This window comes from Cryobacterium sp. MDB1-18-1 (genome assembly GCF_004402735.1).
GTDB classification, from domain to species: Bacteria; Actinomycetota; Actinomycetes; order Actinomycetales; family Microbacteriaceae; genus Cryobacterium; species Cryobacterium glucosi.
On record NZ_SOFR01000067.1, the window covers coordinates 1 to 56771 of the forward strand.

Annotated in this window: 52 protein-coding genes and 1 tRNA gene (1 of these 53 running past the window's edge); 16 read left to right on the forward strand and 37 right to left on the reverse strand. The window is 70.0% G+C overall.

The genetic code is table 11. The features are described 5' to 3' along the window. Positions 1-1299 (forward strand): aldehyde dehydrogenase family protein (locus E3O50_RS16200; protein WP_134564581.1); only part of this gene is annotated, 1299 nt, incomplete at its 5' end. Positions 1300-1306: 7 nt separating this feature from the next. On the opposite strand, the gene E3O50_RS16205 is transcribed toward E3O50_RS16200, so the two are convergent. From E3O50_RS16205 to E3O50_RS16215, 3 genes are read right to left on the reverse strand one after another with little or no spacing between them, the layout of a single operon-like run. Continuing rightward, positions 1307-2140, reverse strand: a complete 834-nt coding sequence (locus tag E3O50_RS16205; RefSeq protein WP_134560522.1) for an aldo/keto reductase — start codon at positions 2138-2140, stop codon at positions 1307-1309. A 48-nt stretch (positions 2141-2188) separates the two neighbouring features. Then, complete coding sequence (locus E3O50_RS16210) at positions 2189-2512, reverse strand: DUF2249 domain-containing protein (RefSeq protein ID WP_134449357.1); 324 nt, start codon at positions 2510-2512, stop codon at positions 2189-2191. A 24-nt stretch (positions 2513-2536) separates the two neighbouring features. Continuing rightward, positions 2537-3310, reverse strand: coding sequence for a helix-turn-helix domain-containing protein (locus E3O50_RS16215; RefSeq protein ID WP_134560524.1), 774 nt, complete (start codon positions 3308-3310; stop codon positions 2537-2539). Between the two features lie 92 nt (positions 3311-3402). Here E3O50_RS16215 and hrpA point away from each other — a divergent pair, with 92 nt between their 5' ends. Next, entirely contained in the window at positions 3403-7326 is a 3924-nt protein-coding gene (hrpA, locus tag E3O50_RS16220) for an ATP-dependent RNA helicase HrpA (protein WP_134560526.1), read from the forward strand. 29 nt (positions 7327-7355) lie between these two features. Here hrpA and E3O50_RS16225 read toward each other — a convergent pair whose 3' ends face one another. The 9 genes from E3O50_RS16225 to E3O50_RS16265 all read right to left on the reverse strand — a co-directional run bounded on the left by E3O50_RS16225 (position 7356) and on the right by E3O50_RS16265 (position 16638). Next, positions 7356-8108 (reverse strand): amino acid ABC transporter ATP-binding protein, encoded by a 753-nt coding sequence (locus tag E3O50_RS16225; RefSeq protein WP_134449397.1) that lies wholly within the window; start codon positions 8106-8108, stop codon positions 7356-7358. 50 nt (positions 8109-8158) lie between these two features. Beyond that, positions 8159-9112: an amino acid ABC transporter permease gene (locus E3O50_RS16230; RefSeq protein WP_241975491.1), complete on the reverse strand. Its 954-nt coding sequence runs from the start codon at positions 9110-9112 to the stop codon at positions 8159-8161. An 87-nt stretch (positions 9113-9199) separates the two neighbouring features. Further along, the gene (locus E3O50_RS16235; RefSeq protein WP_134449354.1) at positions 9200-10096 is read right to left on the reverse strand and encodes an ABC transporter substrate-binding protein; all 897 of its coding nucleotides are present in this window, start codon (positions 10094-10096) and stop codon (positions 9200-9202) included. Between the two features lie 304 nt (positions 10097-10400). After that, entirely contained in the window at positions 10401-11423 is a 1023-nt protein-coding gene (locus E3O50_RS16240; RefSeq protein WP_134560528.1) for an ABC transporter substrate-binding protein, read from the reverse strand. Between the two features lie 46 nt (positions 11424-11469). After that, positions 11470-12393 (reverse strand): ABC transporter ATP-binding protein, encoded by a 924-nt coding sequence (locus E3O50_RS16245; RefSeq protein ID WP_134449352.1) that lies wholly within the window; start codon positions 12391-12393, stop codon positions 11470-11472. Continuing rightward, positions 12390-13508: an iron chelate uptake ABC transporter family permease subunit gene (locus E3O50_RS16250; RefSeq protein ID WP_134449351.1), complete on the reverse strand. Its 1119-nt coding sequence runs from the start codon at positions 13506-13508 to the stop codon at positions 12390-12392. The genes E3O50_RS16245 and E3O50_RS16250 overlap by 4 nt, the downstream gene beginning before the upstream one ends. Continuing rightward, complete coding sequence (locus E3O50_RS16255) at positions 13505-14488, reverse strand: iron chelate uptake ABC transporter family permease subunit (protein ID WP_134560530.1); 984 nt, start codon at positions 14486-14488, stop codon at positions 13505-13507. Before E3O50_RS16255 ends, E3O50_RS16250 begins: the two co-directional genes overlap by 4 nt. Positions 14489-14682: 194 nt before the next feature. Then, positions 14683-15681 (reverse strand): siderophore-interacting protein, encoded by a 999-nt coding sequence (locus tag E3O50_RS16260; RefSeq protein WP_134560532.1) that lies wholly within the window; start codon positions 15679-15681, stop codon positions 14683-14685. An 84-nt stretch (positions 15682-15765) separates the two neighbouring features. Further along, positions 15766-16638, reverse strand: a complete 873-nt coding sequence (locus E3O50_RS16265; protein WP_241975492.1) for a sulfurtransferase — start codon at positions 16636-16638, stop codon at positions 15766-15768. 244 nt (positions 16639-16882) lie between these two features. On the opposite strand from E3O50_RS16265, the gene E3O50_RS16270 reads away from it, so the two are divergent. Continuing rightward, positions 16883-18091: an MFS transporter gene (locus E3O50_RS16270; protein WP_134560536.1), complete on the forward strand. Its 1209-nt coding sequence runs from the start codon at positions 16883-16885 to the stop codon at positions 18089-18091. A gap of 161 nt (positions 18092-18252) precedes the next feature. Here the strand turns inward: E3O50_RS16270 and E3O50_RS16275 are convergent, their stop codons facing one another. Further along, positions 18253-19416 (reverse strand): glycerol dehydrogenase, encoded by a 1164-nt coding sequence (locus tag E3O50_RS16275; protein ID WP_134449346.1) that lies wholly within the window; start codon positions 19414-19416, stop codon positions 18253-18255. Positions 19417-19584: 168 nt separating this feature from the next. Here E3O50_RS16275 and E3O50_RS16280 point away from each other — a divergent pair, with 168 nt between their 5' ends. After that, complete coding sequence (locus E3O50_RS16280) at positions 19585-20454, forward strand: IclR family transcriptional regulator (protein ID WP_134560538.1); 870 nt, start codon at positions 19585-19587, stop codon at positions 20452-20454. Positions 20455-20472: 18 nt separating this feature from the next. Here the strand turns inward: E3O50_RS16280 and E3O50_RS16285 are convergent, their stop codons facing one another. From E3O50_RS16285 to E3O50_RS16300, 4 genes are all read right to left on the reverse strand, one after another. Beyond that, positions 20473-21018, reverse strand: coding sequence for a YbhB/YbcL family Raf kinase inhibitor-like protein (locus tag E3O50_RS16285; RefSeq protein WP_241975489.1), 546 nt, complete (start codon positions 21016-21018; stop codon positions 20473-20475). 84 nt (positions 21019-21102) lie between these two features. Next, positions 21103-22668: a GMC family oxidoreductase gene (locus E3O50_RS16290; protein ID WP_134560540.1), complete on the reverse strand. Its 1566-nt coding sequence runs from the start codon at positions 22666-22668 to the stop codon at positions 21103-21105. Further along, complete coding sequence (locus E3O50_RS16295; RefSeq protein ID WP_174774654.1) at positions 22665-23243, reverse strand: hypothetical protein; 579 nt, start codon at positions 23241-23243, stop codon at positions 22665-22667. Before E3O50_RS16295 ends, E3O50_RS16290 begins: the two co-directional genes overlap by 4 nt. 37 nt (positions 23244-23280) lie before the next feature. Next, positions 23281-24321 (reverse strand): NAD(P)-dependent alcohol dehydrogenase, encoded by a 1041-nt coding sequence (locus E3O50_RS16300; RefSeq protein WP_134560542.1) that lies wholly within the window; start codon positions 24319-24321, stop codon positions 23281-23283. A 252-nt stretch (positions 24322-24573) separates the two neighbouring features. Between E3O50_RS16300 and E3O50_RS16305 the strand changes: the two genes are divergently transcribed. Further along, positions 24574-25398 carry an aldo/keto reductase gene (locus E3O50_RS16305; RefSeq protein ID WP_134560544.1) on the forward strand — a complete coding sequence of 275 codons (825 nt, stop codon included), beginning with the start codon at positions 24574-24576 and terminating at the stop codon, positions 25396-25398. 34 nt (positions 25399-25432) lie between these two features. Here E3O50_RS16305 and E3O50_RS16310 read toward each other — a convergent pair whose 3' ends face one another. From E3O50_RS16310 to E3O50_RS16320, 3 genes are read right to left on the reverse strand one after another with little or no spacing between them, the layout of a single operon-like run. Beyond that, a complete protein-coding gene (locus tag E3O50_RS16310; protein ID WP_134560546.1) occupies positions 25433-26419 on the reverse strand; it encodes an aldo/keto reductase in 987 nt (328 codons plus the stop codon). Positions 26420-26453: 34 nt separating this feature from the next. After that, the gene (locus E3O50_RS16315; protein ID WP_241975490.1) at positions 26454-27320 is read right to left on the reverse strand and encodes an alpha/beta fold hydrolase; all 867 of its coding nucleotides are present in this window, start codon (positions 27318-27320) and stop codon (positions 26454-26456) included. 21 nt (positions 27321-27341) lie between these two features. Further along, a complete protein-coding gene (locus E3O50_RS16320; RefSeq protein ID WP_134449340.1) occupies positions 27342-27563 on the reverse strand; it encodes a hypothetical protein in 222 nt (73 codons plus the stop codon). 209 nt (positions 27564-27772) lie between these two features. Here E3O50_RS16320 and E3O50_RS16325 point away from each other — a divergent pair, with 209 nt between their 5' ends. Both E3O50_RS16325 and E3O50_RS16330 read left to right on the forward strand, forming a co-directional pair. Next, positions 27773-28684 (forward strand): DUF4349 domain-containing protein, encoded by a 912-nt coding sequence (locus E3O50_RS16325; protein ID WP_134449339.1) that lies wholly within the window; start codon positions 27773-27775, stop codon positions 28682-28684. A gap of 67 nt (positions 28685-28751) precedes the next feature. After that, a complete protein-coding gene (locus E3O50_RS16330; RefSeq protein WP_134449338.1) occupies positions 28752-30098 on the forward strand; it encodes a threonine/serine exporter family protein in 1347 nt (448 codons plus the stop codon). Between the two features lie 94 nt (positions 30099-30192). On the opposite strand, the gene E3O50_RS16335 is transcribed toward E3O50_RS16330, so the two are convergent. Next, positions 30193-30435, reverse strand: coding sequence for a hypothetical protein (locus E3O50_RS16335; RefSeq protein ID WP_134449337.1), 243 nt, complete (start codon positions 30433-30435; stop codon positions 30193-30195). Positions 30436-30585: 150 nt separating this feature from the next. On the opposite strand from E3O50_RS16335, the gene E3O50_RS19855 reads away from it, so the two are divergent. Further along, positions 30586-30708: a hypothetical protein gene (locus E3O50_RS19855; protein WP_255453709.1), complete on the forward strand. Its 123-nt coding sequence runs from the start codon at positions 30586-30588 to the stop codon at positions 30706-30708. Positions 30709-30787: 79 nt separating this feature from the next. Here the strand turns inward: E3O50_RS19855 and E3O50_RS16340 are convergent, their stop codons facing one another. The 4 genes from E3O50_RS16340 to E3O50_RS16355 all read right to left on the reverse strand — a co-directional run bounded on the left by E3O50_RS16340 (position 30788) and on the right by E3O50_RS16355 (position 34329). Beyond that, a complete protein-coding gene (locus E3O50_RS16340; RefSeq protein WP_134560548.1) occupies positions 30788-31585 on the reverse strand; it encodes a hypothetical protein in 798 nt (265 codons plus the stop codon). A 66-nt stretch (positions 31586-31651) separates the two neighbouring features. Next, positions 31652-32845, reverse strand: coding sequence for an acetyl-CoA acetyltransferase (locus E3O50_RS16345; RefSeq protein ID WP_134560550.1), 1194 nt, complete (start codon positions 32843-32845; stop codon positions 31652-31654). Next, positions 32842-33555: a 3-oxoacid CoA-transferase subunit B gene (locus E3O50_RS16350; protein ID WP_134560552.1), complete on the reverse strand. Its 714-nt coding sequence runs from the start codon at positions 33553-33555 to the stop codon at positions 32842-32844. Before E3O50_RS16350 ends, E3O50_RS16345 begins: the two co-directional genes overlap by 4 nt. Before the next feature lie 57 nt (positions 33556-33612). Next, the gene (locus tag E3O50_RS16355; protein WP_134560554.1) at positions 33613-34329 is read right to left on the reverse strand and encodes a CoA transferase subunit A; all 717 of its coding nucleotides are present in this window, start codon (positions 34327-34329) and stop codon (positions 33613-33615) included. A gap of 176 nt (positions 34330-34505) precedes the next feature. Here E3O50_RS16355 and E3O50_RS16360 point away from each other — a divergent pair, with 176 nt between their 5' ends. Further along, positions 34506-35324 (forward strand): IclR family transcriptional regulator, encoded by an 819-nt coding sequence (locus E3O50_RS16360; protein WP_134560556.1) that lies wholly within the window; start codon positions 34506-34508, stop codon positions 35322-35324. 105 nt (positions 35325-35429) lie between these two features. Here the strand turns inward: E3O50_RS16360 and E3O50_RS16365 are convergent. The 4 genes from E3O50_RS16365 to galU all read right to left on the reverse strand — a co-directional run bounded on the left by E3O50_RS16365 (position 35430) and on the right by galU (position 38468). After that, positions 35430-35502 (reverse strand) — tRNA-Ala (locus E3O50_RS16365). A gap of 96 nt (positions 35503-35598) precedes the next feature. Then, positions 35599-36696, reverse strand: coding sequence for a hypothetical protein (locus E3O50_RS16370; RefSeq protein ID WP_134564582.1), 1098 nt, complete (start codon positions 36694-36696; stop codon positions 35599-35601). Between the two features lie 143 nt (positions 36697-36839). Continuing rightward, on the reverse strand, positions 36840-37499 hold the full coding sequence (locus E3O50_RS16375; protein WP_134449330.1) for a GNAT family protein: 660 nt from the start codon (positions 37497-37499) through the stop codon (positions 36840-36842). Between the two features lie 75 nt (positions 37500-37574). Beyond that, on the reverse strand, positions 37575-38468 hold the full coding sequence (gene galU / locus E3O50_RS16380; RefSeq protein ID WP_134558259.1) for a UTP--glucose-1-phosphate uridylyltransferase GalU: 894 nt from the start codon (positions 38466-38468) through the stop codon (positions 37575-37577). Between the two features lie 34 nt (positions 38469-38502). On the opposite strand from galU, the gene E3O50_RS16385 reads away from it, so the two are divergent. The 3 genes from E3O50_RS16385 to mscL all read left to right on the forward strand — a co-directional run bounded on the left by E3O50_RS16385 (position 38503) and on the right by mscL (position 40033). Beyond that, positions 38503-39081 carry a 5-formyltetrahydrofolate cyclo-ligase gene (locus tag E3O50_RS16385; RefSeq protein WP_134558258.1) on the forward strand — a complete coding sequence of 193 codons (579 nt, stop codon included), beginning with the start codon at positions 38503-38505 and terminating at the stop codon, positions 39079-39081. Between the two features lie 74 nt (positions 39082-39155). Further along, the gene (locus E3O50_RS16390; RefSeq protein WP_134558257.1) at positions 39156-39587 is read left to right on the forward strand and encodes an FmdB family zinc ribbon protein; all 432 of its coding nucleotides are present in this window, start codon (positions 39156-39158) and stop codon (positions 39585-39587) included. 11 nt (positions 39588-39598) lie between these two features. Beyond that, positions 39599-40033 carry a large conductance mechanosensitive channel protein MscL gene (gene mscL, locus E3O50_RS16395; protein ID WP_134449326.1) on the forward strand — a complete coding sequence of 145 codons (435 nt, stop codon included), beginning with the start codon at positions 39599-39601 and terminating at the stop codon, positions 40031-40033. A gap of 65 nt (positions 40034-40098) precedes the next feature. On the opposite strand, the gene E3O50_RS19740 is transcribed toward mscL, so the two are convergent. Both E3O50_RS19740 and E3O50_RS16405 read right to left on the reverse strand, forming a co-directional pair. Then, positions 40099-40380, reverse strand: a complete 282-nt coding sequence (locus E3O50_RS19740) for a hypothetical protein (protein ID WP_241975231.1) — start codon at positions 40378-40380, stop codon at positions 40099-40101. A 46-nt stretch (positions 40381-40426) separates the two neighbouring features. Further along, positions 40427-44215 carry an AAA family ATPase gene (locus E3O50_RS16405; RefSeq protein WP_134558256.1) on the reverse strand — a complete coding sequence of 1263 codons (3789 nt, stop codon included), beginning with the start codon at positions 44213-44215 and terminating at the stop codon, positions 40427-40429. 197 nt (positions 44216-44412) lie between these two features. Here E3O50_RS16405 and E3O50_RS16410 point away from each other — a divergent pair, with 197 nt between their 5' ends. The 3 genes from E3O50_RS16410 (at position 44413) to E3O50_RS16420 (ending at position 46737) form a co-directional block, all read left to right on the forward strand. After that, the gene (locus E3O50_RS16410) at positions 44413-45405 is read left to right on the forward strand and encodes an adenosine deaminase (protein ID WP_134449324.1); all 993 of its coding nucleotides are present in this window, start codon (positions 44413-44415) and stop codon (positions 45403-45405) included. Between the two features lie 33 nt (positions 45406-45438). Beyond that, the gene (locus E3O50_RS16415; protein WP_134558255.1) at positions 45439-45630 is read left to right on the forward strand and encodes a GNAT family N-acetyltransferase; all 192 of its coding nucleotides are present in this window, start codon (positions 45439-45441) and stop codon (positions 45628-45630) included. A gap of 165 nt (positions 45631-45795) precedes the next feature. Then, positions 45796-46737: an alpha-L-glutamate ligase gene (locus E3O50_RS16420; RefSeq protein WP_134558254.1), complete on the forward strand. Its 942-nt coding sequence runs from the start codon at positions 45796-45798 to the stop codon at positions 46735-46737. Positions 46738-46796: 59 nt separating this feature from the next. Here E3O50_RS16420 and E3O50_RS16425 read toward each other — a convergent pair whose 3' ends face one another. After that, complete coding sequence (locus E3O50_RS16425; protein ID WP_134558253.1) at positions 46797-47813, reverse strand: magnesium and cobalt transport protein CorA; 1017 nt, start codon at positions 47811-47813, stop codon at positions 46797-46799. 63 nt (positions 47814-47876) lie between these two features. On the opposite strand from E3O50_RS16425, the gene E3O50_RS16430 reads away from it, so the two are divergent. Continuing rightward, a complete protein-coding gene (locus tag E3O50_RS16430) occupies positions 47877-48572 on the forward strand; it encodes a 4'-phosphopantetheinyl transferase superfamily protein (protein ID WP_134558252.1) in 696 nt (231 codons plus the stop codon). On the opposite strand, the gene E3O50_RS16435 is transcribed toward E3O50_RS16430, so the two are convergent. From E3O50_RS16435 to E3O50_RS16455, 5 genes are all read right to left on the reverse strand, one after another. Next, entirely contained in the window at positions 48529-49938 is a 1410-nt protein-coding gene (locus tag E3O50_RS16435; protein WP_134558251.1) for a M1 family metallopeptidase, read from the reverse strand. The two genes, E3O50_RS16430 and E3O50_RS16435, sit on opposite strands and share 44 nt — an antisense overlap. After that, complete coding sequence (locus E3O50_RS16440; RefSeq protein ID WP_134564583.1) at positions 49935-53837, reverse strand: Pls/PosA family non-ribosomal peptide synthetase; 3903 nt, start codon at positions 53835-53837, stop codon at positions 49935-49937. The genes E3O50_RS16435 and E3O50_RS16440 overlap by 4 nt, the downstream gene beginning before the upstream one ends. A 184-nt stretch (positions 53838-54021) precedes the next feature. Continuing rightward, entirely contained in the window at positions 54022-54873 is an 852-nt protein-coding gene (locus tag E3O50_RS16445; RefSeq protein ID WP_134559155.1) for an ATP-binding cassette domain-containing protein, read from the reverse strand. Continuing rightward, positions 54870-55856 carry an ABC transporter permease gene (locus tag E3O50_RS16450; protein WP_134559157.1) on the reverse strand — a complete coding sequence of 329 codons (987 nt, stop codon included), beginning with the start codon at positions 55854-55856 and terminating at the stop codon, positions 54870-54872. Before E3O50_RS16450 ends, E3O50_RS16445 begins: the two co-directional genes overlap by 4 nt. Further along, positions 55853-56771: the 3' portion of a sugar ABC transporter substrate-binding protein gene (locus E3O50_RS16455; protein ID WP_134449317.1), read on the reverse strand. Its footprint extends 59 nt past the window's final position; only the last 919 of its 978 coding nucleotides appear in the window; its start codon lies beyond the right edge, outside the window — the gene reads right to left on this strand; the stop codon is at positions 55853-55855. The genes E3O50_RS16450 and E3O50_RS16455 overlap by 4 nt, the downstream gene beginning before the upstream one ends.

Consider the following 56771-nt stretch of genomic DNA (forward strand, 5'->3'; position numbering starts at 1 on the left):
GCGGCCGCGGCGCAGAAGGCCTGGGCCGCGACCGCGCACCCGGTGCGCGCCGCCGTGCTGCGCCGGGCCGCCGCGCTCCTGGAGGAACACGCCGACGAGATCATGGACTGGAACGTGCGGGAAGTCGGCGCGGTTCCCGGGCTTGCCGGCTTCGCCCTCCACGTCGGCGCTCAGGAATGCTATGAGGCGGCGGCGTTGCCGTCGCATCCGCTCGGCCAGGTACTCTCGAGCGAGGAGCCGAGGATCTCCATCGCCCAGCGGGTGCCCGTCGGCGTCGTCGGAGTCGTGTCGCCGTTCAACGTGCCGATCATCCTCGGCATCCGCGCGGTGGCGCCGGCGCTCGCGCTGGGCAATGCGGTCGTGCTCAAGCCGGACCCGCGCACCGCTGTGACCGGCGGCGTGATGATGGTGCGCATCTTCGAGGAGGCCGGCCTGCCCGCCGGGCTCCTGCAGCTGGTGACCGGCGGCGCCGATGTCGGCGAGGCCATCGTCACCGACCCGAACGTGCGGGTGATCGCGTTCACCGGCTCGACCAGGGCCGGTCGCGCCGTCGGCGAGCTCGCGGGAAAGCATCTCAAGCGTGCCCACCTCGAGCTGGGCGGTAATTCCGCCTTCGTCGTACTCGCCGACGCTGACGTCGACAAGGCCGTCAACCTCGCGGCCTGGGGATCGTTCCTGCACCAGGGCCAGATCTGCATGACGGTCGGGCGGCACATCGTGCACGAGAGCATCTTCGACGAGTACGTCGAGAAGCTCGCCGCGAAGGCGGACTCCCTTGCCGTTGGCAACCCCGCCACCGAGCACGTGCACCTCGGCCCGATCATCGACGAGAACCAGCGCGACCGCATCCACCGCCTGGTCACGAGCTCGATCGATTCCGGCGCGAAGCTGAGGGCCGGCGGCAGCTACGACGGGCTGTTCTACCGGCCCACCGTGCTCGCGGACTCGCCGCTGGATGCCCCCGCCTTCTGCGAGGAGGTGTTCGGCCCTGTCGCATCCGTGGTGCGGTTCAGCACCGAGGACGAGGCCGTGGGCATCGCTTCGGCGACCGAATACGGGCTCTCGCTCGGCATCGTGACCGCCGACGCCATGCGCGGCCTCGAACTGGCCCAGCGGATCCCGTCCGGCATCGTGCACATCAACGACCAGACGGTCAACGACGAGGCGAACACACCGTTCGGCGGCGTCGGCTCGTCCGGCACGGGTTCGCGGCAGGGCGGTGCGGAGGCCAACATCGACGCCTTCACGGAGACGCGCTGGATCACCCTGCGCCGCACGCCGGGCAGCTACCCGTTCTGAGCGGAGCCTAGTTCACATCGTTGGGGTGGGAGCCCACGCGGCCCGAGCGCTCGAGCGCGGAAATCGTGGCGAGTTCGGTGTGACTGAGCTCGAAGTCGAAGACGTCGAGGTTCTCGATCATGCGCGCGCGCCGGTTCGACTTCGGGAACAGGATGTTGCCGGTCTGCAGGTGCCAGCGGATGACCACCTGAGCGGGGCTCTTGCCGTGCGCCTCGGCCGCGACGACGACGACGGGCTCCTCAAGGAGTGGGTACTTGCCCTGGCCGAGGGGTCCCCACGCCTCGATCTGAATCCCGTGGGCGCGCGCGAACACGGTGACTTCAGGCTGCTGGTGCGCGGGGTGCAGCTCGATCTGGTTGACCGCCGGGACGACATCCGTCTCGGCGAGAAGGCGTTCGAGGTGCGGCACGAGGAAATTCGAGACACCGATCGAGCGTGCACGTCCGGAGGCGCGGATCTTCTCGAGCGCCTTCCAGCTCTCGATGTAGCTGTCCTTCGCCGGCGTCGGCCAGTGGATGAGGTACAGGTCGACGTAGTCGAGCCCGAGCTTCTCGAGGCTCAGGTCGAAAGCGTCGAATGCGCTCTGGGTGCCCTGTTCGCTGTTCCACAGCTTCGTCGTGACAAAGAGCTCGGAGCGAGGCACGGCGGATGCCGCGATCGCGGCCCCGACTCCGGCTTCGTTCCCGTAGATCGCGGCCGTGTCGAGGTGGCGGTAGCCGACCTCGAGTGCGTCGGAGACGATGCGGGTCGTTTCGTCCGGATCGACCTTGAACACACCGAAGCCGAGCTGAGGAATGGTGTGGCCGTCGTTGAGGGTCAGGGTGGGCACAGAAGTCGTCATGGGCCCACCCTAAACGCCGGAACCGGACGGAACCTGACCTACGGTGCTTCAGCGGGTGAGCTGGAGCTTCCACGCCTCGGGCTCGCGGGAGAGATAGCTCACCGTGAACCGGCCCGGGTGTCGCTGTTCGAGCTGGGCGAGGAGGGGCAACGGGTCGTGGGGAGCGACGAGGACCAGGCCGCCGCCGGGGAGGACAGCGTCCAGCGCGCCGAAGATCGCGGCGTGCCGGATCGCGTGCGGGAGCTGCCGGGCGTCCAGTTCTGGGTACCCTGCGGCCTCGGCCTCGCCGCAGGTGCAGGTGTGGCCGGCGGGCTCGTCGTGGGCCGCGGGCCGGGGTGCGGATGCGGGAAGGAGGGGGATCATGTCAACCATGATTTAAACCTAATATATTCCGCTTTAATTAGCGAGCGGGTCGACGGGCACCCAGTCGCCGCGGAGGCGCACCTCGCACAACTCGGGAAGGACGAAGGGGCGCAGCTCCACGTCGTCCGGGTCGTGCCCGCTGGAACGGGCGATGCCCCGGATCAGACCCAGGTGCAGCGAGCACACCACCGCGGGCGTGTGCCTGGCTTCGTCGCGGAAGGGACAGGCCCGGAGCTCGACGACCATACCGTCGCGGGCATCCGTCTCGCTCGGCGACGCCGGCTGACCGGGCGACGCCGGCTGACCGGGCGACGCCTCAAGCGATTGGGCGATCGGGTCGAAGCCGAGGCCGTCGAGGATGTGCACGAGCGGCCCGACGTCGCTCGCTCCCCCGGCCGCCCCTGTGCCCGGTTCGCTCTCGCGCGCCTCGAGGTCGAAGGCGGACGACCAGCGCTCGCCGGCGCGGATCGCCCGTGCCCGGCCGCCGTCGTCGTCCTCGGCGAGGGCGCCGACGAGGGCGTGGCTGAGCAGCCGCTGCACACCGTCTTCGCGCACCGCGGGATTCACGGTGAAGAGGATGCGCGGACGCCCGCGGATCCCGGTCCGGTCGACGGCACGGCGGATCAGCCCGGCACCCTCGAGCTGGTCGAGATGGAAGCGCGCGGTTGTCACGTGCAGGCCGATGCTCGCGGCGACGGCGGCGGCGTCGACGGGCTCGCGGGCACCCGCGATCAACTCGAGCACCCGGCGGCGCGCATCCGAGGCGAGGGCCGCGTGCCGGTCGCCGATTCCCTGTCCGTCTACCATAGTTTGAGCGTAACAGTCTCCGGTTAAAGCGCCAGGCCGGGAGGAGCCGCCCGCGCACACCGGGCACCCGGAAGTCTTACGATGGAATGCTCATGATTCCCCTTGTCATCACCTTCCCGCCCGAACTCCCCGTCAGCCAACGCCGCGAGGATATCGCGCGCGCCATCCGCGACAACCAGGTCGTCATCATCGCGGGCGCGACGGGCTCGGGCAAGACCACCCAGATCCCGAAGATCTGCCTCGAACTCGGGCGCACGAGCATCGGCCACACCCAGCCGCGGCGGCTCGCCGCCCGCACGATCGCCGAGCGCATCGCCGAAGAACTCGGCCAGGAGGTCGGCCAGGTCGTCGGCTACCAGGTGCGGTTCACCGACCAGGTCGGTCCTGACACCAAGATCAAGCTCATGACCGACGGCATCCTGCTCAACGAGATGCACCGCGACCGGATGCTGCGCAAATACGACACGATCATCATCGACGAGGCCCACGAGCGCAGCCTCAACATCGACTTCCTGCTCGGCTACCTGCGCCAGCTGCTGCCGCAGCGCCCCGACCTCAAGGTCATCATCACCTCGGCGACGATCGACCCGCAGAGTTTCGCCGAGCACTTCGCGGCCGCCGACGGCACGCCGGCCCCGATCATCGAGGTCTCCGGCCGTACCTACCCGGTCGAGATCCGCTACCGCCCGCTCGTGGCCGAAGCGATGGCGGACGATGACGACGAGGACCAGGTCTCGGCGACGCCGCCGGTGGACCGCGACTACATCGAGGGCATCTCAGCGGCGCTCGACGAACTCGAGCGCGAGTCGAACGGCGACGTGCTCGTCTTCCTGAGCGGAGAGACCGAGATCCGCGACGCAGCGGATGCCCTGCAGGGCAAGTTCGCGAGTGGCGACCGCACGAGCCCGACCGAGGTGCTGCCGCTCTACGGCCGGCTCTCCTCCGCCGATCAGCACAAGGTCTTCCAGCCCTCGACCGTCGCCGGGGTTCGGCGCCGGATCGTGCTCGCGACGAACGTCGCCGAGACCAGCCTGACCGTCCCGGGCATCCGTTATGTCATCGACGCCGGAACCGCCAGGATCAGCCGGTACAGCGTGCGCTCGAAGGTGCAGCGGCTGCCGATCGAGGCGATCAGCCAGGCCTCCGCGAACCAGCGCTCCGGGCGCAGCGGGCGCACGAGCGACGGCATCGCCATCCGGCTGTATTCGGAGGAGGACTTCGGTCGCCGCCCGGAGTTCACCGAGCCCGAGGTGCTGCGCACCAACCTCGCCGCCGTGATCCTGCAGATGATCTCGCTCGGCCTCGGCGACATCGCCGCGTTCCCGTTCCTCACCCCGCCGGATTCCCGCGGTATCAAGGACGGCCTCGACCTGCTCGCCGAGCTCGGCGCCGTTGCGCCGGGCAGTGGGGTGAGCAACGCGAGCGGCGGGGTGTCCAAGCTCACCCGGATCGGGCAGCAGCTCGCGAAGCTGCCGATCGACCCCCGCTTCGGGCGGATGGTCATCGAGTCCAAGACCCAGGGCACCAGCCGCGAGGTGATGGCGATCGTCGCCGGCCTCACCATCCAGGACCCGCGGGAACGGCCGCTCGAGCGGCGCGCGCAGGCCGACCAGCAGCACGCGCGGTTCGCGGACCCGACGAGCGACTTCCTCGGCCTGCTGAACCTCTGGAATTACCTCGAGCTCAAGCAGAAGGAACTCGGCTCGAGCGCCTTCCGCAGGCTCTGCAAGAACGAGTTCCTGAACTACCTGCGGGTGCGCGAGTGGCAGGACGTCTACAAGCAGCTCCGCCAGCTCGCCAAGCCGCTCGGCCTACACATCGGCGACCCGGCGGTCAACCCCGACGGCATCCACCGCTCCCTCCTCGCCGGGCTGCTCTCGCACATCGGCCTCAAGGATGTCGCGAAGAAGGACTACATCGGCGCCCGCCAGCAGCGCTTCGTGATCTTCCCCGGCTCGTCGCTCGCGAAGAAGCAGCCCAACGCCGTGATGAGCGCGGAACTCGTGGAGACCAGCCGGCTCTTCGCCCGGATGAACGCCGTCGTCGACCCCGCCTGGGCCGAACCGCTCGCCGGGGACCTCTGCAAGCGCAGTTACTCCGAACCGCACTGGGAGAAGAAGCAGGGCTCCGTCGTCGCCTACGAGCGGGTCACCCTCTACGGGGTTCCGATCGTGCCGCGCCGCCGCATCCAGTTCTCCCGGGTCGACCCGGCCTACGCCCGCGAGCTCTTCATCCGGCACGCCCTCGTCGACGGCGAATGGGACCTCGACCGCGTCGACCAGCGTGTCACCGCGTTCGACCGGGCCAACACGAAGCTGCGCAAGGAACTCGCCGAGCTCGAGGAACGCACCCGGCGCCGCGACATCCTCTTCGACGACGAGGCCGTCTTTGAGTTCTACCAGCGCCGCATCCCCGCGGAGGTCTGCTCGACGCGCACCTTTGAGACGTGGTGGCGCAAGGCGCGCGCCGAGACCCCCGACCTCCTCACGATGACCGCGGAGGCGCTCGTTCCCGACGAGGCCACCCCGGAGATCGACGAGGCCGTCTTCCCGCCGACCTGGCACCAGGGCGACCAGCGTTTCCACCTGACCTACCGGTTCGAGCCGGGGGCGGATGACGATGGCGTCGCCGCCCTGATCCCGCTCGCCCTCCTGGCCCGGCTCTCCCCCGCCGGCTTCGACTGGCAGGTACCGGGCCTCCGCGCCGACCTCGTGACCGCGCTGATCAAGTCGCTCCCGAAGAGCATCCGCCGCAACGTCGTGCCCGCCGCCGACTGGGCGGCCCGGCTGCTCACCGAGCTGCCGCCTGCGCCCGGCGAGGCCCGCACGGCGAAGGACACGAGCAGCATGGGCGGCACGAGCATCGGCGCCCGGCTCGGCGCGGGCACGGGGGCGGGTTTCGAGACAGAGGCTGCGCCGTTCACCGAGATCCTCGCGGGCCTGATCCAGCGGCTCACGTACGTCCCGGTGAACGCAAACGACTTCGAGCTCGGGCGCGTACCCGCGCACCTCCGGATGACGTTCCGCGTCGTCGACGACCGCGGGCAGGCGATGGCCTCCGGAAAGGACCTCGGCGAGCTGCAGCGCAGGCTCGGCTCCCGGGCGCGCGAAAGCGTCGCGGCGGCATCCGCTGCCACGCCCGTGAACGCGATCGAGCGCGGCGGCCTCACGACCTGGGATTTCGCGGAACTCCCCCGGTTCATCGACACCAAACAGGGCGACAACACCATTCGCGGCTACCCGACGCTCGTCGACGAGGGTACGAGCGTCGCGATCCGGATGATGAGCACCGCTGCAGAGCAGGCGAGCACGCTGCCGGGCGGGGTGCGCCGGCTACTGTTGCTCGCGACGCCGTCTCCGGTCGCCTACGTGCAGCAGCACCTGACCGGGGCGGAGAAGCTCAGCCTCGCCACGAGCCCGTACCGCACCACGCAGGCCCTCTTCGACGACTGCCTCGCGGCCTGCGTCGATGAGGTGCTGTTCCGGGTGAACCCGAGCGGCCAGGTCTTCATGAAGGCCGAGTTCGACTCGATCCGGGACCGCGTGTCCGGGGTGCTGATGGACTCGATGTTCGAGGCCGTTGGGCTCGTTGCGCGCATCCTCACCGCCTCCCGGGCCGCCGACAAGGCGCTCAAGGCCTCGACGAGCATGGCGTTGCTGCCCGCGCTGACGGATGCCCGTGCCCAGCTGGCCGGACTGATCTACCCCGGCTTCGTGAGCGCGACGGGCCTCGCCCAGCTGCGCCACCTGCCGCGCTACCTCGGCGGCATCAGTTCACGGATCGTGAAACTCGGCGACAATCCCAGCCGCGACCGGGTCTGGATGAATGAAAGCCAGTCGGCCACGGCCCGCTACGAAGCTGCCGGCGGCCGGATTCCGCTGGCCCCCGGCATGGCGGCGAACCTCGTGCGCGCACGCTGGATGATCGAGGAGCTGCGGATCAGCCTGTTCGCGCAGGAGCTCAAGGCCGCGGAGTCGGTGTCTCTGCAGCGGATCCACAAGGTCCTGACCAGCTGACCCCGACATCCGCCGGGGTCAGCTGGTGGCTAGAGCACCTTCGAGAGGAACGCCTGCGTGCGGCGGTGTTGCGGGTTGCTCAGCACGAGCTCGGGGTCGCCGGACTCGACGACGACGCCGCCGTCCATGAACACGAGCGAGTCACCCACCTCGCGGGCGAAGCCCATCTCGTGGGTGACCACGATCATCGTCATGCCCTCCTTGGCGAGGCCCTTCATCACGTCGAGCACCTCGCCGACGAGTTCGGGGTCGAGCGCGCTCGTCGGCTCGTCGAAGAGCATCAGCTTGGGCTCCATCGCGAGCGCGCGGGCGATCGCGACGCGCTGCTGCTGGCCGCCGGAGAGGTGCGCGGGGTAGTAGTCCGCGCGTTCGGCGAGTCCCACCCGGGCGAGCAGGTCGCGGGCGGTGCGCTCGGCTTGCGCCTTGGGCAGCCCCTTGACCCGCAGCGGCGCCTCCATCACGTTCTGGAGTGCGGTCATGTGCGGGAACAGGTTGAAGCGCTGGAACACCATGCCGATGTCCCTGCGCTGCTTCGCCGCTTCCTTGGGCGCCATCTCGTAGAGCTTGCCGTTGGTCTCGCGGTAGCCGATCAGCTCGCCGTCGACGCTCAGCCGCCCGGCGGAGAGCACCTCGAGGTGGTTGATGCAGCGCAGGAACGTGGACTTGCCCGACCCGCTCGGCCCGACGAGGCACATCACCTCGCCGCGTTTGACCTCGAGGGAGATGCTCTTGAGCACCTCGTGCGAGCCGAAGCTCTTCGAGACCTGCTCTGCGAGCACCATCGGCACGTAACCGCGGGCAGCGGATGCCGCGTTCGGCGTGGTCAGGTCGCTCATGACGGGCCTCCCTGGCCGGTTTCGGGTTCTCGGCCGGTGCGGGTCGCCGGCGCCTGCTCGGAGCCGGGCACGATCGTGACGCCCGTGATCGGGTCGGGGTTGGAGCCGCCGCCCTTCTTGTCCGGCTGACGGTCGCCGATGCCGCGCGCGAAACGCTTCTCGAGGAAGTACTGGCCCACCATCAGGATCGAGGTGAAGAACAGGTACCAGATCGACGCGACGATGAGCAGCGGGATCGGGTTGAACGTCTCGGCGGAGATGTCACGGGAGCGGGCGAACAGGTCGAAGCTGAACGGCACCGCCGTGACGAGCGAGGTGGTCTTGAGCATCGAGATGACCTCGTTGCCGGTCGGCGGGATGATCACCCGCATCGACTGCGGCAGGATGACCCGGGTCATCGTCTGCGACCAGCTCATCCCGAGCGCGGTCGCGGCCTCTTCCTGGCCACGATCGACGGCGAGGAGTCCGGCACGGACGATCTCGGCCATATACGCGGCCTCGTTGAGCGAGAGGCCGATCACCGCGAGGGCGAACGTGCTGAGCGCGGCGTTCGTCTCGAACGACACCCACGGGTGCATGAACGGGATGCCGATGTCGATGCTCGAATAGATCAGCGAGATCAGGCCCCAGATGGTCAGCTGGACGTAGACCGGTGTGCCGCGGAAGACCCAGAGATAGAACCACGCGAGGCTCTTCACGACCGGGTTGGGCGACAGCCGCATCACCGCGAGGATCACGCCGAGGACGATCGCGATCACCATCGAGTAGACGGTGAGTTCGAGGGTCACGAGCGCGGCCTGGGAGATGCGCCGGTCGAACAGGTACTTCGCGACCGTCGGCCAGTCGTACGCGGGGCGGAAGGCCGCGTCGACGATGGCCAGGGCGAACACCACGATCAGGATGATCGCGAAGACCAACCGCCAGGGGTGACGCAGCCGGATGGCTTTGATGGGAACCGACGCGGCCGGGGCGGCCGGATCGGCCGGGGACGAGGCGGGCCCCGCCCCCCGGCCGTTCAGATTCGGCGTGCTCACCGGTTAGCCGTTCGCGGCTGCGTTGATCGTGATCTTGTCGATGCCGCCGTCGGCGACACCCCACGTGTCGAGGATGGCCTTGTAGCTGCCGTCGTCGACCATGGACTGCAGTGCGGCCTGGACGGCCTTGCCGAGGTCAGAGCCCTTGGCGACGACCATGCCGTATGGTGCGACGTCGAAGGTCTTGCCCGCGAGCTGCAGCTTGCCCTTGGTCTGGGCGATGGCGTAGAGGGTGACGGGAGAGTCGGCGCTGAGCGCGTCGGCCTGGCCGAGTACGACCGCGTTCGTCGCGGCATCCTGGGTGTCGAACTTGAGCTTGTCGATCGCGGGCTTGCCGGCCGCGACGCAGGCGTCGCTCTTGGCGGGGACCTCGTCGGTGTCTTCGTAGGTGGTCGCCTGCACGGCTACCTTCATGCCGCAGGCGTTGTCCGGGTCGACGGTCTTGTCCTTGGCCGATGCCCACTGGATACCGGCGGTGTAGTAGTTGACGAAGTCGACCTGCTGCTCGCGCTCGGCGGTGTCCGTGAACGAGGACTCGCCCATGTCGGCCTTGCCACCGGCGACGGAGGGGATGATGTTGTCGAACTTGGCGACCTGGAATTCGGCCGTGAGCCCGAGCTTGGTGGCGACCGCGCTCGCGATCTCGATGCCCCAGCCGATGGGCTTGCCTGCTTCGTCCTTGAACTCGTTGGGGGCGTAGGTCGGGTCGCTGCCGACGATGAGCTTGCCGGAGGACGCGATCTTGGCGGGAACGAGTGCGGCGGCCGCGTCGTCCTTGGTGATCGCTGCGGCCGAGGCGCTGGTGGTCGAGCCGGTCGAGGGCGTCGAGTTGTCGACGCAGCCGGTGAGCATCAGTGCGGCCGCGGCGGCGACGGCGGGGAGTAGGTATCGAGCGCGCATATGCGGAACCTTCTTTGTTTGTCGGTGTCAGGGGTTCGTCATTGAGTCCGTAAACGGTAAGCGACAGAGGTGAGCATATAACAGGATGCTCACGCGGATTCTGTGCGCAGGTCACGTTTTGGACTAGCTAAAGCGAGCGTGAGGGGGACGTGTCTCGATCAAGTATGGCCGTTGGCGTGTTTCGGGCAGATTTCGCCGGGTGCGACGACAGCGCCCGAACCGCCGGCCCGCCCAGTTGCGCACAAAGCACCCTCGTCGCGACGACGAAGGTGCTTTGACCGCAATTCAACCCCGGCGACGGGCGTTATTCGGCGGCCTTGGCCGCGGTCGAGAGCATCGTCACGTAGTCGTCGAGGCCCCAGGTCAGCGAGAGACCCGTCGGCGGGGAGACGGACGAGATGAATGCCGCGCCGACCGGGGAGGCGACGGAACCACGCTGCACCTGCGGCATGGCCTGGGCGTACCCGGCGGAGAGGAACGCATCCGATTCCTCCTGCGTCGTCCCGAAGTTCACGAGCACGTCACTCGTGAGCTTGTCGAGCTGTTCGTGGCTGAGCGTGTAGTAGAAGCTCGCCTCGTCGGTCGCGAGGGCATCGACGGCGGATGCGTTCACGAAGCCGAGGTCGAGGGTGAATGCGACGCGGGGGTCTTCCTTCTTGTAGACGTAGAACGTTCCTCCGCTGTCGCTCGTGAGGGCGATGGACTTGCCCGCGAACTCGGGGTGGGCTGCCGCTGCCGCGGCGATCTTCGCGTCGATGCCCGCGAGAAGCGTGGTCGCTTCAGCGGACTTGCCGAGAGCCGTTCCGGTGATCGTGATGAGGTCGCGCCAATTCGTCGCCCAGGGCTGGTCCGGGTAGCCGACCACGGGGGCGATCTTGCTGAGCAGCGCGTACTGCTCGGCGGTGATGCCCGAGTATGCGGCAAGGATGACGTCGGGTGCGGCCTTGGCGATGTCCTCGTACGGCGGCTCCGTGGAGTCGGGCAGCACGGTCGGCGTCGGCGTTCCGCTCGTCACGAGCGCCTCGGAGATCCAGGGCAGCACGCCCTGGGCGTCACCGGCGTATGCCTGGAACGGCATCGCGACGGGAATGACGCCGAGGGCGATCGCGTCGTCCGCGCTCCCCCAGCCCCAGGTCACGACCCGGGTCGGCTGCTTCGGGATCACGGTCGACCCGAAGGCGTTCTCGATGGTGACGGGGAACGACGCGGCTGCGGAGTCGCCCGCCGCAGCATCCGTTGACTGGGGCGCCGGCGCGGAACAGCCGGTCAGCGTCAGGGCGACGAGGGCGGCGACGGCGACAAGCGCGCGAATGGGGGGACGGTGCACGGGAAACTCCGGTTTCTCAGTTGTCTCGGGGAGGGACACGGTTCGACTAAATTAGGTTAGCCTTACCTAATATAGCGGATGCCGCGGTCGGCGCGGGATGGAACCTCCCGATCGGCACGACGAGCGGTGAGCCGCAGACCGGGTCGGGGATGACGAGGGCGTCGAGCCCGAAGGCGGAGCGGACGACGTCGACGGTCAGGGTGTCCACGGGCGGCCCTGCGGCGATGATCCCGCCTGAGCGCATCACGAGCATTTCGTCGGCGTACCGGGCCGCGAGGTTGAGGTCGTGCAGGACCATCACGATCGTGGTCCCCCGGGTGCGGTTGAGCTCGAGGAGGAGGTCGAGGACCTCGATCTGGTGGGCGACGTCGAGGAAACTCGTCGGCTCGTCGAGCAGCAGGATGTCGGTGTCCTGGGCGAGGGCCATCGCGATCCAGACCCGCTGGCGCTGGCCGCCGGAGAGCTCCTCCAGCCGGCGCGCGGCGAGGTCGAGGGTTCCGGTGCGCACGAGGGCGTCGGCGACGATGGCGTCGTCGGCGGCCGTGGTGCCGCGGAACCAGCCCTGATGCGGATGCCGGCCGCGACCGACGAGTTCGCCGACGGTGATTCCCTCCGGCGCGAGCGGCTGTTGCGGCAGGAGGCCGAGCACGGTCGCGACCCGCTTGCCCGGAATCGTCGCGATGTCGGTGCCGTCGAGGAGGACCACGCCGGTCTGCGGGGTGAGCAGGCGGGCGAGTCCGCGGAGGAGGGTCGATTTGCCCGAGGCGTTCGCGCCGACGATGACCGTGATCCGGCCGACGGCGATCTCGAGGTCGAGGTCTGTGACGATCGGGACGCCGTCGTAGCCGAGGCCGAGGGCGACGGTGCGCAGCTCGTGGTGCGTGCGGTCGCCCGGTTCGGCGGCTGCTGGACCCGCGAAAGCCGGGACCGCTGTCTGCGGGTCGGGAGCGTGCGGTTCGGGTTGGGTCATCGGGTTCCTTCTGTGCTGTCGCGCGGGATGCCGCGGGTGCTGCCGGCGCCGCTGCCGCCCGCCGCTCCGGTCGCGAGCAGCCAGAGCAGGTAGGGCGCTCCGATGGCGCCGGTGACGACCCCGGCGGGCAGCTGGAGTCCGCCCGGGAGCAGGTGCTGGGACGCGAAGTCGGCGGCGCTGACGATCAGGGCACCGACGAGGGCCGAGGGAACGAGGCTCAGTCCGCCGGTGCCGACGAGGCGGCGGGCGATCGGCGCGGACACGAACGCGACGAACGCGAGCGGGCCGACCATGGCCGTCCCGAGCGCGGCGAGGGCGACGGCGACGATGAGGAGTCCGAGCCGGTTGCGCTCGGCACCGACCCCGAGGCTCGTGGCCAGGTCGTCGCCCAGTTGCAGCGCGCGAAGACGCGGAGCGAGCATCCACACGATCGGCAGGAGCACCGCGAGCCCGACAGCGACGACCGCGATCTCGGGCCAAGCGGCACCGCTCACGCTGCCGACGAGCCAGGTCAGGGCGTCCTGGGCGTCGCGGAGCTCGGCGCGGCTGAGCAGGTAGCCGAGCAGGCCCTGCACCATGAACGCGATGCCGACGCCGATGAGCACGAAGCGATAGCCGGCGACGCCTCCGGCGCCTCCGCCGCGACCGCGCCAGGCCAGCAGGTAGATGACGGTCGCGACGAGGATCGCGCCGCCGAAGGCCGCGAAAGCGGTCGCGAGGCTGCCGAAGCCGAGCACGAGCATCCCGAGGACCGCTGCGGCGCTCGCCCCGCCGGTGACGCCGACGATGTCGGGGCTCGCGAGCGGATTGCGCAGCACGGTCTGGAACAAGGCGCCCGAGAGCGCGAAGGCGACGCCGGTCAGGAGCGCGAGCACGAGCCGGGGCAGGCGCAGGGTCAGCACGATGAAGTTCTCGGCCCCGGTGCCCTGGCCGGCGAGGGTGCGGAGCAGGTCGGGCACCGCGACGGAATAGGAGCCGACGGAGAGGCTCAGCGCGGCGACGACGAGCACCGCCCCGGAGAGGACGATCACTGTCCGGCGCTCCCGGCGGCGCCGTGCACCCCGCGCCGCGCCGAGCACAGCCGCGGGCGCGAGGACCGGAGTGCTTGTGCTCACAGCCCGACCGCCTTGGTGCCTCGCACGAGAGCAATCAGCACGGGGGCGCCGAGGAACGCGACGACGAGGCCGGCCTCGATCTCGCCGGGGCGGGCGATCACGCGCCCGATCACGTCGGCGAGCAGGAGCAGGGCGGGGCCGAGCAGCGCCGAGAGGGAGAGGGTCCAGCGGTAGTCCGGGCCGGCGAACCAGCGGGCGAGGTGCGGAACCGCGAGGCCGACGAAGACGATCGGCCCGGCGAGGGCGGTCGCCGAGCCGCAGAGCAGCACGACGGCCACGAAGCAGACGATCCGTGCGGCCACGACGTTCTGGCCGAGACCGCGGGCGAGGTCGTCTCCGAGGGCGAGCGCGTTGAGCATCCGCCCGGCCGTCGCCGCCAGGATCGCGCCGACGAGGATGAACGGCGCGAGCTGCAGCGCGGTGTCGAGGCCGCGGGCGGAGAGGGAGCCCGCAGACCAGAACCGGTAGCGGTCGAAGGTTGACGGGTCGCTGAGCAGCACGATGGTGATCAGCGAGGTGAGCGCCGCGGTGAGCGCCGTGCCGGCGAGGGTGAGCTTGACGGGGGTCGCTCCCCCGCGTCCGAGCGACCCGATGACGTAGACGACGGATGCCGCGACCGCGGCCCCGACGAAGGCGAACCAGACGTAGCCGAGCGCGCTCGTGACTCCGAAGACGGCGATTCCGGCTACGACGAAGAGGGAGGCGCCCGCGTTGACGCCGAGCAGGCCGGGGTCGGCGAGGGGGTTGCGGGTGACGCCCTGCATGAGCGCACCGGCGAGGCCGAGGGCGAGGCCCGCGAGCAGGCCGACGACCGTGCGCGGGATACGCAGGTCGAGCACGACCAGCTGGTCGGTCACGGCGGGGTCGGGCCGGAACAGGGCGTCGAGGACGGTGCCGAAGGGCACGTCCCGCGCGCCGACGACGAGGGAGGCGATGATCACGAGGACGAGGAGCACGGCCGCGCCGAGGAGCCCAGCCACCGGACGTCGACCCGAACCGGTTCGACGGAGTCTTGCGGTCTTTCGGCCCGAAACGGCACTCTCCGGTGTTCTTTGGGCAGAAAATCCGTCGGATTCGTTCGGGGCCGGACGGTTCGGGGCCGGACGGTTCGGGGCCGGGCGGTTCTGGGCGGGGAGGTTCGCGGCCGGATGCTCGGACGGGTGTGCCAGGCGGCTCACTGGGGCTCGGCCTTGCCGAGGCGCCAGTAGCCCATGAAGGAGACGCGCCGGCGGTCGACACCGGTCTCGCTCACAAGGAACCGGCGGAGGCGCTTGATCGCGCCGGCCTCTCCGGCGAGCCAGGCGTAGAACCCTGCGCCCGGCGGTGTGTCCGGGGTGTCCCACAGGGTTTCGCGGTCGATGTCGATCTCGAGCTCGGCCGCGTTCACGGCGACGCCGGTCGGGACCTCGGGTCCCTGGTGGCCGGCGACCCAGGTGCGCACGGCGGCGTCGAGGCGTTCGCCGTGCGGGGCGCCTCCGCGTGGAAGCCAGGTGACGGTGCAACCGTCCGGGACCCGCACGTCGAGCTGGTCCGCGGCATCCGGCACCTCGAGGAAGGCGTGCGCCGTGCGCCCGGGCTGCAGGGTATCGAGGATGCCGCAGATCGCGGGGACCGCGGTCTCGTCGCCCGCGAGGAGCAGGTAGGTCGCGTCGCCGGGGCGCCAGTCGAGGCCGAGGCCGGCGTCGCGGCTGCGCGAGTCCGGCCCGACGATGACGACGTGCTCGCCGACCTGGGCCGCGGCGAGCCAGCGGGATGCGGGGCCGGGGCCGGAACCGGCGGCAACCGCTGCGTCGTGGGAGACGAAGTCGACGTCGAGTTCGCGGAGGTGCGGGCGCACCCTGCGGACGGTGTAACTGCGGAACGGGTTGCGCTCAGCTTCGGGAAGGGCCCGCCAGCGGTCGTACCAGCCGGTGCCGGTCGAGGCAGGGTCGTGCTGCTCGTCCACTCCGAAATCGGCGAGGCCGACGCCGGGGATCGGCAGGACGAGCTTGATCCGCTGGTCGAGTCCCGCCGTGCCGAAGTGCTCGAATTCCGGACCGGTGAAGGTCACCCGCACAAAATGCGGGCTCAGGCGCCGGATGCCCGCGACCGTCGCCCGGTACGGCCGGTAGCCGGGGCGTGCATCAGGGAGCAGGTCCTCGCCGGTCACCTCGGTGCTGGGTAAGGTAAGCATTACCTAAGTATTGCATCCCCGGGCTCTGCGTGACGTGTGAATTCGGTGTGAGCGCACCGGGCCGCCGCGAGCCGGCCTCGCCGCCTACAGCCGGACGCTGGCCCCGGTGAAACCGCCGAACCCGCCGCGCCCGCCGTCCCCGGTTTCCACGGGGCGGTCCGGGAGGTTGGACCACTGCGACCAGGATCCGGGGTAGAGGTAGGGGACGAACCCGGCGATCGTGAGCGCGGCGATCTCGTGGGCGGCCGTGACCCCCGACCCGCAGTAGACCCCGATCGGGCGCATCGGTTTCACGCCGAGGGACTCGAACTGCGCACGCAGCTGGTCGGCGGGCAGGAAGCGTCCGTCGTCGGCGAGGGTGTCCGTCGTCGGGGCGCTCACCGCGCCCGGGATGTGGCCGGCGCGGGGGTCGACCGGCTCCGTCTCGCCCCGGTACCGGGCGCCGGCACGCGCGTCGAGGAGGATGCCGGTGTGCGCGATGGCGGCGGCGGTGTCGGCGTCGATCGTGGCGAGCGAGCCGTAGCTGAGGTGTGCGGTGCCGATCGGCGGGTCGGGCTGCTCCCCGGTGACGAGCGGCAATCCCGCCCTGCGCCAGGCGGCGAGCGCACCGTCGAGCAGGAGCACGTTGCGGTGACCGGCGTGCCGCAACAGCCACCACGCCCGCGCCGCCGACATCAGGCTCAGGTCGTCGTAGACCACGACGGTGTCGTCGTCGTGGATTCCCCAGCGCCGCGCCGCCGCCTGCAGGTCGTCGATCGCGGGCAGCGGGTGCCGCCCGTCTTCAGGCGCCCCTGGCCGGGCGAGTTCGGTCTCGAGGTCGACGTAGACCGCGCCCGGCAGGTGTCCGGCGGCGTATTCGTCGCGTCCGCTCGGCCCGAGGAGCGCCCACCGGACGTCGAGCACACGGATGTCGTCACGCGTCTCGAGCAGGCGGGCCAGGTCCTCGGCGGAGATCAAAGTGTTCACGAAACCACGGTACCGGGTGTGCGCGGCGCGGGGACCCGCATCCGCCCATGCCCCGCCCCTTTGATACGGCCCCAGGCACGGCCGTCGACACGATCCTCGGCACGGAATTGCGTTCGGTACACGTTCGTTGCGAAAACGGGCGCGCACGCGACGCAATTCGGCGCGGGGCGGCGACGGATTGCGTGCCGGGGGCCCGACTCGACCCGTACCGGGCCTCGCCCGTAGACTCGAACGAGTGAGCAGCTACTGGACCCTACTGAAGACGCCCGGGGTTGCCCGTCTGATCGCCGCGCAGCTGACCGCCCGCTTTCCGTTCGGGATGCTCTCGCTCGCGTTCCTGATCCACATCGAGCACGTCTACGACTCCTACGGGTCCGCCGGCCTCGTACTCGGTGCGATGAGCATCGGCCAGGCCATCGCCGGCCCGCTCACGAGCCGCCTGATGGGCCGCTGGGGCATGCGCCCGGTCATCATCGCCACGATCGCGATCTGCGCGAGCGCCATCGTCGTGATGGCGTTGTTGATCCTGCCGATCTGGGGCCTGATGGTGATCGGCCTCGTCGCGGGGCTGACGACACCGCCGATCCAGCCGGCCGTGCGCACGATCTACCCGAAGATCGTCAACTCCCGTCAGCTCACCCCGCTGTTCTCGCTCGACGCATCCGCCCAGGAGATCATCTGGGTGCTCGGACCGGTCATCGCCACATTCGTCGCGATCCAGATCAGCTCGGTCGCGGGCATCCTCCTCGCCGCTGCATTCCTGGTCGGCGGCGGCATCTGGTTCGTCGTGCTGCCCGAGGTCGGCCGGGTACGGATCCCGCGCAGCCGCCGCAAGCTCGGCGCCGTGCTCAAGCGCCCTGCCGTGCTCCTCAGCACCGTTGTCGGCTTCATGCTCGTCGCGGCCTGCTCGGCCGTCGAGGCCGGCGTCGTCGCGGCATTCGGTCACGGCAGCTCGGACTCCGGCTGGGTGCTCGGCATCTTCGCGATCGGCTCGCTCGTCGGTGGCCTCGCGCTCGGTCACGCGCCGATCGGCCCGTGGGCCCTCGCCGGGCGGATGCTGATCGTCACGATCGGCCTCTCCCTCGCGACTCTCGGCCTCAGCTTCTGGTGGCTCGCCGCAACGCTGCTCCTCGCGGGCATCGGCATCGCGCCGGCCTTCGCTGTGCTGTTCGGGATCGTCTCCGCGAGCGTCAAGTTCAGCGACACCGCCGAGGCGTACGGCTGGGTCGGCACCGGCCAGCTGATGGGAGCGGCGCTCGGGTCCGCGACGGCCGGCTTCATGATCGACCATAACGGCGCCGGGTCCGCGATCCTCGTCGCCGCCGGTTTCGCCGCGCTCGGGACCCTGATCCCCGCGCTCGGTCGCCGCTGGCACCCGGACCTGCGCGGCCGCGACGCCGGCCCGATCCCCGACACCGCCCCCATCCAGATCCAGGTCTCCTAACCCCACCGCCCCGGCCGCGCCTCGCCCGCTTACAGTCCACGAGAGTACACTTTTGGCCCTCAAACCAGTGGTTTAGGGGCCAAAAGTGTACTCTCGCGGGCGTCGCGAAGCCGCGGGTCGGGGCAGCGGATGCCGCGGCATCCGCTGCCGGAGACCTGCGGCTAGTGCGTGTCGACCTGGTGGGCCACGTACTGCACGGGAGCGGGCAGGTGCGCCTCGCTCCGCACGGTGCGGGAGAACCGCTCGATCGACTTAAGCGCGCTGACCAGCTCGTCGGGGGTGATCGGGAACGGCATGTTGTGGATGGTCTCCCCCTGCACCGTCGCCGCCTCGGCGACGCGGCGCAGGTCATCCTCGTCGTCGACGCTGAGGCCGACCTCCGTCAGCGTGTTCGGCAGCCCGACCCGGGTCGTGAACTCGATGAAGTCGCGGATCTCCTGGGTCGGGGCGCCCTCGAGCACGAGCTGCGTGACCGAGCCGATGTTGACCTTCTGCCCGTGCGCGAGCCCGTGGGTCTGGTGCGCCGCGGTCAGGCCGTTGTGGATCGCGTGCGCCGCGGCGAGCCCGCCGGACTCGAATCCGAGCCCCGACAGCAGCGTGTTCGCCTCGACGAGCTTCTCGACGGCCGGGGTGACCTGGTGGTCGCGCACGGCGTCGAGGGCGGGGAGCGCGTTGTCCCAGATCACGCCCCAGGACAGTTCGGCGAGCGCGGTGCCCGCGAGGGTCGGCAGGCCGCCGGCCATCGTGTTCGCGTGCGCCTGCCTCGTCGCCCGGGCCTCGAGCCACGTTGCGAGCGCATCGCCGACGCCCGCCGCCAGGAACGCGGCAGGGGCATCCGCAACGAGCTGGGTGTCCATCAGCACGAGGTCCGGGTTCTTCGGGAAGAAGCGGTACTCCTCGAACGCGCCATCTGCGGTGTAGATCACGGAGAGGGCCGAGGTGGGGGCATCCGTTGATGCGACGGAGGGCACCGTGACCCAGCGGATCCCGGCGAGGAACCCGGCCGCCTTCACGGCGTCCATGGTGCTGCCGCCGCCGAGGGCGACGATGACGTCGGCGCCGGTCCTGTCGATCACGCCGACGAGGCGGGTGACCTCCGCGGCCGTGGGGATGCCGCCGAAACGTTCCCGGGTGACGGGCAGCTGGGCGGCGCGCAGCGAGTCCGTGGCGCGCTGCCCGAGGATCCCCCAGACGACGTCGTCGGAGACGAGGAGCGGGGTCTTCCCGAGCGGCGCGAGGAATTCGCCGAGCCGGGACAGCGCCCCTTTCCCCTGGACGTAGCGGCCGGGGCTGATGATGGTGCGAATGGCGCTGGAGGCGGCCATGACGATCTCCTTCTTCAAGCGATGCGGATGCCGCCAGCCTAAATTCGCCGGTGCCGGCCCGGTCAGGGGCCCTGTCACCATGTGAGAAGCTGCCTCACGCGCCGAACCCGGGATCTTCTCAGGAGCCGGACGATTGTGCCCGGGCCGGGCCCGACCGACAATGGCCGCATGAAGACCACGGATGCTCTTCCCCTGTCCCAGCCGCCGTCGCCCCGGACGCTCGCCCAGCCGCCACTGACGTCCAACGTCACGGCACTGCCGGCACCGCCCGCCCCGAGCGGGGTCGCCTCGATCCTGAAGACGCTCGCGATCCTCGAGATCGTCGCCGAACGTGGCGGGGCCACGGCGAAGGAGGTCTCCGCGAGCCTCGGCTATCCGCTGCCGACCGTGTACCGGCTCATGCAGACGCTCGTGCAGAGCGACTACCTCGTGCACATCCGCCGGGAGCGCAAGTTCGAACTCGGCTACAAGCTGCATCAGCTCGGCGTCTCGCTGCATCGCCAGATCGGGGTGCCCGCCGAGGTGCGCACCGAGATCGCCCGCCTGCACCGCAACGCCCAGGCGGCCGCGTACTTCGCCGTCTACCGGGGGGCCGATGTCGTCGTCACGTACATCGTGGATTCCCCGGCAGCCCCGCGCCTCACCCCGTTGAGCTTCGGGTTCCACGAGGCCGCGCACGCGACCGCCTTCGGCAAGATCATGTTGAGCGGCATGACCGGCGAACAGCGCGACCAGTACCTCGACGCTCATGGGCTGCCGCAGCTGACCCCGGCGACGATCACGGATCGCGGGGAACTCGAACGCCAGCTCGAGTCGATCTCCCGGTCGCACGTCGCCTGGGAGCACGAGGAATTCGTGCCGGGTATGACGTGCGCCGCGGTCGGCGTGCGCAACTCCGCAGGCCTGCTCGTCGGCTCCGTGGCGATCTCGGCCCGCGCGGACTCCATCGCGATCCGCGAACGCGACCACGAGCGGATGCTGCGCGAGACCGCTGCCGGACTCTCGCGGTACTTCCGCTCCGGCAGCGTCAGGCGCTGAGCATCCGCTCCGCGACGGTTAGCGGGCCTCCCACCAGGGCGTGATCACGGCGCGCGCGAGGGTGTGCGCGCCGAGGTTGAAGGTGAGGAACGCGGGCGTCGACGTCTCGGGGATCCCGATCGTGTCGACGTCGAGGGCGTGCACGGCGATGTAGTAGTTGTGCCGCCCGTGGCCGGCCGGCGGGGCCGCACCGAGGTAGCGGCGGAGGCTCGCGTCGTTGGTCAGCTGCCAGGCGCCGGGCGGGAGCAGGGTGCTGTCCTCCTCCCCCGCACCGGTCGGCAGGCTCGTCGTCGAAACGGGGATGTCGGCGACGGCCCAGTGCCAGAATCCGCTCGCCGTCGGGGCGAGCGGGTCGTACATCGTGACCGCGAAGCTTCGGGTTCCCGCCGGGAAACCGCTCCAGTGCAGTTCCGGGGACGTGTCGCTGCCGCCGGCGCCGAAGATCCCGCTGCGCTGGGGCGGGTCGAGTTCCCGGCCGTTCTCGACATCGTTCGATTCGAGGGTGAAGGTCGGCACGTCGCCGATCTGGTCGTACGGGGTTCTCATCATCTGGTCGTGGGTCATGGGTGCGTCATCTCCTTGTCGGGCGTGGTTCGGGACGGTGTCAGGGTGCCGGAGGGGTCCCGGATCCCGGAGCCGGTAGCCCGGTCACAGGGACCGGTTGGCGAGCTGTTCGGCGATATGGTCGACCTGCCGGATGGCGAGGGCCACGATCGTGAGCGTCGGGTTGGCCGCGGCGCCGGTCGTGAAGACCGACCCGTCGCTCACGAACAGGTTCGGCACATCGTGGGCACGCCCGAACTTGTTCACCACGCCGTCCTCCGGTCGTGCGCTCATCCGGCTTGTGCCGAGGTTGTGCGTCGAGGGATACGGCGGGGTGCGGTGCGCCGAGATCGACCCGACCGCGTCGTAGAGCAGTTCGGCCTGGCGGTAGCCGTGGTCGCGCATGGCGACGTCGTTCGGGTGGTCGTCGAAGTTCACGTTCGCGACCGGCAGGCCGGCAGCATCCGTGACCGAACCGTTGAGGGTGATCCGGTTGGTCTCCTGAGGCATGTCCTCGCCGACGATCCAGAGCCCCGCGGTGTGCGCGTAGCCGTCGAGGATCGACGTGAAGTCGCGCCCCCACGAACCCGGGTCCGCGAAGGCCGCGAGGAACGCCGGCCCGAGCGAAAGGGTCTCGAGGTAATAGCCGCCCGCGAAGCCGCGGCGCTCGTCGTGGCGCGCCTCGTCCGCGATGATCCCGGCCATGGTCTCGCCGCGGTAGGAGTGCACCGGGTCGGGGAACTGGGCGTAGACGGAGCCGGTGGTGTGCCGCATGTAGTTGCGGCCGACCTGGCCGGAGGAGTTCGCGAGTCCGTCCGGGAACAGTGAGCTCGCGCTGAGCAGCAGCAGTCGAGGCGTCTCGATCGAATTCCCGGCGACACAGACGATGCGTGCCCGCTGCCGGTGCATGCCGCCGGCGGCATCGAGGTACAGCACGGCATCGGCGCGCCCGGTCCGGTCGTGCGTGATCTGCACGGCCTGGCTGAGCGGCCGCAGGTCGAGGTGACCGGTCGCCTCCGCACGGGGAATCTCGCGCACGAGGGTGCTCCACTTCGCGCCGGACTTGTCGCCCTGGAAGTTGAAGCCGTCCTGCACGGATGCCGGGCGCCCGTCGTACGGCTCGGCGTTCGTCGCGTACGGACCGGTCGCGTAGAAGTTGTAGCCGACCCGGGCGGCACCGTTGGCGAACACCTTGTAGTTGTTGTTGGCGGGCAGGGCGGCGCGACCGTGCCGGTGCGTCGAGCCCATCGCGATCTCGGCGCGGTCGTAGTACGGCGCGAGTTCGGCGAGGGTGATCGGCCAGTCGAGCAGGTTCGCGCCGTCGATATCGCCGTAGGTGCTGCGGGCCTGGAATTCGTGGGCGAGGAAGCGCGGCGTGGCGCCGGACCAGTGCGTGGTGCTGCCGCCGACGGCCTTGACGATCCACGCCGGCAGGTTCGGGAAGTCACGGGCGATGCGCCAGGAGCCACTCGTCGTGCGCGGGTCGAGCCAGGCCATCTGCGAGAACGCCGCCCACTCGTCGTTGACGTATTCCGCATTGGTGATGTGGGGCCCTGCCTCGAGCACGACGACCGGGATGCCCCGGGCAGTGAGCTCGTAGGCGAGGGTGCCGCCTCCCGCTCCGGACCCGATGATGACGACGGCCTCCTCGTCGTGGTCGATGGCGCTCACTTCGTCACCTCGTCCCTGCCCGAAGCGGATTCCGGGGCTGCGGATGCCGCAGCCGGGGTCGCCGGGGTCGCGGCACCGACCTGCCGGGTGAGCGGGCCGATCTCGACGTAGCGCAATTCGCCGGTGTATTCCTCGATCCGCGGCTCGGGGAGCCAGTCGAGGTCGTTGAAACCGCGGTGCAGATAGCCGCCCTTGTCGAAGGATGCGCCCTCGTAGCCGAGCGCTTGCCAGACCTCCGGGAGGTTGTAGAGGGTCAGCACGGTGTTCGCACGAACGAAGCCGAAGAATTCGGTCTGTTCGATCGCGCGGAGGCGGGCCGTGGCATCCATCGCATTGAGGTCGAGGAACGCTCCGGCCGGGAGGGTGTCGAGGCTCGCGAGGCCGGACGACAGGGCGAGGAAGTGCCGTGGCGTCTTCTCGGCGAGCGCGATCAGGGCGTCTGCGGTCTTCTCGTATGCGGTGTCCGGCAGTTGCGCGTGCGGGAATGCCACCCGGATGACGCGCACGAGCAGGGCCCGCGCCTGCGGGGAGTCGAGGAAGCCGCTCGGGGCTTCCGAGGTTTCGAGGAACGTCACTGTTGGTCTCCTTCGGATGGATCGGGGTGGATCTGGCTCAGGCGGCGTGACCGGGTACGAGGATGCCGCGGCCGACCAGGCGACCGCTCTCGAGGTCGGCGATCGCGTCGTTGGCGGCCTCGAGCGGGTAGACGGCGGTGTGCAGGGTGACCTTGCCCTGGGCGGTGAGGGTCATCAGTTCGACAAGGTCGGTGTATGTGCCGACGAGGTTGCCGATCACATTGATCTCGCGGGAGATGATCTCGATCGTCGGCAGGCTGACCGTACCGCCGTAGCCGATCACGTAGTGCGAGCCACGGTTCCGGAGCAACTTCGGGGCGAGCAGTTCTGCGCCGCGTTCGCCGACGAAGTCGAAGACGATGTGCGCGCCGCCACCGGTGATCTCGGCGACGGCCTTCTCGACCGCCGCGTCGCTCGTCGCGAGCACGGTGTGGTGTGCGCCGATCTGCCCGGCGAGCTCGAGCGCCGCTTCGGAGCGGTCGACGACCGTGATTTCCGCGCTCGTGATCGCCGCGAGGCTCTGCACGCCGATGTGCCCGAGGCCGCCGGATCCGATCACGACGGCGTGGCTGCCGGGGAAGAGCACCGGGGCGGCCTTCCGCACGGCATGGTACGCGGTGAGTCCGGCATCCGCCAGAGCGGCCACGTCCCGGGGCTGGAGCGCGGGGTCGAGCTTCACCACGGCGCGCGCGTTCGTGCGCAGCACCTCGGCCATGCCGCCGTCGACATTGATGCCGGGGAAGGTGGCGTTCTCGCAGTGCGAATCCTGGCCCTCCCGGCAGGCGGGGCAGAGCCCGCAGCTGGTGAGCGGATGCATGATGACGGTGTCCCCGACCGCGACGTTGTGCACGGCCGAGCCGCACGCCCGTACCCAGCCGGCGTTCTCGTGGCCGAGGGTATAGGGCAGGTGCGGGTGCTGGATCGGATCCCACTGGCCTTCGATGATGTGCAGGTCGGTACGGCAGAGCCCGGCGGCGCCGACGTCGACGAGCACGTCCCACGGGCCGAGGATCTCGGGCTCCGGCACGTCGTCGAGGGTCGGCTGTGCGCCATAGGAATGGATCCGGACAGCCTTCACCGTGACCTCCTGCATCCCGGGTTCTCGCCGGGCGACGTTGCCCGGCCTGCCGCACCCCCGAGGGGTCGGCACGAGATCCTCATACTCTCGGTGCTGGGCCGCCGACTCGAAAGCGCGCCTCTCACCACGTGAGAAGCGCGCACCTCGCCGGGCCACCCCTTCCGCGAAAGCGGGTGAATCGTCGTTCAGGCCGTGTCCAACCGACGATTCACCCGCTTTCGCGGAAAGCCGCATGGCCGGTTTAATGGAGCTATGACCTCTTCACCCGTTCTGCAGTTCCACGACGGCCACTCCATCCCGCAGCTGGGGCTCGGGGTCTACAAGATTCCGGATGCCGACGCGGCCGACGCCGTGCAGGTCGCGCTCGAGTCCGGGTACCGGCACGTCGACACCGCAGCGCTCTACGCCAATGAGGCCGGCGTCGGCCAGGGCATCGCCCGGGCCGGCCTCCCCCGCGGCGACGTCTTCGTGACGACCAAGGTGTGGAACGCGGACCACGGCTACGACAGCACCCTGCGTGCCTTCGACGAGAGCCTCGGCAAGCTCGGGCTCGACTACGTCGACCTGTACCTGATCCACTGGCCGGCCCCGCGCCAGGACAAGTACGTCGACACCTGGCGGGCCCTCGAGGCGATCCGCGCCGACGGGCGGGCCCGCTCGATCGGCGTCTCCAACTTCCACCCGCATCACCTCGACCGGCTTCTCGCCGAAACCGACGTGGTTCCCGTGGTCAACCAGATCGAGCTGCACCCCTGGCTGCAGCAAGCGGATGCCCGTGCCTACGACGCCGCCCACGGCATCCTCACCGAAGACTGGTCACCCCTCGCCCGCGGCAGGGCGATCGGCAACCCGACACTCGACGCCATCGGCGCCCGCTACGGCAAGTCAGCAGCGCAGGTCGTGATCCGCTGGCACCTCGACCTCGGGAACATCGTGATCCCGAAGTCGGTGGCACCGTCCCGCATCCGCGAAAATCTCGACGTCTTCGACTTCAGCCTGGACGCGGCCGACCTCGCCGCGATCGCGACCCTCGACTCCGGCGAGCGCACCGGCCGGGACCCCGACGACCTCGGCTGATCGCACCCCGCACGCACCAGCATCCGCGAGAGTGCTACCAGCGCGGGTGGATCTGGGCGCGGAGGAGCCGGTCGTAGATGTCGCGAACGCCGGCGAGGAACTCGGCGCTGAGCGGGGGAACCGACCCGGCCGCGGCGTTGCCCTGCGCCTGCGCGATCGAGCGCGCGCCGGGGATGACGGCGCTCACGCCGTCCTGCTGGGCGACCCAGGCGAGCGCGGCCTGTGCGGTCGTGAGCCCGGCGGGAACGAGCGCGGCGAACTCCGCGGCCGCCGTGAGCCCGGTCTCGTAGTCGACGCCCGAGAAGGTCTCGCCGACGTCGAAGTGGCTGCCGTCGCGGTTGTAGTTGCGGTGGTCGTTCTCGGCGAAGGTCGTGGCGCGGGTGTACTTGCCGGTGAGCAGACCGCTCGCGAGCGGCACCCGGGCGATGATGCCGACCCCGGCGGCGCGGGCCGCGGGAAGCACGGTGTCGAGCGGCTTGAGCCGGAACGCATTCAGGATGATCTGCACCGTCGCGGTGGCCGGGCGGGAGATCGCCGCGAGGGCCTGGTCGCAGGTCTCGACGCTGAAGCCGTACGCGGCGATCGTGCCGTCGGCGACGAGGGTGTCGAGCGCGTCGTAGACCTCGCCCGATTCGACGACCGCGCTCGGCGGGCAGTGCAGCTGCACGAGGTCGAGGGTGTCGACACCGAGGTTGCGGCGGGAGCGTTCGGTCCAGGCCCGGAAGTTGGCGAGCACGTAGTTCTCGGCGAGCTGGTCGACGCGGCGGCCCATCTTGGTCGCGACCGTGATCCCGGCGTCCTTGCCGTCCCCGGCGAGGTAGCGCCCGATGATCTGCTCGCTGCGTCCGTCGCCGTAGACGTCCGCGGTATCGAAGAAGGTGACGCCGGCGTCGACGGATGCTGCGAGAACGGCGGTCGCGTCGGCCTCGCTGACGTCCCCCCAGTCCGCTCCCAGTTGCCAGGTTCCGAGCCCGATCACGGAGACGGTTCGGTCGGTTCTTCCCAGGGTGCGTGTGTCCATGTCCCCAGCCTAATCACCCGGCCGGCCGCCCTGGTCAGCGTGCGACAGCGGATGCCGGTGCGCGCGGCCCCTCCGGGTCCACCGGTCGGTCGTCGACCCCGGTCGCAGTCTCGATGACTGCGAGCAGCTCCCGGGCCAGGCGCGGCCGGATCAGGTGGTCGTTCGCCTCCACGCGGTGCATCGAGACGTGGCGCATCCGCTCGATCACGGTCAGGCTGCCCGACTGGATGAACGCGTCGAGGCTGCCGTAGACGACGTCGACGGGCACGCGCAGGATCGCGATGTCGCTCACGAGCGTCTGCGATTCGATGCAGTGCTCGAGGGACTTCACGAAGGGGGTCCAGTTGCGTTCGGTGATCTCGAAGATGCCCTTCGGCAGCATCCGCGAGATGATCGCCGCGTTCGTGATGGTGCGATCCTTGTTCTCCCGCAGGAACGCATAAACGCGCAGGTACACATTGACCCGGGCACGCACCCAGCGGTCCCCGATCTCGGACGGCGAGAGATAGACGGGCGGGCCCACGAGAACAACGCGCGAGATTCGGGTGCGGCGATCGAACCGGGTCAGCTGCGACGCCGCGAGCCGGGCGACGATGAGGCTGCCGAGGGAATGGCCGACGAGCACGAACGGCTCGCGCAGCCGGAGCGAGCGGATCGTGGCTGCGAGCGCCTCGACGTGGTCCTCGAGCCGGTACTCGCAGCCCTCAGGAGCCGGCGATTCGCCGAAGCCGAGGATGTCGACCGCGATGACCCGGTGCCGCGGGGTGAGCAGCGGCACCAGTTCCCGGAACGTCACGGACGAACTGGCGATGCCGTGCACGAGGATGACGACCGGCCCCGTGCCTTCATCGGTCGCGATGTGCAGGAGGGGCGGGCGGCGTCGACGGAACCGATCCCTCATCGCCGCCCACCATCCCATGACTCAAGTATCGTCGCGCAGGCCTTCCTTGAACTCCTTGGTGGCCTTCGTCGCGTCGCGCTCGGCCTCGGCGTGCTTGACGCCGGCCTCCGCGCGCTTGACCTCGGCATCCGCCTTGATCTCGTCGACCTTGTCTTCGATCCGGTCCTTGGTGTCCTCGAACGTCCGGCTGATCTTCTGCCCGGTCGCGTCGAGGGCGTCCTTGGCGTTCTCTGCGAATCCCATGTTTCCTCCGTCGTGTGTCGAATGTGTCTCATGGAGCGTGCGTGTCAGGGAGAGCGCGTCTCGTGGAACGTGTGTCCCGTGGCACTCGGCCGGCGTTGCCTGGCCGATGAATCGACCCTAACAACTGCGCCCGCACCGAGACGGGATTGTGATTCGACTCCCAGACGGCGTCCAGACAGTGGCCTCAGGGCGCGCCATACAGTTGCCCCATGAAACGTTTTCCCGCCGCCGCAGCGCTCCTCGCCGCCGTGCTCCTGCTGGCCGGATGCTCCGCCTCCGGCTCGTCGAACGATGCCGGCTCCTCCGTGACGAACCCCGGAACCGGCGCCGCAACGGGCGACGGAACGACCAAGGATTCCGGGATCCTCGGGGCCCCGCAAGCCGGAGACGCCGCCGGGAGCGCCACCTCGGGCACCGTCGCCGGCAGCACGAGCGAAGTCGCGTCGGGCCAACGCGACGTGATCATGACGGGATCGATGTCGGTCACGGCAAAAGACCCGATCAAGGCGACGCAGGACGCCGTGACGATCACCGAGCAGGCCGGCGGCCGCATCGACAGCCGCACCGAGAACCCCGCGACCGACAACCAGCCGGCCAGCGCAACCCTCACCCTGCGCATCCCGGCCGCCGCCCTCGACCGCACGGTGACCGACCTGAAGAAGCTCGGTACCCTCAACTACGTGTCGCTCAACGCCTCGGACATCACCCAGCAGACCCAGGACCTCGACGCCCGCATCACCGCCCTGAAGACCTCCGTCGACCGGCTGCTCTCACTGATGCAGCAGGCGACGACGACGACAGACCTGATCGCGATCGAGGGCACGCTCTCCCAGAGGCAGGCGGACCTCGAAAGCCTGCAGTCGCAGCGCAATTTCCTGTCCGATCAGGTCGACTTCTCGACGATCACCCTCTCCCTCTACTCAACGGGCACCGTCGCGCCCGGCGCCCCCGGCGACTTCTGGACCGCGATCGGGGCCGGCTGGGCGGCCATGGTCGGCGCGCTCGGCGCCGCGCTCGTCGGCATCGGCTACGCGCTGCCGTGGATCGCACTCCTCGGCGCGACCGCGCTCATCGTGATCCTCATCGTGCGGATGTCCCGGCGCAAGGGAAAGGCTGCTTAGGCTTGGGGGGTGACCCACTCCACCCCCCACCGCTCCCCGCCGGGCCCCACAAAGGTCCGTCGAACGGATGTCTGACGCCACCGTCAGCATCGGGGTCTTCGACAACGCGGGCTACACCCGCGCGGTCCTCGACCTGACCATGCGCCTCGCCGAGGTCATCTTCGCCGCCGGTGCCGGCGCCGAGGATGCCACCGCCGCGATGGAAGCGATCACCCGCGCGTACGGGCTCAAGGGCACCGAAGCGAACGTGACGCACACGATCATCGCCCTCACCCACGAAGACCCGGGCACACACGAGTCGATCACGCGCAGCCGCAACGTCAAGTACCGCTCGCTCAACTACGGGAAGCTCACCGCCACGAGTGAGCTGATCGCCGAACTCATCGAGAATCCCATCGATGTCGCCGACGCGCGCAAGGCCCTCGCGACCATCGTGAGCGCCCGCCCCCAGGTCACCGCGCTCTGGCGTCGGCTCGGCTGGAGCCTCGTCGGCGCCGGCGCCGCCGTACTGATCGGTGGCGGGCTCACCGTGCTCGTCGCCGCGTTCATCGCGACCTTCTTCATCGACCTGATCACGACGGCGCTCGACCGGCGACAGGTGCCGGTCTTCTACCAGAACGTCGTCGGCGGGGCCATCGGCCCGATGACGGCCGCTGTCGTCGCGCTCGTCGACCCGTCCGCGAATCCCTCCCTCGTCGTGATCGCGACGATCATCATGCTCCTCGCCGGGGTCACGACCTTCGGCGCGGTCCACGACACCCTGTCCGGCTTCTACCTCACCGGAACCGCCCGCATGATGGAGGCGCTCCTCATCACCGGCGGCCTGGTGACCGGCGTCGCGGGGGCGTCGCTCCTCCTCGCCCGGTTCGGCCTGGTGCTGCGGGTGAACGGCAACGTCGCGTTGACGTTCGCCGACGTGGCCGCGCTGCTCGCGGCATCCGTCGTCATCGTCGTGGGCTTCGCGCTCGCGGTGCAGGTGCCGTGGCGCGCGTACTGGGTCGTGTGCCTGCTCGGGGCGCTCGCCGAAATCCTGTACCTGGGTGGCACGAGCGCGGGCTTCGGGCTGGTCTGGTCGTCGGCGGCCGCGGCCGTCGGAGTGGGGCTCGCCGCCGCGCTCACGTCACGGGTCGTGCGCACGCCGCCGCTCGTGATCGTCGTGACGGCACTCGTGCCGCTCGTGCCCGGGCTGACCCTGTTCAGCGGCCTGCTGCAGCTCTCCGACGGCAACATCGACGGCGTGCTCAGCATGCTGACCGCCGGTGCGGTCGCCGTGGCGCTGGCGGCGGGGGCGATCCTCGCCCAGTACCTCGTGCAGTTCGTCTGGGGCCCGGCACGCAGGCTGCAGCGCCGCTTCGTCGGTCCGCTGATGGCGCTTCCGGTGCGGCTCAGCCGCAGCCCGGGCAAGCGCATCTAGCCACGCCACGTGCACCGTTCCGGTCGAGAGTGCCCGTTCCGCGCGTCACTCTCGACCGGAACGGAACACGTCCTGTCCGTCCGGCAGCCCGGGGTCAGTTCGGGACGTCGGCCTCTCCGGTTTCGTCGTGGAGGTCCTCGACGTAGCGGTACGAGATCGGTTCCTCGGTGACGTGCCCGAGCTTGAAGACGCGCCGCACGATCTGCCCGTCCTCCTCGACTTCGAGGGTGACCTCCTGGGCGTATCTGCCGTTGACGTATTCCAGTACTCGTTCGGTTCCCGCGGCGATCGGGTTGGCGCCGTAGAAGATCGCCCGGTACGTGTCGTTCTCGCTCATATTCCCTCAATCCCTCAGGTGGCTGGTCGCACACAGCCTACGACCGGCGCGCCCGGGCACAAGGGCCGGGCCGAGCGGATGCCGTTCCCAGCGATTCCGCGTAGGGTCGAGGAAGACGATGCCGCTGGGGCTCGGGTCGAAGGAGTGCACATGGCTGACAAATCACCCAAGAAGGACGCGACCAAGAAGGTCGCCGGAAAATCTCTCAAGGAGAAGCGTGCCGACAAGCACGCCAAGTCCAACGAGACGGCCGAGAAGGCACGGAAGGCGTAGCCTCCGCCCGATTAGTTTCACGCAGTTCCACTGCAGACAGGGTGCTGTCCCGCTTCGGCGGGGCGGCACCCTTCTTCCGTTAGGCCAGGTCCCGCCGAATGCCGGAGACGGCCTCGGAACCCCGGATCTCGACGAGGAGCTCCAGGATCCGGTCGACGACCGCCGTCGTCACCGCCCGGCAGACGATGCTGTGGCGGCCCAATTCCGTAAGGCCGCCCGCCCGCACCCGGATCACCTCCCAGCCGACCTCGTTCAGGGCCGCGTCCTTCTCCCGGTCTGAGACCTCCTTGAGGCCGCGATGCGCCAAGCCGTCGCGCCCAGGGTCGTCGTATTCGATCGCGATCCGGAGCGCCGGAATGATGATGTCCGGCCAGACCTCGGGCTTGCCGTAGAAGGTGCGGGTGATGCGCACGGCATTCACTCGGTGCGGCAGACGGATGCGCTCCCCGAGCGCCACCCGCAGCCGCTGCTCGGTCGCGGAGGTGCCGAGCCGCAGGCCGGGCTTCATGAACGGCACGCCGCCCTCGAACCGGGCGGCCGGGGCGGCGGCATTGGCCTGGCACCGGGGGCACCCGGGGCCGGTGAGGGCTTCGCGGACCGTCGCGGTGTACCGGGAGTGGCCGCGGGTGCAGATCCAGTCGTAGACGGCGCCGATGCGGGTCTCCTGCGCGAGGGCGCCGCGCGCGCCCGCCGCGACCGTGCCGACCAGCTGGGCCCTGGTGCGCCGGGTCTCACGCAGGAGCACGCAGAGCGGGCAGTCCCTGTGCAGGGTGATGCGCGCATCCGCTGCCGGGGCGCCGTGGCCGCAACGGAACCGCACCGCAGTGCCGCCGCTCGCTGTGCCGCCGCCTCCTGCCGGGATGTCCGTGCCGCTCATGCCCCGCTCCCTCGTTCGTGGCCGAGGCTACCGGGCACCCCCGACACCGGTGCTGCGGATGCCGCGTCAGACGGCCTCGAGCACGCTCACGTAGTTCGCGACGCCGACTCCACCCATGTTCTGCACGAGCGCACGGCGCGGGGCATCGAGCTGCATGTCGCCGGCGGTGCCGGTGAGCTGCATCGCGGAGACGACGTGCTGCGACACTCCGGTCGCCCCGACCGGGTGGCCCTTCGCCTTGAGTCCGCCGGAGATGTTGACCGGGAGCCTGCCGCCGCGGTACACCCAGCCCTCCTCGACGGCCCGGCGGCCCTCGCCGGGCGGGGTGAGCCCCATCGCCTCGTACATGATCAGCTCGGCGATCGTGAAGCAGTCGTGCACCTCGGCGAAGTCGAGCTCGTCCAGGCCCACCCCCGCCATCCGCAGGGCGCGTTCGAACGAGATCCGGGTCGCCGCGAAGGCGGTGGGGTCGCGGCGGGCGGCGGGCAGGAAGTCGTTGGCCTGACCGAAGCCGGTGAGCCGCACGGGATCGGTCGCGGCTCCGGAGCGGCGGGGCGCCCCTGCCGTGAGTACGATCGCGGCGGCCCCGTCGGAGACCGGGGAGCAGTCGGTGCGCCGGAGCGGCCCGGCCACGATCGGATTCTTCTCGGAGACGGTGCGGCAGAAGTCCTCGCCGAGGTCCTTGCGCAGCTGGGCGAAGGGGTTGTCGACGCCATTGCGGTGGTTCTTGGCGGCGATGGAGCCGAGCACGTCGCCGACGTCGCCGTAGCGGTCGGCGTATGCCTCGGCGACGACGGCGAAGAGGCCGGCGAAACCGGATGTCGACGGCTGGCCGGCCAGGTCGTAGTCGGCGCCGAGCAGCGCGGATCCCACCCGCTCGGATGAGGCATCCGTCATTTTCTCCGCCCCGATCACGAGCACGGTGCGGGCGGTGCCGGCGAGCAGGGACTTGACGCCCTGCTGGAACGCGGCCGAGCCGGAGGCGCAGGCGTTCTCGACCCGGGTGGCCGGAACGTACGCGAGCGCCGGGTCGGTCTGCAACGCGAGCGAGGACGCGAAGGCGAGCGGAACGAGCCCGGAGTTGAACTGGCCGAGGTAGATCTCGTCGATCTCGCCGGCGTCGACGCCGGAGTTCGCGATCGCCTCGGTGGCGACCTGCACGATCAGGGTCTCGAGGGTGTCTTCGCTGAGCTTGCCGAAGCGGCTGTGCCCCCAGCCGGCGAGGAGGACGTCGGTGCCGAATTGTTCCTGGAGGCTCACAGTCGCACTGCTTTCTGGTCGGTTGCGGTGTTGGTTGCGGTGTCGGTTGCGGTGTCGGTTGCGGTGTCGGTTTCCGTCTCCGAGACCATGAAGTCCGGTTCCGTGCAGGCGCGGAGATCCTCGAGAGCGACCCCGGGGGCGCGGCGACGCAGCACGAGCCCGGTCTCTGTCACGTCGAAGACAGCGAGGTCGGAGATGATCCGGTTGACGACCCCGACTCCGGTCAGCGGCAGGCTGCACTCGGTCACGATCTTGGCGGCGCCGTCCCGTGCCACGTGTTCGGTCAGCACGACCACCCGCGGGGTGCCCGCGACGAGGTCCATAGCGCCGCCCATTCCCTTGATCATCTTGCCGGGGATCGTCCAGTTGGCGAGGTCCCCGCTGCCGGACACCTGCATCGCACCGAGGATCGCGACCTTGACGTGGCCGCCGCGGATCATGCCGAACGAGATCGCCGAGTCGAAGACGGATCCGCCCGGCAGGATCGTCACGGTCTGCTTGCCCGCGTTGATCAGGTCGGCGTCCTCCTCGCCCGTCCAGGGGAATTGCCCCATGCCGAGCAGCCCGTTCTCGCTCTGCAGCGTGACCGAGACCCCCTCAGGCAGGTTGTTGGCGACGAGCGTCGGGATACCGATGCCGAGGTTGACGTAATCGCCGTCGTGCAGTTCGCCGGCCGCGATCGCGGCCATCTCGTCTCTGGTCCACGTCATGGGGTACTCCCTGGGTGTCGATCGGATGGGGGTGTCGGGCGGGTGGTCGCGGGCGGCTCAGGCCGGCACCACGACCGCGCGCTCGCGCACGGTGCGCTGCTCGATCGGCTTGGCCCGGGCATCCGCCTGCACGAGGCGTTGCACGTAGACGCCCGGCGTCACGACGTCGTGCGGGTCGATCGTGCCGCGCGGCACGATCTGTTCGGCCTCGGCGATCGTGACGATGCCGGCGGTCGCGACGAGCGGGTTGAAGTTGCGGGCGGTGTACCGGTAGACGAGGTTGCCCTCCGTGTCGGCGCGCCAGGCGTGCACGAGGGCGACGTCGGCGACGATGCCGCGTTCCTGCACGTAGCGGATGCCGTCGAACACCGCGTGGGGCTTGCCCTCTGCCACGAGGGTGCCGACCCCGGTCTTCGTGTAGAAGGCGGGGATTCCTGCTCCCCCGGCCCTGAGGCGCTCGGCGAGGGTGCCCTGGGGGCTGAATTCGACCTCGAGCTCGCCCGCGAGAAGCTGCTCGGCGAAGAGCCGGTTCTCGCCGACGTACAACGCGATCACCTTCCGCACCTGCCCGGTCTCGAGCAGCCGGCCGAGACCGATCCCGTCGACGCCCATGTTGTTCGAGACGACCGTGAGATCACGAACACCGGATGCCCGCACCGCGTCGATCAGGTCGGCGGGAATCCCACAGAGGCCGAAGCCGCCCACCGCGAGCACGATCCCGTCGTGGAGGACGTCACCGAGTGCGTCGGCCGCGCTGGTCAGTACCGTGGACATGGTCGTCTCCTCATTGAGCATTCACTGTGTCCACCCTGTGGACACGCTGTCTGACGGCCATGCTAACCGGGCGGCGAAGACCCTGTCAATCGCGGAAATCCGTGCGTTTTATTGCGCATCCACCCCGTGAACACTAGGCTCACCATCATCCACATTATGGACACATAGGAGTCGAGATGACCACGGTTGACGCAAAGGGACCGGGCGGCACCGTGCAGGGCGGCACCGTGCAGGGCGCCCAGGTGACGGCCCGGATCGCCCTGCTTCTCCGGCTCGTGGGCCGCGCGCCGGGCGGGGCTGCGCTCTCCGACATCGTGCGGGACTCCGGCCTGACCCGGCCGACCGTGCACCGCCTGCTCACCTCGCTCGCCGCAGAGGGGCTGCTCGACCACGATCCCGTGCGGCACACCTGGCACTACGGGCCCGAGATCTTCGTGATGGGGGTCGTCGCCGCCGACCGATACCCGATCGAGGAGCTCGCCCGGCCGAGCCTGCGCCGGCTCGCCGAGGAGACCGGCGAGAGCGCCTTCCTCTCCATCCGCCGAGGCGCGGAGACCGTCTGCCTGCTGCGGGAAGAGGGCAGCTTCCCGATCCGGTCGTTCGTTCTGCACGAGGGCGTGCGGTTCCCGCTCGGCGTCGCCTCCGCCGGGCTCGCGATCCTCGCGTACCTGCCGGAGGACGAGGTGACGGCATTGCTGGGCGGCGAGCTCGCAGCGACGTGGGGTCCGGCGCACACGGCGGCGGGCATCCGCTCGAACCTCGAGCTCACCCGCACCACGGGGTATGCGGTCAACCCCGGGCTGATCCTGGAGGGCAGCTGGGGCATGGGAGCGGCGATCTTCGATCGGTCCGGCCGGCCGGCGTGGGCGCTGTCCCTGACCGGGATCGAGCCCCGGTTCCGGCCGGAGCGACAGGAGTTCCTCGGTCGCCTGCTCCTCGAGGAGGCGAACCGGATCACCCAGGAGTTGCAGAAGCCCGGCCCGCTCGCGCACTGATCCGCGCAACCCTCACGTGTCGCCGAGTATCGTCGTGGCTGGAATTCACCCCGGAAACGACAAAAGGACCGGGGCCGCTGGGCCACGATCCTTCTGTCTTGCCGGTGGAGCTAAGGAGATTCGAACTCCTGACCTTCTCATTGCGAACGAGACGCGCTACCAACTGCGCCATAGCCCCCAACCGCTTATGAAGAATATCACGCGTTGGGCCTCGTTCTGAGCACACCCCGTGCGCGGCGACCTCCTGGCGGAACGGGGGCACTCGTCCGAGTGCCTACCCGGCGGCGCGGCGGCGGCGCAGAACGGCATCGAGGTCGGTCATTCCCGGCTCGGTCTCGCCGACGATGCCCATCGACGCGAAGCGGCTGACCGGTGCGGCGGCCGTTGCCTTGCCCGCGACGGCGACCGGCCCGGTCTTCGTGACCGGCCTTGTGCCCACGTTCGTCCCCACGTTGCTGCCCAGACTGCTGCCCTGGGCGAAGATCGTTCCGGTGTGCCGGAGCGGCGTGACCGCGACCTGCAGCTGCTCGGCGCGGCGGGCCACCTCGGCCTCCGCGGCTGCCCGGCGGAGCTGCGCGGCGGCATCCGCTGAAGCCATGGCGACCTGGGCGACCGTGCCGGGGGCGAGGTGCAGCGGGCGGGGCAGCGGGTGCGGCGTCCAGGTCTGCACGGGAACGGGGGTCTCCTCGAACTGCACCGGTTCGAAGTCCTGCCCGACGAGCGGCCGGGAGCGGGCTTCGGCGACGGCGGGGCCCGCGGCGACGGACCGGGCCCTGGCGTGCGCGCTGGTGCGGGCGAGGCGGTTGAGGGTGCCGAATGCGAGGACGCCGGAGGCGGCGCCGACGGCGAGGAGGACGGCCGAGCCGCCGGAGACCAGGGCGACGAGGCCGAGTGTGACGGCCAGGAGGCCGCCGAGGAGCACGAGGGTCGCGAGGGCACGCACGCGGCGCACGCGCCGGCTCCTGGCCGCTGCATGCCCGATGACAGTGGACTGGGCGGCGCGTTGGGCGGCGGCCTGCACCGCGGCGACCTGCGCGGCGGCGGCGCGTTCTGCTGCGGCCTGGGCGGCGACCGCGCGGCGGGCGGAACTCGCGGCGGCCATCACGGCCTTGGCCTCGACGCGAGCGTCCTCCTCGGCCTGCGCGAGCAGCTTCTGCTGGGTCACGACCGTGCGGGCATTCGCCTCGAGTCGTACCTCCTGCGGAATCTCGGACGTCTCCGCGAGGATACGCATGGTCTGCTGCAACCGAACCGCATTGCGTTCGATCGTGAGATATTGGCGTCGTCGGGTCCAGGTCGGCATCAAATAGGCCACCCAGAGCACGGCGGCGACCCCCACCATGACTCCGCCACCCAGGACCTCGCTACTCATGCTCCCTACGGTATGAGTCCGGGGCCGTTCCGGCGCTGATTAGACGGGGTGTGTCCGCCGACTCGCCGGTGAATCGACGATTCTTTTTGCGCGGCGTGTCTTTTTGCGCGGCGTCTCTTGTGCGCGGGATTGTGGTTCGATGCTCAGTACTCGGCCACACCGAGCGGATGCGCCGCCGCGGCCCTGTCCGCGGGGGTCACCGCCGCAGCATCGGCGGGGGCTGCCCCGTCGCGCCAGCGGCGCAGCACACCCTGGCGCACTTCCTCGGCCACGAGGGCGAAGCAGAAGTGGTCGCGCCAGTCGCCGTTGATGTGGATGTAGCGGCGGCGGAGGCCCTCGTAGCGGAAGCCGAGCTTCTCGACGACGCGGAGGGAGGGGCCGTTCTCCGGCCGGATGCAGATCTCCATCCGGTGCAGCCCGAGCTGCCCGAAGCAGTAGTCGGTCGCGAGGGCCACGGCGATCGGGGTGATCGAACGACCGGCGAACTCCTCGGCGACCCAGTACCCGATCGTCGCGCTCGACAGCGAGCCCCAACTGATCGAGGAGACGTTGAGCTGCCCGGCCAGCCGGCCCTGGAATTCGATCACGAACGGCAGGCCGTTCCCGGTGCGCGAGTGCGCGAGCAGGCTGCGGATGCTCGCGCGGGTGTCGAAGGACATCGGCGCATATGGGCTGGTCGCCTCCCAGGCGCGCAGCCAGCCTCGGTTCTCCATCAGGGAGCGTTCGAGGTTTTTGTCATCGCGCAGCCGGATGGGACGCAACGTCACATCACCGTCGAAGAGCGTCGGAATCGCGATCGCCACAACCTGCCTGTCTACTCGGATTCAACTGGTGTTCCCCCACTGTATTCACCCGGATCAGTCCCCGAGTCACCCCGATCAGTCGAGGGTGGCGGCGAATCCCTTGAGCCATGGGCGCAAGTCGGGACCGAGGTCTTCGCGGTCGACGGCGAGCTGCACGATGGCCTTGATGTAGTCGAGCCGGTCGCCGGTGTCGTAGCGGCGACCGCGGAAGATGACGCCGTAGACGCCGCCCGTGGTCTCGGGGTTCACCGCCATCTCCTGCAGGGCGTCGGTCAGCTGGATCTCGTTGCCCTTGCCCGGCTCGGTGTGCTCGAGCACGCCGAAGACCGAGGGGCGGAGCACGTACCGGCCGATGATGGCGAGGCTCGACGGGGCATCCGCTTCAGCGGGCTTCTCGACGAGGCCGGTGATGCGCACGACGTCGGGGTCGTCGGTGGCCTCGATCGCGGCGCAACCGTAGAGGTGGATCTGCGAGGGCTCGACCTCCATGAGCGCGATGACGCTCGTGTTGCGTTCGACCTGCTCGGTGAGCATCTTCTCGAGCAGCGGGTCGCGGGCATCGATGATGTCGTCGCCGAGGAGCACGGCGAAGGCCTCGTTTCCGACGTGCATCTTCGCGCGGAGGACGGCGTGGCCGAGGCCGAGCGGGTCGCCCTGGCGAACGTAGTGGATGTCGGCGAGGTCTGTCGCGAACTGAACCTTGGCGAGGCGGTCCTTGTCGCCCTTCTGGATCAGGACGTCCTCGAGCTCGGTCATCCGGTCGAAGTGGTTCTCCAGGGCGTTCTTGTTGCGCCCGGTGATCATCAGGACGTCGTTCAGGCCGGCCGCGACGGCCTCTTCGACGACGTACTGGATCGCCGGTTTGTCGACGACGGGGAGCATCTCCTTCGGCATTGCTTTCGTGGCCGGGAGGAAGCGAGTTCCCAGACCAGCAACGGGAATGACGGCTTTCGTGATGCGTGTACCCATGGCCCCTACGCTATCGGCATCTAGGATGACTTATATGGACTCCGAGACCGTTCACCGAAAGCGGGCGCTCCGCGCCGAACTGCGTGAGCGCCGGCAGAACATGACCTCGGTCGAGACGGATGCCGCGACGGCGGGCTTCACCGCGAACCTGCAGAGCATCGTCGTCGACCTCAGCGCTCGCTCCATTTCCTGCTACCTGTCCGCCAGGAACGAACCCAATACCCGGCCGTTCGTGAACTGGGCCGAGGCCCAGGGCATCCGGGTGCTCTTCCCGGTCTCCCGGGACGACGGCCTGCTCGACTGGACCGTCGGCGAGGACCAGACCGAATTCCCCGGTGTCTCCGGGATGCCAGAACCCGCGGGCAGCCTGCTCGGGCCGATCGCGATCAATGACGTCGACCTGATCATCGTCCCCGCGGCCGCCGTCGACACGACCGGGCTGCGGATGGGCTGGGGCCGCGGCTACTACGACAAGACCCTCGGGTCGATGGAGAAATGTCCCCCGGTCTACGCCGTCGTCTTCGACAACGAATACGTCGACTCCGTGCCGCGTGAAGTGCACGACCAGCCCGTCGACGGCCTGGTCACGCCCACGCGCATCATCACCTTCTAACTCATCCACCCTCACGTTCATCTATTTCAATCAGGGTTCCCGGCGCGCGCCGGGTTCCTACAGCCGGAGTTTCAGTGCCTACCTATTCCTACCGTTGCACCGAGTGCGACACCGCGTTCGATATCCAGCAAGCCTTCACCGACGACACGCTGACCGTCTGCCCGACCTGCGGCGGCAAGCTGCGCAAGGTGTTCTCCTCGATCGGCGTGAGCTTCACCGGTTCGGGCTTCTACCAGAACGACTCCCGCTCGGACGCGAAAGCGGCCCTGCAGGCGCACCCGAAGAAGCACGCCAAGTCGCACGCGGACACCGCGTCGCACGGCGAGAAGGGTTCGCACTCCGACAAGGGTTCTGACAAGCCCAAGAAGGCCGAGAAGTCGGAGAAGAAGTCGGGCGCGTCGTCCGAGAAGTCGGGCGGGGCATCCGCCGGCCCGTCGTCGTCATCGGTATCATCAGCATCACGTTCGACCCCCACTTCGAGTGCGGCCCCGTCCGCAAAACCCTAAGGAGGATCCCCATGATCCAGGGCTTTAAAGAATTCATCATGCGCGGCAACGTGATCGACCTCGCGGTCGCGGTCGTCATCGGCGCGGCGTTCACGTCCGTCGTCACCGCCATCGTCACCGGGATCTTCAACCCGTTGATCGCGGCGATCTTCAACGCGGAAGACATCTCCAAATCGATGAATGTCCCGTTGCCCGGCGGCGGCAGCCTGTCCTTCGGGCTCGTGCTCGCGGCGATCATCAACTTCCTGCTCATCGCAGCCGTCGTGTATTTCGTGTTCGTGATGCCGATCAACAAGCTCAAGGAGGCGCAGGAGCGCCGCCGTGCGGCAGGCCTGCCGCCGAAGGACGCGACCGTCCCCGCGACCGAGCTCGACCTGCTCACCCAGATCCGCGACCTCCTCGCCGCGGACGCCGCCAAGCCCGACACCGGCCCGTCCCCGAGGTAGCTCTCCTCCGGCGTGCCTGCCGTAGCGTCGGAAGCGCGTACGCAACGGCGGATGCCGGGCGCAGGTCACCAGTGCGGCGGGCGGTCCTGACGCAACTGGGCCTCGTTCGCGCTCCGTGACGGCTCGGTTCCGGCGACGTGCGGTGCGACGCCGCCCTCCTCGCGCAGGACCGGCGGGTGCGGGTTCGGATCCGTGTCCGGCGCCGGCGTCAGGCGCGCCCGGCGGGCTCCGCCGCGGGCTTTCACGACGGACTGGCGCGGCGCTGACGCGGGATCCTCCGGGTCGAGTCCGTGCGACCGGTCGGCGGCACTCTCCGGGGTCTCGACCCAGTCGTCGGTGTCTTTCATAAAGCGTCTTTCCCCGGGAACACAGCCGTCTCGAAGGCGCGGCGGCTCACGCGTGCGGGTACTGAGCTGCCGGCGGCGTGGGGGGTGTGACGCCGACGAGGCCGGCGACGCGGGTGGCGACGGCGTCCGGGTTGCTGAACAGTTCGAAGGAGTGCACCCGCAGGTAGTGCCAGCCGAGTCGCCGCAGCACCTCTGGACGGAGCCTCAGCGACTCGCGCAGGCTTGCCCGGTCGACGACGGCATCCGTTTCGACGACGACGGCTCGACCGGCGTGCGAGCCCGCGAGGGCGAGCTTGCCGCGATGGCCGAGCGTCACGGTGACGCCGAGGCGTTCGAGGCGCTGGGCGAGGTCGACGAGCATCGGCTCGGTGGCATCGGGAACCTGCGCCTCGTTGTGCCTGGCTTCGGTCTCGGTGAGCACCTGGGCGAGGGCGAGGATGCCGTGGCGCTGGCGGTCCTCGTCGATGTCGGCGGGGCGGAAGCAGGAGACGATGTCCATGGCGCGACGGGCCCGGGTCATGCCGATCGCGAGCAGGCGGTCGCCGCCGGGTTCGCCGAGCGAGCCGAAGTTGGTCAGCAGGCGTCCGTGCGGGGTGCGGCCGTAGCCGATCGAGAAGATCACCCGGTCGCGGCTCTGGGCGACGGCCTGTTCGAGGGTGAGCACGGTGAACGGTTCGGCCCGGTCCTTGAGGATGAAGTCGGCCAGGTCGGTGCGCTTGGAGAAGGCGGAAAGCACCGCCTGGTGCACGCGAACGGCGTGGCGTGCGCTCGCGGTGATCACCATGAGCGATTCGCGCGGGCGCTTGACGGCGTGGTCGAGCACGAGGTCGACGACCTTCGTGACCTCGGCGTCGACGCTCTCGACGGCTCCGCTGTCGGCGTCGGGCATGCCATGGCCGCCCGCGACGTAGTTCAGGGTGAGGCTGCCGTGACCGAGGTAGCTGCCTGCCCACGGGAGGGAGTCGATGCGGCCGCCGTAGAAGCGGTGGTTGACGAGTTCGGTGAGGTCTTCGCCGCCGGCCCGGTAACTGCGGGTCAGGGTGAGGGTGGGCAACAGTTCGCCGAGGCGGGCGAGGGCGGAGTCCGCGTGCAGGGCGTCGACGTTGGTTTCGCGCTCTGCGCGGTCTGCGAGGCTGACGCGGCTGACGCGCGCGTTGGCGTTCGTGCCGCCGCCGGCATCCGTGATGCCGGTCTCGAACGGCGACGGCGTCTGGGTGACGGGGTCGCCGAAGGCCACGATCTGCTTGCCGCGACGGATGGCGCCGACGTTCTCGGCGAGGGTCGTCGCGCCGGCGTCGACGAGGAGCACGGCGTCGAAGTGCTGGTCGTCGAGCTTGGAGACCTCGTACGGCGAGGCGAGCCAGACCGGGGCGAGCACGCGGCCGAGGTGCGGGGCCGCCTTGTTCAGGCGGGACGGGGTCGCGCGGTCGGCGCGCAGCAGGCGGCGAAGGCGGTCGGCCTCCTCGGGCCAGTCGACGATGCCGATCTTCCAGGTTTCGGCGAGGAGCCAGCCGAGGCGCTGCCCGGTCGTCGACGCGTGGGCCTCGTCGACGAGACGGAAGTCGGCCTCGAGCCGGTCGAGCACCTGGGTGTTCGCGTTCAGGAGCGCCTTGTCGGCACCGAGCATGGTCTCGAGCACGGACTGCCACCAGGCGAGCTCGAGTTCGTTGGCGACGTTCTCCTCTGAGACGTGCCGCTTCGCGAGGTCGGTCATCAGGGGGTCGAGGTTGTGTTCGCGCAGCGTTGCGAGCAGCGCGGTGCGCTCGTGCAGGTTGGCGAGCACCTCGCTCTCGGCGGCGAGGCCGGAGATCGTGTAGATCAGTTCCTTGACCGGGCGCATCACGAGCTGCCGGTTCGTGCCGGTGTTGCGCAGTGGGATGTCGAGGGCCGCGAGGTCCTCGGAGACGCGCTGGAAGGCGACGTGGACGTCGGAGATCCCGACGGGCACCTCCGGCATGACGCCGGCGACGACGTAGCGCTGCCAGAGGGTGCGCTGCTGCTGGATCCGGCGGAGGCTGTCGTTCAGGTCTGTGACGTGCACGCCCGGCCGCAGGTATTCCTCGGCGAGGCGGCGCAGGCGCCGGCGGCTGGTGCCGGTCATGTCCGGAGAGTCGCGGCGGGCGGAGGTCGCCGAGATGAGCTCGGTGAGCGAACGGTCGAACACGGCCGGCTGGAACTTGTCGAGGGTGTCGCGGATGTCGAGCAGCAGCCGCAGGTACACGCCGAGCTCTGCGATGGTTTCGAAGGGCCGCAACCGGGTCTGGCCGACGAGGCCGGCGGCACGCTCGAGCAGGCGCGGCAGCTCGACCTGGTTGACCCGCTTGGCGAGCTGGTGGGCAGCGGATGCCTCGGCCGGCACCGCGAAGGACGCCCCGTACCAGGGCGAGTCGCCTGGCCCGTAACGGAACTGGCCGAGCGCGGCCGCCTTGATCAGCGTCTGCGCCGCCGTCGCCCGGTTCTGGGCGAGGCGCTCGAGCGCGTGCCGCTCGAGCCGGGCGGTCGTCGACGGCGGGGAGGACAGCTGGGCGAGCCTCGCGAGTTCGCCGAGGGCGTCGAGCACGGAGACGCCGAGGGCAGGGTCGCGCCGGGTGAGGGCGCCGCGGTAGTCGAGCAGCACCTTTCGGAGCCGCACGAGGGCGTCGTCGACGTCGCCGACCATCGGCTGGACGGCCTTCTCGTTGCGGGTGATCGAGGCGATCAGGTCGCGGCGCAGCAGCCGTGGGGTGACGGCGACGCCGGGGAGGCCGACCTGGGTGAGGCGCTGGTTGATGCCGTCGAGGCTCGAGCGGCGGGCGCTCACGACGAGGACACGCTTGTGCTGGGAGATCAGGGAGCCGATCGCGTTGACGATCGTCTGGGTGCCTCCGGTGCCGGGCAGGGTCTTGACGACGAGGGAGTTCCCTGCCGCGATCTGCGCGACGACGTTCTCCTGTTCGGGGTCTGCGTCGAGCAGCAGCACGTCGGTCGCGGGCGGCCGGGAGTCCTGGCCGATCGGCACGACGGGGTTGTATGCGCCCTCGATGGCCTGTCGGGCGCTCGGGTTCCCCGCGATCGCGTCGAGCAGCGGATGCTCGAGGTGCGCGGCATCCGCCTTCATGGCCCGGCCGACGTCGGCGAAGGAGGATGCGACGAGGCGCGGGGTGACGTTGAACCAGGGCAGGTGCGAGGTGAGGCCGCGGAGGCGGTCGATGACGGGCTGCGGTTTGAAGGCGCCGTTGGTCACGGCGAGCGCGACGAAGGCGTCGGCGTCGAGGGTGATCTGGAACTGCTCGTGCAGCGCGCGGCCGAGTTCGGGATTCAGGAACGGCTGGCCCTTGAGCTTGAGCTCGAAGTCGCGGCCGTAGCGGCGGATCGCGAGCGGGCGGAGCAGCACCGGGCCGAGGAAGTCGACGTCACCGAAGCGCCATTCGGCGAGGCCGATGCCCAGGTGCACCGATTCGATGCCGCGCATGGAGCGCAGTTCGATGCCCTTCTGGGTGATCTCGCCGGCCGCGAGGCGGGCGTTGCGCAGCGCGAGTTCGTCGCGGATGAGGTTGGAGAGCAGGGTGGACTTGCCGGTGATGAACTGCGGGAGTCCGCCGGGGTGGGCCTGGCTCAGTTCGATGCGGGTGCGCGGCTCGTCGGCGAAGTGCAACAGAGGCGAGCGCCCGCCGATCTCGGCGAGTTCGGTGCGCCAGCGGTTCCAGACCGGCTCGGCGATGTTTCCCGCGACGACCGAGGGATCCCCGAGGCTCACGGTCTGCGGGGAGACCGCATTCCGCGGCTCACCCGACGGAGCATCCGGGTTGGTCGACAGGATGTCGTCGTCATCTTGTTTTCTATCGAGGCGCCACACACCGACACCCTAAGTCCGGAAAACACCGTTCGGCCGCAGGCTCCCCGGGTTTCGTGGGGATTCGCGGGAAAACCCGCGGATTTGTCGTGTTTGCCGACCGTCGTGCTGGACCGTGCGCTGGCGGGCGCTGCCGCCGGTGCGCTGAAGGAGGACACCACTGGTGATTCGGAGCCGACCGGGCTTGCGAGAATGGGGAAATGAAACTCCCCCTGGTCGAACTCCACCTGCACATCGAGGGCACTCTCGAACCGGAGCTCATCTTCGAGCTGGCCGAACGCAATGCCGTCGTCCTGCCTTTCGCGACCCTGGCGGAGTTGCGGGCGCAATACGAGTTCACCGATCTGCAATCCTTCCTCAATCTGTACTACCACAACCTCGACGTCCTCCGCCAAGCCGCCGACTTCACGGACCTGACCCGGGCCTACCTCAGCCGGGCCGCTGACGCGGGGGTGCGGCACGCCGAGATCTTCTTCGACCCGCAGGCGCACACGAGCCGCGGCATCCCGTTGCTGACCGCGCTCGGCGGGGTGGCGGATGCCCTCGGCACCTCGGTCCCGGACTTCGGCATCTCGACGAAACTGATCGTGACGTTCCTGCGCGACCGGCCCGCGAACGAGGCCCTGCAGATCCTCCGCGAGATTCTCGCGAGCGGGTACACGATCGACGGTGTCGGACTCGACTCCGCGGAGGTCGGCTACCCTCCGGAGCTGTTCGAGGAGGTCTTCGCGCTCGCCGCGGCGAACGGGCTGCGCCGGGTCGCGCACGCCGGCGAGGAGGGCCCGCCCGAGTACGTCTGGAGCGCGCTCGACCGGCTCGGGGTGGAGCGGATCGACCACGGCATCCGCAGCCTCGAGGATCCCGCGCTCGTCGAACGGCTCGTGCGCGATCGGGTGCCGCTCACGGTCTGCCCGTTCTCGAACGTGCGGCTGCGTGCGATCGACACGCTCGCCGACCACCCCATCGTGCGGATGCTCGACCTCGGCCTGCTCGCGACGGTCAACTCGGACGACCCCGCGTACTTCGGCGGGTACATCGACGACAACCTCGCGGCGCTCGACGCCGAGTTCGGACTCGGGCCTGACCGGCTCGCCCTCCTCGCCCGGAACGGGATCGAAGCCTCGTTCCTCGATCCGGCGGAGAAGGCCGCGCTCGGCGCGGACGTCGACGCCTGGCGCGCTGCCCAGGCGTGACCGGCACCGCGAACGAGGGCTAGGGCCCCTGAGGTGCAGGGCGCCGGGACCGGTGAGGCCCTCGTCCGTGCCGCGATCGACGAGGCCCGCGCCTGGGGCGTCTCCGCCGTCGTGCTCGACACCGGATCCCTCAACGAGCGCGCCCAGCGGCTCCACCTCCGTGCCGGTTTTCACCGCCTGCAGGACCGTGCGATCCCGACAGCAGCGGGATCAAGCGCGAGGTGAGAGGACAGCGAGACGAACAACTGGATGTCCGAGTCGGCTGGCTCGTGCTCGGCACGGTGGTTGTCCGGGTCCCCGAGCGCGGTGCTCGCGGGTCACGCACCGTCACAACCTGCCACGGAGACGACCCTGGTCGCGCGGCCTCTGCCGTGTTCGTACGCTGGAGTGATGACTGAGCTGCCGCGCGTGTACATCCTCCACGAGAACCCCGACTGGCTGCCGCCGTTCACCGCGGCCTTCGCCGCAGAAGGCGTCCCTGCGGAGGAGGTCCTGCTGACCCGCGGCTCCATCGATCTCGACGCCGAACCCGCACCGGGCGTGTACTGGTCGCGGATGAGCGCCTCGGCGCACAGCCGCGGAAACGTGCACTCGAAGGACTACACCCGGGCCTATCTCCGCTGGCTCGAAGACTCCGGACGCCGCGTCGTCAACGGCGGGGACACGATCAACTTCGAGGTGAGCAAGGTGCAGCAACACCGCGCCCTGCGCGCGGCGGGCTTTGACGTTCCGAAGACCGTTGCCGTGTTCGGTCGTGACGACCTGCGTGAGCGCTCCCGCGAATTCGCGACGCCGTTCATCACGAAGCACAACCAGGGCGGCAAAGGACTCGGCGTGCGGCGCTTCGACTCGTTCGAGGAGTTCGACGCCTACCTGGCCTCGCCGCTCTTCGAGGAGCCGGCCGACGGCATCACCCTGCTCCAGGAATACCTGCCCGCGGAACGGCCCTTCATCACCCGGGTCGAGTTCGTCGGCGGGCGTTACGTCTACGCGGTCCGGGTCGACATCTCGGCGGGTAGTTTCGAGCTGTGTCCGGCAGACGCGTGTGTCATCGACCCGGGAAACGACGCGGCAGCGGTCGAGCCGTTCGCCCTGCGCAAGGGCTTCGACAGCGACCCACTGATCGCCCGGTACGAGGCCTTCCTCGCCGACCACGGCATCGAGATCGCCGGCATCGAGTTCATCGAGACCGCAGACGGCCGCCGGGTCACCTACGACGTCAACACGAACACGAACTACAACCCCGCCGTCGAGGCCAGCGCCCCGCTGCCGGCTGCCCGGGCGATCGCCCGGTTCCTCGGCGGGTTGCTGACGGCGAGCGTCCCGGCCTGACCCTGCGCTTCAGGCCTCAGGCGATCGGTTCTGATCTGCGCGGCGGGCGCCCGAAGCGGCTACAGCCAGTTGTTCTTCTTGAAGACGCGCCAGAGCACGAAGCCGCCCGCGACCATCAGCCCGAGGGCATAGGGGTAGCCGTACTCCCAGTGCAGCTCCGGCATGTTCTCGAAGTTCATCCCGTACACGGTTCCGACGAGGGTCGGAGCGAACAGGATCGCCGCCCAGCTCGAGATCTTCTTGACCTCTTCACTCTGGGCCAGGCCCGTCTCCGAGAGGCGCCGGGTCTCGTCGTTCTGGCGCTGGGTGACGAGGGTCGAGTGCACGATCAGGGCGTTGTCGAGGATCTGCCGGAAGGCCGAGCCGCGCTCGTTGATCCGCAGCACGTGGTCGAGCACGTCGTCGAGGTGGTGGTGCAGCTCGACCTCGACGTTGTACTTCGCGAAGCCGCGCTTGAGGGCCTCGAGCATGCCGATCAGCGGCTGGGTCGCCCGCTGGAACTCGATCACCTCGCGGGACAGGTCGTAGATGCGCCGGGCGACCTCGGGGTCGCCGTCGAAGATCTCGTCCTCGATCTCGTCGATGTCGTTCTCGAGGCCGGCGATCACGGGCGCGTATTCGTCGACGAGCTGGTCGAAGATCGCGTAGAGCACCGCCTCAGGGCCGAGGGCCAGGAGCCTCGGCGTCGACTCCATCCGTGCGCGCACCTTCGCGAGGTCCGGGGATTCGGCGTGGCGGATGGTCACGACGAAATCGGGCCCGACGAAGACGTGCAGTTCGCCGAATTCGACCCGCTCCTCGGCGTCGATGTACCGGGCCGGGCGGAGCACAACGAAGAGGATGTCGTCGAACCGTTCGAGCTTGGAACGCTGGTGTCCCTTGAGCGCGTCCTCGACCGACAGGTGGTGCAGGTTGAACTCCGCGGCGATGGAGCGCAGCTCAGCCTCTTCTGGCCGGTACATCCCGATCCAGGCGAAGCCGCCGCATTCGGTCAGAGTCGCATAGGTCTCATCGAGGGAGGCGGGCGTCGCGAGGCGTCGACCGTCCACGTAGACCGCGTTGTCAATCAGTGTCATGTCGTGCTCCTCGAGTGCAGCTACCAGTGTGCCACCGGCCGTGGGTTCGGCCACACTTGGTGCATGGAATCCATCGGCGAGGTGATCGTCATGGTCGCGCCGCGTTCACCAACGGATGCCGCCGACCGAGCCCTGCTGGCGGCGGCCGCCGCGTGGGCGCTCGGCCTCGATCCCGCGAGCGTGCGGGTCTGTCGCCGCTGCCCGCACTGCGGGAGCGCCGAGCACGGGGTGCCCTCCCTCGCGGACGTGACATCCGGGTCTGCGCCGCACCCGACCGTTCACCTCAGCCTCAGCCGGGCGTCCGGCCACGTCGCCGTCGCGGTGAGCTTCGCCGGGCCCGTCGGCGTCGACGTCGAAAGCGTGGACGCCGTCGCCCGCTCCCCCCTCGCCGACGTCGCCCTGTGTCCTCGCGAGCGGGCGGCGAACGCCGCAGACCTCGCCGGGATCTGGTGTGCGAAGGAGGCGATCCTGAAGTCGACCGGCGACGGCCTCCGCGTCGATCCGCGCGACCTCACCCTCGCCCCCGCCCCAACGGCCGGGTTCGGCCCGGCGCTCGCCTCCTGGCCCGGCGCCGGCGTCGCCCTGGCCGACATCCTCCTCGCGAGCTTCGACCCCGGCGCGGGCCTCGGGCTCGTCGGCCGGGTCGCCGTGCTCGCCCGTCCCGGAACCGGCCCCGCGTCTCAGCCGGCCCTCCGACTGCTCGCCTCCCCCGACGTCAGAGCTTGGGGAGGGCGGTCCGGTAGATCCAGCGGTCGATGATGCGGCGGATTTCCTCGCTCCCGGTGTGGATGGAGACGAACTCGACAAAGGCATCCGTCGAGACGAGGCCGTGCCGGTTCGCGCGGGCCCAGGCGTGCAGGGTGTCGAAGAACACCGCGTCGCCGAGGGAGCGCCGCACGGCGTGCAGGGCGAGCGCACCGCGCTTGTAGACCCGGTCGTCGAACATGTTGTGCGGGCCGGGATCGCCGATGAGGAGGTCCTGCGGTTGCGCCTCGAGCCTGCCGCGGTGGAACACCGCGCTCTGCTCCGCGGTGCGTCCGCCGGCGTGTTCGCCCCAGATCCATTCCGCGTAGCAGGCGAAACCCTCCTGCAGCCAGATGTCGCGCCACGCGGCGGCGGTGAGGCTGTTGCCGAACCACTGGTGCGCGAGCTCGTGGGCGATCAGGCGGTCGCTGCCATGGTTGCCGTCGACGTGGTTGCGGCCGAACACGGCGAGGCCGTGCGCCTCGAGCGGGATCTCGAGCACGTCATCCGTCACGACGACCGAGTACCCCGGGAACGGGTACGGGCCGAAGGTCGCGCTGAACACCGAGACCATCTCGCCGAGCCTGCCGAAGTCGACGCCGACGTTGTGCGCGAGGTTCGACGGGAAGTGCAGCGTGATCGGCACCGGGGCCGGGCCGCCCGCCGCGACCGGCGGCAGCACGCTCGAACGGTACCGGCCGATCATCACGGAGGCGAGGTAGGTCGCCATCGGTTCGACGACCTCGAAGGTCCACCTGGTGTGGCCGGAACGGGTCGACTTCCCGGTGAGAGTGCCGTTCGAGACCACGGTGTACGGCGCCTCGCAGCTCACCGCGATCCGGTACGTCGCCTTGTTGCTCGGGTGGTCGTTGCAGGGGAACCACGAAGCGGCCCCGCACGGCTGGCCCGCGACGAGGACTCCGTCGAGCAGTTCCTCCCAGCCGACCTCTCCCCAGATGCTCCGCAGCGGATGCGGCGCCCCGCGATACCGCACGGCGATCTCGAACCGTTCCCCGGCTTCCATCGTCGTCAGCGGGGTCACCACGAGCTTGCGTCCGGTGTGCACGAACTTGCGCGGCCGGGCGCCGTTCACCGTGACCCGGTCGACGCTCAGCCCGTCGAAGTCGAGGCTGAAGCGGTCCAGGCGCATCGTCGACACGAGGGTTATCGTCGCGGTCGCGCGCAACTGGTTGGTCGCGACCCGGTAGTCCAGGTCGAGGTCGTAGTGCAGCGCCCGGTAGCCGCCGTTGCCCGCGCCGATCAGGTAGGGATCGCCGGCCGTGCCGGCGCCGATCGTCGTCGGGAGGTTGAGGGCGACCTTGCCGGACGAACCGGCAGAGCCCTTGCCTGCGCCGTTCTTCCCGCCGGTCTGCGGGCTCACGGTGTCCACGGCAGTCTGCGCCAGGGCGAGATCGGGTTTCCTGACCAGACCGACCCGGCAGGAACCCGCTCGCCGCGCATCACGAGAGACGCGGGGCCGACCGTCGCTCCGGCATCCACCGATGCGGCGGGCAGGATCACGCTGTGCGGTCCGAGGGTGGCACCCTCGGCGAGCGCGACCCGGTCGAGCTGCATGATCCGGTCGTGGAACAGGTGAGTCTGCACGACGCAGCCCCGGTTCACGGTGACCCCGTCGCCGAGGGCCACGAGGTCCGCTTCCGGCAGCCAGTATGTCTCGCACCAGACGCCGCGGCCCACCCGGGCCCCGATCGTGCGCAGGAACATCGACAGGGCGGGGGTCCCGGCGGCCTTCGCCGCGAACCACGGCCGGGCGACCATCTCGACGAAGGTGTCCGAGACCTCGTTGCGCCAGATGAACGATGACCAGAGCGGATGCTCGCTCACGGAGATCCGCCCGACGAGCGCCCACTTGGCGAGGCTCGTCACGACCGCGGCGACGGCACCGGCCGCGAGGAGCACGATCCCGCCGAGCAGGATCGCCCAGCCGAGACCGAGGCCGAGCCAGAGGGCGTCGAGCGCGGCGAGCACGCCGAGGGCGATCAGCCCGGTCACGACAACCGGCACGATCCGCAGCACCTCCCAGAAGGCACGGGCCGTGCGGAGACGGGCGGACGGCTGGAACGTGCGCGCCTCGTCGACATCCGTCACGAGCCGCCGCAGCCGCTCTGGCGGGTTGCCGAGCCACGAGGACCCGCGCTTGGCCTTGCGCGGCGTGGACGAGAGCACGGCGACGAGTCCGTTGCGCGGCACCGTGCGGCCGGCGCCGGCCATGCCGCTGTTGCCGAGGAAGGCGCGGCGGCCGACCTTGGCGGGCCCGATGTGCATCCAGCCGCCGCCGAGTTCGTAACAGGCGACCATCGTGTCGTCGGCGAGGAACGCTGCGGGCGCGATCGTGGTGAGCGCGGGGATGAGCAGCACGGTCGACGCCTCGACGCCCGCGCCGACCTTCGCGCCGAGCAGGCGCAACCACACCGGGGTGAGCAGGCTCGCGTAGACGGGGAAGAGCAGAGTGCGCGCGCCGTCGAGGATGCGCTCGGTCATCCAGACCTGCCAGCCGAACCGACTGCGCACAGGGTAGTAGCCCTCGCGGAGCCCGACGCCGAGCACCCGTACGGCGAGCACGACGAGCAGCGCGTACACGAGCCCGGCGACCACCACGGCGAGCGGCATCATCAGCGCGGCCCGGCCGAGCGCGAGGCCCAGGGTGCCGGCGTCGCCGATCGCGGCGCCGACGAGGAGGGCGGCGAGAATCACCGCGACCGCGGGCATCGCGGTCATGCCGAGCGCGCCGAGGGCGTATGCCGCAAGCCAGCGCCGGCCGCGTGGCGGGTGTTCGGCCGGCCAGGCGCCGCGGGCGGCCCCGACCCGGGTGGCAGGCGAGCCGGCCCAGCGTTCGCCCTCCGGCACGTGGCCGGACACGGCGGCGCCGGGTTCGATCACGGCGCCCTCGCCGATCACCGCTCCGCCGAGGAGGGTGCTGCGCGCGCCGATCGTGGCGCCGGCGCCGATCTTCACCCGTCCGATGCGCAGCACGTCGCCGTCGATCCAGTAGCCGGACAGGTCGCTCTCTGGTTCGATCGCGGCGCGCTCGCCGATGGACAGCATCCCCGTCACGGGCGGGAGCGCGTGCAGGTCGACGCCCGGTTCGATGCGGGCGCCGAGCGCCCTGGCGTAGTAGCTGATCCAGGGCGCTCCGGCGAGGCTCACGGCGTCGACGAGCAGGGACACCTGCTCGGCGAGCCAGAGCCGCAGGTGCACGGACCCCGCCCGCGGGTAGGCGCCCGGCTTCACCCCGCGGAGGAGGAGCCGGGACGCGAGAACGGAGAGCGCCATCTTGCCGGGCGGGGTGACGAAGACGAGGAATCCGGCGAGGATCCACCACCAGGACAGCGTCGGCGCGAACGTGGCGCCGCCCGCGGCGAGCAGGTTGTTCGCCGCCGCGAGGTAGACGAGCCAGCGGGCGCCGACGAGCGCGTGCAGCGGGATGCCGAGCAGGGTCTGCAGGAGCTGGCTGCGGAACGGGACCGGAAGCACGGTGCGCGCCGCGGCCACCACGGCGGGGGTGCGGGAGTCGAGTTCGTCGGCGAGAGCGCCGATGCGGGGGTGGTCGTAGATGTCGTTGACCCGGGTGTCCGGGTAGCGTTCGCGGAGCGCGGAGACGAACTGGGCGGCCGTGAGCGAGCCACCGCCGTGTGCGAAGAAGTCGGCGTCCGGACCCTCGACGGTGGACCCGAGGATGGCAGCCCACTTCTCGGCGAGCCAGGCCGCCGTCGGAGACAGCAGGCCGGCATCCGTGTCGTCGCCCGTCGCCGGGAGCGGCCAGGGCAGGGCGGCCTTGTCGACCTTGCCGGAGACCCGCGTGGGCAGCTCGTCGACGACGGCGAGCAACGGCACGAGAGCGGCGGGTAATTCCTCCCGCAGGCGCTCGGTCGCCTGGCCGCGGTCGAAGGCGGATGCCGCGTCGACGAGTGCGAGGTAGCCCACGAGCACCTGGTTCCCGGCCGGGGTGCGCTGCACGACAGCGGCGGCACCGGCGACGCCCGGCAGGGTGCGCAGCGCTGCCTCGATCTCGCCGAGCTCGATGCGACGTCCGCCGAGCTTGACCTGGTCGTCGGCGCGGCCGGCGAAGACGAGGCCGGCCGCCTCGAAGCGCACGAGGTCGCCGCTCCGGTAGGCGCGCGGCCAGCCGAGGCCGGCGTGCGGGGCGTACTTCTCGGCGTCCTTGGCCGGGTCGAGGTAGCGGGCGAGGCCCACTCCCCCGATGATGAGTTCCCCGGTCTCGCCCTCGGCGACGCGGGCGCCCGCGGAATCGACGACGGCGAGGTCCCAGCCGTCGAGGGGCAGGCCGATCCGGATCGGCGCGCTGCCGTCGAGCAGCGCGGCGCACGCGACGACGGTCGCCTCGGTCGGCCCGTAGGTGTTCCAGACCTCACGGCCCCTGGCCTGCAACCGGTCGGCGAGTTCGGGCGGGCAGGCTTCGCCGCCGAAAATGAGCAGGCGCACCCGTTCGAGGGCTTCCTCCGGCCAGAGGGCGGCGAGGGTCGGCACCGTCGACACGATGGTGATCCCGTGCGCGATCAGCCACGGGCCGAGGTCGACGCCGCTGCGCACCAGCGAACGGGGAGCGGAGACGAGGCAGGCGCCGTTCCGCCAGGCCAGCCACATCTCCTCGCAGGAGGCGTCGAAAGCGACCGACAGGCCCGCGAGCACCCGGTCGGCGGGGCCGATCGGGTCATTGCGCAGGAACAGGCCGGCCTCGGCGTCGACGAACGCCGCCGCCGAGCGGTGCGAGACGGCGACACCCTTCGGCACCCCCGTCGACCCGGAGGTGAAGATGGCCCAGGCGTCGTCGCTGCCGCGGGGCAGGGTGCGGTGGGTGTGCGCGAGGGTCAGGTCTTCCTCGGGCGGCAGCATCCGCTGCCTGAGCATGACGTCGTCCACCGCCGGCCGGAACTCGAAGACGCCGCCGCGGCCGATTACGCCGACGACGCGGGCCTCGCTGAAGACCAGGTGAGCGCGTTCCTCTGGGTCGTCGGCGTCGACCGGGACATAGGCGGCGCCGACCCGCAGGGTCGCGAGAATGGACACGTAGAGTTCGCGGGTTCCGGAGGGGATGCGGATGCCGACGGTGTCCCCGCGGCGCACGCCGGCCTGGCTGAGGGCGAGGGCCTGCTCGTCGACGAGGTGCCGGAGCTGGCGGTAGCTGACGGTGCCGGACTGGTCTTCGAGCGCGAGGGCGTTGGGGTGCCTGGCTTCGGTGGCGAAGAGGATGTCGATGAGGGTGCGCGCCTCCGCCGTGCGCGATCCGGCCTCGAGCACGGCCTGGGCGGCGGACTGCGCTGCGGCCTGGGCGGCGGACTGCGCTGCGGCCTGGGTTGCGCCCTGCGGAACGGGGGTCTCGGTCACGCTCGCTCCTCGGATCGGGACGCGGTGCTGCACACCGCACGACGATTCCCCAGTGTAGAACAGGCGTGTGACGCCGGGGTGTCGGCCCGCACCTCGGTCAGCGGGCGTCCCCAGCGGATGCCGGTCGGCCGAGCACAGGACCGAGCGCGTCGAGCTCCTCGCCGCCGGCCATCAGCCTCGTGAGCTCGTCGACCGTGATCCCGTCGCGCGCGAACTCGCCGAGGCTCGTGCCGCGGTTGAGCACGAGGAACCGATCCCCGACGGCCCAGGCATGGTGCGGGTTGTGCGTGATGAACACGATGCCGAGGCCGCTGTCCCTGGCCCGCGCGATGTACCGCAGCACGAGGCCGGCCTGGGTGACGCCGAGCGCGGACGTCGGTTCGTCGAGGATGACGAGTTTCGCGCCGAAGTGCACGGCGCGGGCGATCGCGACGGCCTGGCGTTCCCCGCCGGAGAGGGTGCCGATCGGCTGGTCGACGTCGCGGAGGGTGATGCCCAGGGTCGCAAGGCTGTCCCGGGTGGTCACCCGCATCCTGGCGACGGCGAGGCGGCGGAACGGCCCGCGGCCGACCGTCTCCTCCGCTCCGAGGAAGAAGTTGCGCCAGACCGGGAGCAGCGGCACGAGGGCCAGGTCCTGGTAGACCGTCGCGATGCCGAGGGAGAGCGCGTCACGGGGGCTCCCGAAGTGTTGTTCGACGCCGTGGGCGAGGAGGGTGCCTTCGGTGTGCCCGTGTGCCCCGGCGAGGACCTTGATCAGTGTGGACTTGCCCGCGCCGTTGTCGCCGAGCACGCAGAGCACCTCGCCGGCTCCGATCGAGGCCGTCACCCCGCTCAGCGCACGCACCGAACCGTAGCTCTTGCCTAGACCGCGGACCTCGAGAAGAGGCGCCCGGGCATCCGCCGCCGTGCCCAGGGGCTCCGCCGCGCCCAGGGGCTCCGCCGCGGTCATGAGCGCTCACCGGCCTGGCGGCGCACCCAGAGGTTGACGAGTACCGCGAGCAGCAGCATGCCGCCGAGGAAGGCCTTGAGCCAGTTGCTGTCCCACTGGGCGAAGACGATGCCCTGGAGCGCCATGCCGTAGATGAGGGCGCCGAGGGACGCGCCGATCGCGGAGCCGAACCCGCCGGTGAGCAGGCAGCCGCCGACGACGGCGCAGATGATGTAGACGAATTCCTGGCCGATGCCCGTCGTCGCCTGCACGGTCGACACGTCGAAGAGCTGGAGCATTCCGACGAGCCAGGCGGCGCCCGCGGTCGTGAGGAAGAGCCCGAACTTCACCCGGCGCACGGGCACGCCGACCTGGCGGGCGCTTGCGGCCTGGCCGCCGACCGCGAAGACCCAGTTGCCGAAGCGGGTGCGCAGCAGCACCCAGGTCGCGAGCGCGGTCAGCAGGATCCACCAGACGATCGAGATCTTGACGTCCATGCCGAACAGCGGGAACGAGGAGCCGAAGAGCACCCGGGCCTGGTCGAAGCCCGTGACGGCCCCGAGGCCCTGGATCGAGACGGTCCCGGTGAGCAGTTTGGTGACGGCGAGGTTCAGGCCCTGCAGGATGAAGAAGGTTGCGAGGGTCACGATGAAACTCGGCAGGCCGGTCGAGGTGACGAGCCACGCGTTGAATGCCCCGACGAGGAGGGCCGCGGCGAGCGCGAGCACGAGGGCGAGCCACACGTTCAGGCCCCACTGCGTCGTCGCAATACCGACGATCAGGCCGGTCGTTCCCGTCATCGCGCCCGCGGAGAGGTCGAACTCTCCGCCGATCATCAGGAGCGCCACGGCGACGGCCATGATCCCGAACAGCGACGACGAATACAGCCAGGTTGCGACGCCGGCCGGGGTCAGAAAAGCGGATGTCGAGATCGAGAAATACAGGAAGATCCCGAACGCGGCGACGAAGGCCCCGACCTCGGGGCGGCGGAGCAGCCCGGTCATCGGGTTCCGTGTGCCGCGTAGGTGGCGACCTGCGCCGCGTTCTCCTTCGTGACGAACCCGGGGCCGGAGAACACCGGCTGGCCGCCGCCGACGACATCGCCGTTGCGCTTCTGCAGGGTGAGGAAGACCACCGGAAGGTAGCCCTGGGAATAAGGCTGCTGGTCGACCGCGAACAGGATCGAGCCGGCCTCGATGAGCGTCGTCACGTCTTTGGACACGTCGAAGGTCGCGAGCTGCGCGTGGCTGCCCGCGTCGGTGATGGCCTGGCTCGCGGCGACGGCGATGCCCGGGTTCAGGCTGAGCACACCGTCGATCGTCGGGTCGGCCAGGAGCGTGCTCTTGATCGTGTTCTGGGCGTCCGCGAGGTTGGCGATGTCGACCTGTACGTTCGTGACCGGGCTGCCGAGCCCGGCGGCGGCTCCCCGGCAGCGGTCCTCGAGGCCCGTGTTGCCTGCCTCGTGGATGACGCAGATCACCTTCGTGGCTCCCGCCTTGGCGAGGCGCTCCCCCGCGGACTGTCCGGCGGCGTACTCGCTCTGGCCGACGTGGGTCTGGGCGCCGAAGGCGAGGGACTCCTCGAGTCCCGAGTTGATCGTGATCACCGGGATGCCGGCCGCCACGGCCTTCTCGACGGACGCCTTGACCCCGTCGGGGTTCGCCATCGAGACGATCAGTCCGTCCGGATGCGTCGCGACGGCCGAATCGATCAGCTGGCTCTGACGCACGGGGTCACCGTCGCCCTGGTACGTCACGGTCGCGCCGAGGTCGGTGCCTGCCTGCTCTGCGCCACTCTTGACCACGTCCCAGAACGCGTCGCCCGGGTTTCCGTGGGTGACCACCGCGATGGTCGTCTTCCCGGCGGATGCCGCGTCCGATCCGGTCGCGGTGCTCCCGTTCGTCGAGCATCCTGTGAGG

Bases quoted from the DNA above. Each gene is read 5' to 3' on its own strand.
- E3O50_RS19855 (WP_255453709.1), top strand. From the start codon at position 30,586: ATGGCTGACAAATCACCCAAGAAGGACGCGACCAAGAAGGTCGCCGGA.
- E3O50_RS16205 (WP_134560522.1), bottom strand. From the start codon at position 2,140: ATGACGACTTCTGTGCCCACCCTGACCCTCAACGACGGCCACACCATT.
- E3O50_RS16215 (WP_134560524.1), bottom strand. From the start codon at position 3,310: ATGGTAGACGGACAGGGAATCGGCGACCGGCACGCGGCCCTCGCCTCG.
- E3O50_RS16280 (WP_134560538.1), top strand. From the start codon at position 19,585: ATGAAGACCACGGATGCTCTTCCCCTGTCCCAGCCGCCGTCGCCCCGG.
- galU (WP_134558259.1), bottom strand. From the start codon at position 38,468: ATGGGTACACGCATCACGAAAGCCGTCATTCCCGTTGCTGGTCTGGGA.
- hrpA (WP_134560526.1), top strand. From the start codon at position 3,403: ATGATTCCCCTTGTCATCACCTTCCCGCCCGAACTCCCCGTCAGCCAA.
- E3O50_RS16370 (WP_134564582.1), bottom strand. From the start codon at position 36,696: ATGAGTAGCGAGGTCCTGGGTGGCGGAGTCATGGTGGGGGTCGCCGCC.
- E3O50_RS16210 (WP_134449357.1), bottom strand. From the start codon at position 2,512: ATGGTTGACATGATCCCCCTCCTTCCCGCATCCGCACCCCGGCCCGCG.
- E3O50_RS16245 (WP_134449352.1), bottom strand. From the start codon at position 12,393: ATGACCCAACCCGAACCGCACGCTCCCGACCCGCAGACAGCGGTCCCG.
- E3O50_RS19740 (WP_241975231.1), bottom strand. From the start codon at position 40,380: ATGAAAGACACCGACGACTGGGTCGAGACCCCGGAGAGTGCCGCCGAC.
- E3O50_RS16335 (WP_134449337.1), bottom strand. From the start codon at position 30,435: ATGAGCGAGAACGACACGTACCGGGCGATCTTCTACGGCGCCAACCCG.
- E3O50_RS16445 (WP_134559155.1), bottom strand. From the start codon at position 54,873: ATGACCGCGGCGGAGCCCCTGGGCGCGGCGGAGCCCCTGGGCACGGCG.
- E3O50_RS16450 (WP_134559157.1), bottom strand. From the start codon at position 55,856: ATGACCGGGCTGCTCCGCCGCCCCGAGGTCGGGGCCTTCGTCGCCGCG.
- E3O50_RS16420 (WP_134558254.1), top strand. From the start codon at position 45,796: ATGACTGAGCTGCCGCGCGTGTACATCCTCCACGAGAACCCCGACTGG.
- E3O50_RS16320 (WP_134449340.1), bottom strand. From the start codon at position 27,563: ATGGGATTCGCAGAGAACGCCAAGGACGCCCTCGACGCGACCGGGCAG.
- E3O50_RS16330 (WP_134449338.1), top strand. From the start codon at position 28,752: ATGTCTGACGCCACCGTCAGCATCGGGGTCTTCGACAACGCGGGCTAC.
- E3O50_RS16310 (WP_134560546.1), bottom strand. From the start codon at position 26,419: ATGGACACACGCACCCTGGGAAGAACCGACCGAACCGTCTCCGTGATC.
- E3O50_RS16425 (WP_134558253.1), bottom strand. From the start codon at position 47,813: ATGACACTGATTGACAACGCGGTCTACGTGGACGGTCGACGCCTCGCG.
- E3O50_RS16360 (WP_134560556.1), top strand. From the start codon at position 34,506: ATGACCACGGTTGACGCAAAGGGACCGGGCGGCACCGTGCAGGGCGGC.
- E3O50_RS16430 (WP_134558252.1), top strand. From the start codon at position 47,877: ATGGAATCCATCGGCGAGGTGATCGTCATGGTCGCGCCGCGTTCACCA.
- E3O50_RS16225 (WP_134449397.1), bottom strand. From the start codon at position 8,108: ATGGTGCTCGCAGAGCAGGTCTCGAAGAGCTTCGGCTCGCACGAGGTG.
- E3O50_RS16275 (WP_134449346.1), bottom strand. From the start codon at position 19,416: ATGGCCGCCTCCAGCGCCATTCGCACCATCATCAGCCCCGGCCGCTAC.
- E3O50_RS16325 (WP_134449339.1), top strand. From the start codon at position 27,773: ATGAAACGTTTTCCCGCCGCCGCAGCGCTCCTCGCCGCCGTGCTCCTG.
- E3O50_RS16235 (WP_134449354.1), bottom strand. From the start codon at position 10,096: ATGCGCGCTCGATACCTACTCCCCGCCGTCGCCGCCGCGGCCGCACTG.
- E3O50_RS16260 (WP_134560532.1), bottom strand. From the start codon at position 15,681: ATGCTTACCTTACCCAGCACCGAGGTGACCGGCGAGGACCTGCTCCCT.
- E3O50_RS16285 (WP_241975489.1), bottom strand. From the start codon at position 21,018: ATGACCCACGACCAGATGATGAGAACCCCGTACGACCAGATCGGCGAC.
- E3O50_RS16305 (WP_134560544.1), top strand. From the start codon at position 24,574: ATGACCTCTTCACCCGTTCTGCAGTTCCACGACGGCCACTCCATCCCG.
- E3O50_RS16340 (WP_134560548.1), bottom strand. From the start codon at position 31,585: ATGAGCGGCACGGACATCCCGGCAGGAGGCGGCGGCACAGCGAGCGGC.
- E3O50_RS16385 (WP_134558258.1), top strand. From the start codon at position 38,503: ATGGACTCCGAGACCGTTCACCGAAAGCGGGCGCTCCGCGCCGAACTG.
- E3O50_RS16315 (WP_241975490.1), bottom strand. From the start codon at position 27,320: ATGAGGGATCGGTTCCGTCGACGCCGCCCGCCCCTCCTGCACATCGCG.
- mscL (WP_134449326.1), top strand. From the start codon at position 39,599: ATGATCCAGGGCTTTAAAGAATTCATCATGCGCGGCAACGTGATCGAC.
- E3O50_RS16410 (WP_134449324.1), top strand. From the start codon at position 44,413: ATGAAACTCCCCCTGGTCGAACTCCACCTGCACATCGAGGGCACTCTC.
- E3O50_RS16355 (WP_134560554.1), bottom strand. From the start codon at position 34,329: ATGTCCACGGTACTGACCAGCGCGGCCGACGCACTCGGTGACGTCCTC.
- E3O50_RS16350 (WP_134560552.1), bottom strand. From the start codon at position 33,555: ATGACGTGGACCAGAGACGAGATGGCCGCGATCGCGGCCGGCGAACTG.